Raw genomic sequence first — 56,079 nt, 5'->3', positions numbered from 1 at the left:
GGACAAGGGGGTGTCACGGATCCGTTCAGGCCCGAATTCCTCCAGCAAGCCGAGACTGACGCCGAAGCAGCCGCCATACCGGCCGACGTCTTCGCCCATGAGGAACACCCGGTCGTCTTCTTTGAGCGCCTCGCGGATGCCCTCCCGCAAGGCCTCGCGATAGGTCGTCTTCGTCATGATCGCTCCGAATACACGAACCGGGTCAGGTCTTCGACGGGTTCGAGAGGCCCCGCTTCCGCGGCGGTGATCGCTTCCGTGATCTCGTCGGCCACTTCGGATTCGAGCTTGGCCAGCTCACGGTCGGTCAGTTCGTCGTCGTCCCGCATCAGCGTGGTCATCCGGTCGATCGGGTCCCGCTGTTTCCACCGCTCGACCTCGGATTTGTCCCGATAGCGTTCCGGGTCGTACATGGAATGGGCTCGGAAGCGATAAGTGCGCAGTTCGAGGAAGCTCGGCCCGGAACCGTTCCGGATGCTCTCCAGCGCGTGTTCGGCGGCCTCGGCGACCGCGACCGCGTCCATGCCGTCCACCGGCCAGGAAGGCATCCCGTAGGAGGCTGCTCTGACGGCGAGATCCGTTTCGGCCTGCGCGTATTCGATCGCGGTGCCCATCGCGTACAGGTTGTTCTCGCAACAGAACAGGATCGGTAACCGCCACAGGGCGGCGAGGTTCAGGCATTCGTGGAATTCGCCCTCCGCGACCGCGCCGTCGCCGAACAGGCAGACGGTGGCCTGTGGCCTGGAGCGCATCCGGTCCGCGAGTGCCAGGCCCACGGCCACCGGCAATCCGCCGGCGACGATGGCGTTGCCGCCGTAGAACCGGCGCCCGGCGTCGAACAGATGCATCGATCCACCACGGCCGCCGCTGCATCCGGTGGTCCGCCCGTACATCTCGGCGAGCACGGCCGCCATGGGGAGCCCCCGCGCCAGCGCGTGTCCGTGTTCGCGATAGGTGGACACCACCTGATCCTCGGCCGTGACGGCCCGCATGATGCCCGCGGCGACGGCCTCTTCGCCGATGTAGAGGTGCATGAACCCGCGGATGGTGCCCGCGCTGTACAGCTCGACACAGCGTTCTTCGAATCGCCTGATCCGGATCATCCGGCGGAGAAGTGCGAGCCTCTTTTCCGCGCGTGCGGTCCTTGCCGTACGTCGTCCGCTCATCCGGAAACCTCCAAAGTGGACACGTCGCCCTCCGGCAGGCCGAGTTCGCGCGCTTTGAGCAGCCGGCGCATGACCTTGCCGCTCCGGGTGTGCGGGAGGTGAGGATCGAAGACGATCTCCTTGGGAGCCACCGCGCCGAGCGCCTTGCGGGCGAACACGAGGAGTTCGAGACGCTGTTCTTCCGTGGGCTCGTAGCCCGGTTTGAGCGTGACGTAGGCCTTGACCAGCTCGCCGGCCACCGGATCGGGTTTCCCGATCACTCCGGCCTCGGCCACCGCGGGATGGGCGAGAAGCGCGCTTTCCACTTCGAAAGGCCCGACGAGGTGTCCCGCGGATTCGATGACGTCGTCGGCCCGGCCGACGAACCAGTAGTAACCGTCGGCATCCCGGCGCGCGACGTCTCCGGTGAGGTACCACCCGTCGGCGAAGGCCTTCTCATACCGGGCGGGTTCGTTCCAGTAGGCGCGGAACTGCGAAGGCCAGCCGGGCCGGAGCGCGAGTTCGCCTTCGACTCCTGGTTCGGTGATCTCTCGGACATGTCCCGCCGTCACCGCGGCCCGGCCGTCGTCCCCGCGCCGGAGCAGGCCCGCGTCGACTCCCGGAAGCGGTCGTCCCATCGATCCGGGCCGGATCTCCTCGCCCGCGAAGTTGGCGATCATGATCGCGCCCGTCTCCGTCTGCCACCAGTTGTCGTGGATGGGCAGGCCCAGCGTGTCCCGTCCCCAGACCACGACCTCGGGGTTCAGCGGTTCTCCGACGCTCGCGATGAACCGCAGCGCGGAGAGGTCGAAACCCTTGGCGAGCTCGTCTCCTTCCCGCATCATCATGCGCAGCGCGGTCGGGGCGGTGTACCAGTTCGTGACGCGCCGCGAAGAAAGGACGTGGTACCAGCGTCGCGCGTCGAATTCACCCTCGTCGCTGACGAGTGTCGCGCCGAGGACGAGCGGAGCGATCACGCCGTAGGACATGCCCGTGACCCAGCCCGGGTCGGCGGTGCACCAGAACGTGTCGTCCTGGCGCAGGTCGAGGGCGTAGCGGGCGGTGACGAGGTGAGCGAGCACCGCGGCGTGCGCGTGCAGTGCGCCTTTCGGGGTGCCCGTGGTGCCGCTGGTGAAATGCAGCAGGGCCGGATCCTCCGGCGCGGTCGGGGCGATCTCGTAGCCGGTGCCCGCCGCCGCCATCGCCTCGCCCAGCGCGATGGTGCCGGGCTCGGCGTCGTTTCCGGTGAGCAAGACGTGCCGCAGCGACGGGAGTTCCGCGCGGAGTGGGCGTATTTTCCGACGATAGAGCTCGGGAGAGGTCACCAGGACGGAGCCTTCACCCAGCCGGATCCGCTGCAGGACGGGCTCCGGGCCGAACGCGGAGAACAACGGTGACAGGACGCAGCCCGCCTTGAGCGCGCCCAAGGTCGCGACATAGAGCTCCGGAACCCTGCCGAGCAGGGTGAAGACCCGCTCACCCCGGCCGACTCCCAGCCCGGCGAGCAGATTGGCGAATCTGTTCGTGAGCGCGGTGAGGCCGAGGTAGGAGAAGTCGTGGACTCGATCCAGCCGATCCAGCCAGCGCACCGCGGTCCGCTTGGTCACATGGCGGTCCAAAGCCTCGTAGGCGATGTTCAGCCCGCGTCCGCCCGGCAGCCCGGCGAGCGACTTGCCCGCGTCTTCCCAGGTGAAGTCCGCGCGGGCGTGTTCGTAGTCCCCGAGGTTCGATCCGGCGGTCGCCTGGGTGATGGGAGTCCACTTCACGACTGCCTCCTGGCCGATGTCACGAGGCCTGGTGTGGCCGCTCGACGGCGAGGGTCGCCGGATCGATGGGCCGCCTGCCCCAGGTGAGGTAGGCGAGAGGCCCGGCGAAATTGACGGCGATGATCAAGGCCCATCGCCGTTTGGAGCCCCGTATCTCGGTCGCCGGCCGGAGTGCCAGGTCGGTCCACGCGACCGCGGCGAGGGTGACTTGAATCCCGATGAGAAACCCGAGCACCCCGGGATTGGGCTTGTGGCAGGCACTGGACGGTTTGCGCATGGCATGCTCCCTCGGCTCCGAGTCCGTTCGAGAGTGGGGCAGCGGCCCGGGTGGCGGCGAGGGTCGTTGGTCCCTGCGAAGCGGACTGTTCGACCTCAACGCCACGTGGAGCAGCTGCCTACGCTGCTCTTATGGGTGAAGAGTCCGGCGCCACGCGAGTGAAGCTGGCCGATGGGCGTGTGGTCGGCGTCGCCAGAGTGACGCCCGGCGACGCCGAGGAACTCGGTGGTGCCATCTCCGGTGCGGACCGGGAAACGTTGTACCGCCGGTTCTGCGGCCCGCCGCCGCGGGTGACGCCACGGCTGCTGGCCTATCTGACCGAACTCGACTTCGACCGCAGGTACGCGCTCGTCGCTCGCGACGACTCGGGCCATGGAGTGGCGATCGCCCGGTACGAGGCGACGAGGGAGCCAGGCGTCGCGGAGATCGCGGTGGTGGTCGAACCCGGTTGGCGGCGTGTCGGATTGGCCACGGCCCTGGTGCATGAGCTCGCGAAAGCGGCTCTGAAGCACGGGTTCGACAAGTTCACCGCGACTTACCTGGCCGACAACAGACCCGTCTCCGACTTGCTCGACCTGGCGGGTGCCCGGCGTCAGATCGCGGCCGGCCTCGCGGACGCCCTGCTTCGCCTGAGCCCCGAACCGGAAGAAACGGAGGACGCACATGGCGACTCGCCCGAACCTGGCGGAACTCGGAGTGAACACGGGCAAGAAGACCAGGCTGAACCGAATCCTGAGGCAGTACGGCCTGGGTAACGGGACGGCCTTCTTCCTGCCGTACGACCAGGGGCTCGAACACGGACCGCGGGACTTCGCCCCCAATCCCGCGGCGAGCGACCCGCGTTACGTGGTCAAGCTCGCCGTCGAAGGCGGGTTCAACGGGATCGTCGTGCAGATCGGCCTCGCCGAGAAGTTCTACTGGGACTACGCGGGCGAGATACCACTGGTGCTCAAGCTGAACGGGAAGACGGACATCCCGCCCGACGCGCGGGCCCTGTCACCGGTCAACGCCTCCGTCGAAGACGCTGTCCGGCTCGGCGCGGACGCCGTCGGATACACCCTGTACGTCGGTACTCCCGCGCAGGAAGCGGATTTCGAGCAGTACCGGCGCGTGCGGGACGATGCCCACCGGCTCGGCATGCCACTGATCGTCTGGGCCTACCCACGTGGTGAGGCGATCGAAGCCAAGGGCGGCAAGGATTCCTTCTACGCGGTCGACTACGCCGCGCGGACCGCTTCCGAGCTCGGCGCGGACGTGGTCAAGGTGAACTTTCCGCATCCGGAGAAACGAACCGACGTCCCGGCGGCGTATGCGGAGGAGTTCACTTCGCAGCAAGCCATCGACGCCGTGGTCCGCTCCGCGAACCGGACTCTGGTGCTGGTCTCGGGCGGGACGAAGGCCGGGGACGAGGCGATGCTCGAGAAGGCGCGGGAATCGATGGAAGCCGGCGCGACCGGATTGATCTTCGGCCGGAACGTCTGGCAGCGGGAACACGACGAATCGCTGCGGTTCGTGGCGGCACTCAGGGAGATCCTGGCGAAGTACCCATCGGCCTGAGCGGCGCACCGTCGTGGGCCTCGTGAGTGGTAAGGAAGGTTATTGAGGGGTAAGGCAAACGTGGCGTGGTGCCGGGGCGTGTCGCGAAAGCCACTTTCGCGACGTTGACGTTGGCGGTGGCGGGGCTCGTGAGTGGTAAGGACGGTTAGAACCGTCCTTACCACTCACGAGGCTTGCCACCACACCATTCAGGGGGACTGCCCCGGATTCCTGGCTTGTACTCGGCTGATCTCCGCGAGAACCGCTTCCGTGACCGCCGGGACCGCGGCGTTCACGGCGGGGGTCAAACCAGGCCCGAAACCGACGTCGGTCACGTCGACGGCGAAGATCACCAACCGGCTCGGAAGCCGCCCCAGTACCTCGGCGAGTTCCACGGCTTCGGGAATCCCGAAGCCGTGAGAACTGGCGATCGGGCCGTGCTGAGGCAAGGTGGTCCGGTGCCAGCGGCCGTCCACACCGGAGACACGCCGCACGGCGTCGACGATGATCACGAGTTCCGCGCCCTCCCAGGTCTCCATGAGCCGTACGGTGTCCCCGTCGCTGATCGTGGCCTGGACACCGTGCCGGGCGACCGCGCGAGCCACGGCCGGACCGACACCGTCGTCACGCCGGAACTCGTTGCCGACTCCGATCACCAGTACGTTCATCGGTCTTCCCGAGTGAAATCGAGAAAGTGCGAGGAGCACGAAATGCACGGATCGTGATTGCGGATCGCCCGCTCGCAGAGCGAAACCAGGGCATGATCGTCGAGATCCGCGTGCTGTTCGACCAGCCTCGCCACATCGTGTTCGATCGCCGGCTGGTTCTGCGAGGTGGGCGGCACGATGTCCGCGGTCACGATCCGGCCGTCCGCGCCGAGTTGATACCGGTGGTACAACAGGCCTCGCGGCGCTTCGGTGATTCCGTGCCCGATCGCCTCCCGAGGCTCCACGTCGATGAACGGGGCGCGCGGTCGCTCGTAGCCCTCGATGATGCGTAGGGCTTCCTCGACCGCATAGACGACTTCGACGGCACGGACCACGATACTGCGGAACGGATCACGGCACCGCGGGCCGAGGCCGGCTTCCGCGGCGGCGTTCGCGGCCAGCGCGGAAAGCCGGTCGGAGTTCAGGCTGTAGCGGGCGAGCGGGCCGGTCAGGTACATCCGCCCGTCCAGCCGGGCGTGCAGCGCCGTCGAATACTGGACCTGCTGTTCGGTGACGTGGGTCTTGAACTCGCTCGCGGTGAACCTGAGTCCTGTGTCGGCCACCGGTTCACCTCGATCCAGCGGATAGCCTTCGCTGTCCCGCAGGGCGAGAAGGTCGTAGGGCACCTCGACGCCGGGGAAATCGAATTCCGCCGCCCATCGCACTGTCGCGAGCGCGTCGTCCAGCGCGCGCTTCAGCGTCTCTGTGAGCGCGCGCAGCTCGGCGGGCTCGGGCACCCGGTAGAACCCGCCCACCCTGACGTTGACCGGATGGATCGCGCGCCCGCCGATCGCCGTCATGATCAGGTTGCCCGCCTTCTTCAGTGCGAGTCCGCGTTCCAGCAGTCCCCGGTGCTCGCCCGCCATCGCGATGGCATCGGGGAAACCGAGGAAGTCCGGCGCGTGCAGAAGATAGATGTGCAACGCGTGGCTGGAGATCCATTCCCCGCAGTACAACAGCCGCCGCAGTGCGCGAAGCTCGTCCCCGACCTCCACACCGCAGGCGTCTTCGACGGCCCGGCACGAGCTGAGCTGATAGGCGACCGGGCAGATCCCGCACACCCGGGCGGTGATGTCCGGTGGTTCGCGGAAATCACGGCCGCGAAGGAAGGCTTCGAAGAACCTCGGAGGTTCGTAGATGATCAGCTCGACGCTCTCGACCCGCCCGTCGACGCTTCGCACGCGCAAGGAGCCTTCACCCTCCACTCTGGCAAGGCCTTCCACCCGGAGCGTTCGGTTCGCTCGATGTGTCATGACCACTCCGCGGCGGCGTTGAAGGTGGCGAACACCATTTGGAGTTCGTCGTCGCCCATTCCGCTCCGGCGTAGCAACGGGAGCAGTGCGGGCACGTTGGGCTGTTTCATCGGCCCGAAGCAGCCATAGCAGCCGCGGTTCACGGCGGGGCACAGCGCCCCGCAGCCCGTGTGGGTGACCGGTCCGAGGCAAGGTGTCCCGTGCGCGACGAGCACGCAGGTGAGTCCCCGGCGTTTGCAGTCGGTACAGACGCTCGTCTCCGGCAGATCGGGCTCGCGACCCGCGGCCAGCGCGGTGACGACCTCGAGCAGTTGACCTTTGTCGATGGGGCAGCCGCGGAGCTCGTAGTCGACCTCGACGTGGTCCGCGATCGCCGTCGACGTGGCCAGGGTTTCGATGTATTCGGGGCGCGCGTACACCACCGAACGGAATTCTTCGACGTCCGCGAAATTCCGGAGCGCCTGTATGCCACCCGAGGTCGCGCACGCGCCGATCACGACGAGGACGGTGGATCGTTCGCGGATCCGCTGGATCCGCTCGGCTTCGGCCGGGGTGGTCACCGATCCCTCGACGAACGAAATGTCGTACGGGCCCGGTTCGGAAACGCTGGTCATTTCGGTGAAATGGGCGAAGCGCACCTGCCGGGCGAGTGGTAGCAGCTCGTCTTCGCAGTCGAGGAGAGTCAGCTGACAGCCGTCGCACGAGGTGAACTTCCATACCGCGATGGAAAGCATCACAACTCCTTCACCATGAGCAAGGGCTCGGCGACGTGATAGCCGACGACCGGCCCGGTCCGGCACAGCAGCAGCGGGCCGAGCTGGCAGTGGCCGCACGACCCGATACCGCATTGCATGTTCCGCTCCAGGGAGACCTCGATCCGTTCGGCGGGCACCCCGCGGTCGAGCAGGGTGCGGGCGCAGAACCGCATCATCGGCTCGGGCCCGCACAACAGCGCGGTGGTGCGGTCGGGATCGAGGGGATGAACGGCGAGCGGTTCGGTCACGAAGCCGACACGACCGGTCCAGTGCCCGGCGGCCCGGTCCACGGTGAGCACCACGTCGGCACCGTCTCTTGTGGACAATTCGTCGAGTTCGCGCCGATACGGCAGGTCCGCCGGTGTTCGTGCCCCCGCGATCAGGACCAGGCGGCGGTCAGGCGACCGGGCAACCGTGTTCCTGATGACGGGCCGCAGCGGCGCGAGGCCGATGCCGCCCGCCACGACCAGGAGATCTTCGCGGCCGTCGGCACGCCATGGTGTGCCGAACGGACCACGCACTCCCAGCACTGTGCCGGTGCGGGCGTCGTGCAGGGCGCCGCTCACCGCGCCGACCGCGCGGATCGTGTGCACCAGCGTGCCGTCGCCGGGGATCGCGCTGACGGAGATGGGGACTTCCCCGACCCCTGGCGCGTACAGCATCGCGAACTGGCCGGGCAGGAATCCTGGCAACGACCGTCCGTCCGGGGCCAAGGTCAGCGTCACCACATCGCCCGTTTCCCGGACACGGCGGGACACGCGGTAGGGCAGGGGAAGCCAGTCGCCGGGCTTCACGCCGGGTTCCGGTACAGATCGAGCAGCCGGAGTCTGGTGGCCTGCAACCGAGTCGCCAGTGCTTCGAGAAGGGCCCGGGAGAAATGGAAGCCCAGCGCGTCATCGGACTCGATCAGCGCGCGCAGGCGTTCGGCGTCGAGCACCAGTGCACGGGTCGGGGCGGCGGTTTCCGCGCCGAAGTGCCAGCGGTACGGCGGTATGAGCCACGACCACCCGAGCGGCTCGCCCGGCCCGACGCTCTGCAGCGGTACCGATCCGCGAGCGCCGAGATGAGCGTCCACGACGATGTGGCCGGAGATGACCAGCCAGCACCGATCCGCGTCCCCGCCTTCGTCGAACAGCCGTGCGCCGGTCTCGTAGTCCTCGATCCTGCCGATGGCGATCACCGAAGAGCGCTGGACGTCCGAAAGGCGGTCGAGGATCGGCGAGGTCATCGCACGACCCCGTCCGCGAGCGCGGCGGCTTCCTCGGTGATGTCGATCCCCGCCGGGCACCACGCGATGCAGCGCCCGCAGCCCACGCAGCCGGAGGTGCCGAACTGGTCGTGCCAGGTACCGAGTTTGTGACTCATCCACTGCCGGTAACGAGCCGCCCCGGAGGTGCGTACCGCGCCGCCGTGGAGCACGGAGAAGTCGATTTCGAAGCACGACGCCCAGCGTTGTGACCGCTGGGCTCCGCCGTCGAGGTCATTCGTGTCCTCTGTGGACACACAGAAGCAGGTGGGGCAGACCATGGTGCAGTTACCGCAGGTGAAACAGCGCCCGGCCACCTCGGCCCACCGTGGGTGCTCGCGATTGGCCGCGAGGAGGGCACGAAGATCGGTGTCCGGCATCGCCCTGCCCATCCGCCTCGCCGCCCCTTCGACATCGGACCGAGCCTGGGCGAAGTCGCGTTCGCTCGCGGGCCGCCCTGGGAGCCGGTCAAGAAGCTCCGCACCCGCGTGGGTTCCCGCGACGGCGAAGAATCGATGCCCTTCTTCGTCGATCCGTTCGGTGAGGGCGAGATCGTAGCCACCCGAGGCCGAGGGGCCGCATCCCATGGAAGCGCAGAAGCAGACGCCGCCGGGTTCGGTGCACTCGGCGGCGACCACGAAAGGCATCGGCCCGCCGACGATCTGGCGGAGCTTCCCGATCGCGGCCAGGTCGCACGGCCTGACGCCGACGAAGGCATGATCGACCGGGTCCTCACGCACCGGACGGAAACCGTCGGGACCGCTGGTGACCAGGGCGCGGCGCGGGGGATGAAGGAACCGCTTCCACGACTGCGGCCCGGCGGAATGACCGAATACCGCGGTGTCCTCTCGCCGGTGCACCCGATAGTGACCGGGGCCGGCGTCCACACCCCAGCCGGACGGGAGATCGGCGGCCGAGGTCAGTTCATCGAGGCAGATCGCTCCGTCTCGCAGCACCGGGCCGATCACCGTTCGTCCGCTCGTTCTCAGCGCACCGATCAGGGCGTCGAGCCCGGCGAGATCCAGTACGGCGTTCACCGCGGTCACCTTCCAGCAGATCCGGGGGAGTTGTTCGCAGACGAGACGTCGACGACGCGGTCCGGCGTCCCACCGGTCATCGAGCCTCCAGGGTCGAGTCTCGGTAATAATCAGCGAGACTCCGGTGCGCCTGCTAGGGCAGAACGTCCCCCGCTCGTCGTTCGAACGACCCGTGGCACCCGGACCGCCGGAAGATCTATTGTGGACAGTCTGGGCCGAAGGTCCCGTCCCCCGGTTACGAACGCCGCTGCCCTTGGCATCCGTCTGTTCCTAACGTGCGATGCAGTTGCCGAAATCAAATGGGGTGAGCTGCCATGCCGGAGAATCCGGGACAAGGGGTCGTCGTCGGTGTCGATGGTTCGGAGTCCGCGATCAAGGCCGTCCGCTGGGCGGCGGATCAGGCACGACGCCGCCACGCGGAACTCACGCTGGTGCACGCGATCGACGACGAGTCGCTGAGTCATCCGAGGCCGATGCCGACGCGGGAAGATCTCGCGGGGATGATCAGGATGCGCGGACATCGTCTCCTGCGGAAGGCGCGCGATGCCGCCAGGGAGGTCGCTCCGGACGTCCACGTCTCGCTGGTCTTGCGGCACGGGCGCCCGGTGCAGGCGCTGAAGGACGCGGCCGGGAACGCGGGTCTGCTGGTGCTGGGGACCGAAGGGTTGCGGCCGCTGGGCCGGGTGCTGGTGGGGTCGGTGTCCATCGCGCTGGCGGCCAAGGCGGCGTGTCCGGTCGCGCTGATCCGCCCGCACGTCGCGGAGGACGAGGTACCGCACGAGGGCCCGGTCGTCGTCGGTGTCGACGGGACCCGGGCGAGCGAAGCCGCCCTCGCGTTGGCCTTCGAAGAGGCGTCTTGGCGGCGGACCGGGTTGGTCGCCTTGCATTGCTGGGACGACGCGTTCCTCTCGGCGGTGTTCGAGGAGACGCACTGGAGCCTGGACCGGGCCGACATCGAGGAGCGCGAGCACGAGGTGCTCGCCGAGCGGCTCGCGGGCTGGAAGGAGAAGTATCCCGACGTGCGGGTCGACCGGGTGGTCGTGCGGGGGCGCCCGGCCGACGAACTGCTCAAGTACGCCGATCGGGCACAGCTGCTGGTCGTGGGCAGTCGCGGCCGCGGCGGTGTCGCCGGGATGCTGCTCGGCTCGACCAGCCAAGCGGTGATGTCCTACGCGCTGTGCCCGGTGATCGTGGCCCGCGAAGCAGAGGACCGGTGACCGGTTCCGCCGTGGCCCGGGAAACGGCGGGCCTCACGGCTGCCGAAGCGGCGATCGCGCTGCACAGGGACGGGCCGAACACCTTGCCCGCCGCGAAACAGCGGAATCCGTTGCTGACGCTGGCCGGTCAGATGGTCCACTTCTTCGCGCTGATGCTGTGGGCGGCGGCGGGTCTGGCGTTGCTCGCCGGGATGCCGGCGCTGTCGATCGCGATCGCCGTGGTCGTGGTGCTCAACGGGGCTTTCTCGTTCGCGCAGGAGTATCGCGCGGACCGGGCCGCGGAACGGTTGCGGGATCTGCTGCCGGTGCGCGCGACGGTGCGCCGGGACGGGCGTGCGGTCATCGTGGACGCGGCGGATCTGGTCGTGGGCGACGTGGTCCTGCTCGAGGCGGGGGACCGGGTGTGCGCCGACGGCGAACTCGTCGAACGCGGCTCGCTCTCGGTGGACGAGTCGATGCTGACCGGCGAGAGCAGGCCCGTGCGGCCGGAGGTGGGCGGATCCGTCTTCGCCGGGACTTATGTCACCGAAGGGCACGGCGTCGCGATCGTGACGGCCACGGGCGCCCGCTCCCGCCTCGCCGGGATCTCCGCGGTGACCGCGAACGCCGTGCGGCCGCGGAGTCCTCTGGCCGCACAGTTACACCGCGTGGTGCGCATCGTGGCGCTGATCGCGGTCGCGGTCGGCTGTGTGTTCTTCGCCGCCGCCCTCGGTCTCGGACGCGCGGGAACGGAAAGCTTCCTGTTCGCGATCGGCGTGACGGTCGCGCTCGTCCCGGAGGGGCTGCTGCCGACCGTGACCCTGTCGCTGGCGAGGGCGGCGCAGAAGATGGCGGGCCGCAAGGCCCTGGTGCGCAGGCTCGAATCCGTGGAGACGCTGGGGGCGACCACGTTCATCTGCACCGACAAGACCGGCACGCTGACCCGCAACGAGATGTCCGTCGTCCGGGTGTGGACCCCGTCCGGCACCGTCGAGGTCGACGGTGCGGGGTACCGGCCGGTCGGTGAGCTGACCGGCTCTCCGGCGGCGGTGCGGGCGGCGGCGGCGCTCGCGGATTCCGCGGCGCGGTGCTCGCCGGACGCGCACGCCGTCGAGGAGGCGAACGGGTGGCGGCCGGTGGGCGATCCGATGGAGGTGGCGCTGCACGTCCTCGCGGCACGAGCCGGAGCCGCCGCTGCTCCGCCGCCACGGGAACGGCGGCCGTTCGATCCGCATCGGCGCCGGTCGTCGGTCGCGGACGTCGACGGCCTCCACGTCTCGGGCGCACCGGACACCGTACTGCCACTCTGCGGGGAGGTTTCCGGTGCGGACGAAGCCATCGCCACGTTCAGCCGGGCGGGACTGCGGGTGCTCGCGGTGGCGCACCACGCCAAACCGTCCACAACCGAGGAGCAAGGCGGGCTGACGCTGCTCGGCCTCGTCGGGCTGGAGGATCCGCCCCGGCCCGACGTCGGTGCCGCGATCGCGTCCTGCCGTCGCGCCGGGATCCGGCTGGCGATGGTGACCGGCGACCATCCGGGGACGGCCGCGGCCATCGCCGCGGAAGTCGGGCTGCTCGGACCGGACCGGCTCGTGCTGGAAGGCAAGGACCTGCCCGCCGACGACGACGAGCTCGGCGGGCTGCTCGACGTCGACGGTGTGGTGGTCGCCAGGGTCGCCCCGGAGGAGAAGCTCCGGATCGCGAAGGTGCTCCAGTCCCGCGGGCACGTCGTGGCGATGACCGGTGACGGCGTCAACGACGGGCCGGCCTTGCGCACGGCCGACATCGGTGTCGCCATGGGCGCGTCGGGCAGTGACGTCGCCAGGGAGGCGGCCGACCTGGTCCTCCTCGACGATCATTTCGGCACCATCGTGGCCGCCGTGGAATTCGGGCGCGCGACCTTCGTGAACATCCGGCGCTTTCTCACCTATCACCTGACCGACAACGTCGCCGAGCTCACGCCGTTCGTCGTGTGGGCGCTCGCGGGCGGGCAGATCCCGCTGGCCATCAGCGTCCTTCAGGTACTGGCGCTCGACATCGGCACCGATCTCCTCCCGGCGGTCGCGCTCGGCGCGGAGCCGCCGAACCGGCGCACGATGGAGGGGCCGGCGAAGGGTGGCTCCCTGATCGACGGCAAGCTGGTACGCCGCGCCTTCGGAGTGCTCGGCCCGGCCGAGGCGCTGGCGTCCATGGCGGCGTTCTTGGTGGTGCTCCTCGGCGGTGGGTGGTGGTTCGGCGAGGTTCCGGGCACCGCGCTGCTCGCGACGGCGTCCGGCACCGCCTTCGCCGCGATCGTGTTCGGCCAGCTCGCGAACGCCTTCGCCTGCCGGAGCGAGTCACGCTGGATCGGCCGGATCGGGTTGCGGGGAAACCCGCTGCTGTTGTTCGCGATCGTCTTCGAACTCGCGATGCTGGCGGTGTTCCTCCTGATGCCGCCCCTGCCTGGGCTTCTCGGCGGTACCGTGCCGAGCCCGCTCGGCTGGGTGCTGGCCTTCGCCACCGTTCCGGTCGTGTTGCTCGCGGACACCGTCCACAAGGCCGTCCGCGCCCGGTCGTGACCGGCGCGCGATCCTCGCCAAGGCCAAGACGTCGGCTTCGATGGCCTTGGCGAGGAAACCGGCGTCCGGTGCGCTCGCGAAGTCCAGCGTGATCCCGAAGTTGAGCTTGTCGCGATAGGAGAGCACGGCCACGCCGGTCCGCAGGCGCAAGGCGACCGGGACGTAGGGGTAGAGGTCCTCCACCTCGCGTCCGAGCGAGGTCAGCGGTGTCCGCGGGCCGGGGACGTTCGTGACGACCGAGACCACGTTGTGCTGCGGAAGGCCGGCGGCGAGCCGGACGGCCCACGCGACCGGTGCGAACGGGGCGGATGCCGCGACGCCGGTCAAAGCGGCGCCGGCTTCCGCCTCCTTGCTCGCCTTCAACGCGGCCGAGCGCCGATGAACGGCGACCAGCCTTCCCGCGGGATCGGGAACGTCGACGGGGAGCAGGGGCAGCATCAGCGAGACCTCGTTGCCGACGGTGTCGTGGCCTCCGCGGACGGAGACCGGCACGAGCGCGCGCATCGCGTTCGGAACCGGCTCCTCGCCTCGCCGCAGCAAAAGGGCGCGGAACGCGCCCGTGACGGCCGCGAGTGCCACGTCGTTCACCGTGACCTCGAAAGCACGGCAGATGCCGTGCACGTCGTCGAGAGAGGTATGCGCCACCTCGTAGCGCCGGTCCGGGCCGACGGGGCCGGAGAGCGACGACCGCGCCGCGGGGATGAGCGCGGAGGTGAACGCCCTCAAACCCGAGAGGGCATCCGCGATCTCGCGCACCGCCCGTGAAGGTGAGAGCGCCAGCCGTACGACCGCGCGAAGCTGTCGGGCGGGAGTCAGCAGGAGCCGGCGCGCGGCGTCCTTGAGCAGGTCCACGGTGCCGAGGTCGGGTGCCGGTCCGGCCGTAGCGGTGCCCGCGGCCGCGTCTGTGAAGAGGACTTTCAGCAGCTCGTTACCGGTGACGCCGTCCGCGACGCAGTGATGCAGTTTCGACAGCACCGCCCAGCGACCGCCGGAAAGCCCCTCCATGACCCAGAACTCCCACAGCGGATGATCCCGGTCGAGGCGTTCCCCCATCAGCAGGGCGACCAGTTCGCACAGCTCTCGCTCCCCGCCAGGGGCCGGAACGGCGACCCGGTGGAAGTGCCGGGCCGCGTCGAACCGGTCGTCGTCGACCCACACCGGGGGCCCCAGATCGAGCGGCACACGGTGGATCTTCTGCCGGTGGCGGGGGATCAGTGGCAGCCGGACGGTGATCGACCGGACGAAGTCCGCGTGCGACGGCGGCGGCCCCTCGAGCACCGCCACCGACGCGAGGGAAAGAGAGGCGTTGGAGTCCCCGTCTTCCAGCTCCAGGAACGCCGCGTCGAGCGGGCTCAGATGGTCCATCGGTGCCTCCTGGAGCGTTCAGGACGCGAGATCGCCGGCTTCGGTTTCGTGCCGGAGCGCGTCGAGGACGACGCTCCCGTCCACGGTCTCTCGGCTCATCAATTCGGCGGTCAGGAGATCCAGCGCCTTCCGATGTCCGCGCAGGGTACTGACGGCTCGGTCCTCGGCCGCGCGCAGCAGTCGCGCGACCTCCTGGTCGATCACCTGCTGCGTTCTTTCGGAGAAACCGCCGTGCCTGCGCTCAGCCGGGTCCTCGGCGAGGAACCGGACGTGAGCGGCCGGATAGGCGACCGGACCGAGCGCCGTGGACAAGCCGAACTCGGTCACCATCTTCACCGCCAGCGCGGTGGCGCCGGCGAGGTCGTCGGCCGCGCCGGTGGATCCCTGGCGGAACACCACCAGTTCCGCGGCGCGTCCGCCCAGCCGGACGGTCAGCAGATCGGTGAGGTAGGCCTCGCTGTAAAGGTGCCGTTCGGCTTCGGGGAGTTGCTCGGTGGCGCCCAGGGCCATCCCCGCCGGGAGGATGGTGACCTTCGCGACCGGGTCGGCGTGCTCGCACAGCGCCGCGATCAGCGCGTGACCGGATTCGTGCACGGCCACGGAGTGCCGCTCTTCGGGCAGCAGGGCGTTGGAGGTTTCGCGGCGGCCGAGCAGGACCCGGTCGCGGGCGGAGTCCAGATCGGCCGCCGTGATGGTCGTCCGCCCGGCGCGGACGGCGTTGATGGCTCCCTCGTTGACGAGGTTCGCGAGGTCCGCGCCGGAGAAACCAGGGGTGCCCCGGGCGACCCGCCGCAGATCGACGTCGGGGCCGAGGTGCTTGCCGTTCACGTGGACGGCGAGGATGGCCGCGCGTTCGTCCTGGTTCGGCAGCGGCACGGTGACCTGCCGGTCGAACCGGCCGGGTCGGAGCAGCGCGTGGTCGAGGGATTCCGGCCGGTTGGTGGCGGCGAGCACGACGATCCCGCTGCTCTGATCGAAACCGTCCATCTCGGCCAGAAGCTGATTCAGGGTCTGTTCGCGTTCGTCGTGCCCGCCCGTGACGCCGACGCCCCGGCGGCTCCCGACGGCGTCGATCTCGTCGATGAAGATGATGGACGGCGCCCGGTTCCTCGCCTCGGTGAACAGATCACGGACCCGCGAGGCGCCGACGCCGACGAACATCTCCACGAACTCGGAACCGGTGACCGACAGGAACGGCACACTGGCTTCGCCCGCCACGGCGCGGGCGAGCAGTGTCTTCCCGGTTCCCGGCGGTCCGACCATGATGACGCCGCGCGGCCCTTTCGCGCCCGCGGCCGCGTAGCGATCCGGGTCGCGGAGGAAGTCGATGATCTCACTGACCTCCTGCTTGACCCCTTCGTACCCCGCGACGTCCGCGAACCGGGTGGTGGGCCGCTGTGCCTCGATGATCTTCGCCTTCGACAGGCCGAAACCGCCCCCTCCGGCGAGGGAGCGCTGCGCTCCTTTGCCGATCCACATCAGGAAGCCCACCAGAAGGAGCAACGGCACCAGACTGCCCAGCAGGGAGAGCACGGCCGACGTGCCCCCTTGCGCACCGGTGACCTGGACGCCCTTCTCCTTCAGTTTCGGCAGCAACTGGTCATCGGTGAGGGCGACGGGAAGCTGCGTTGTGAAGGCGGTTCCGTCACGGAGGTTTCCCTTGATCGCCCCTTTGTCGTCGACGGTGACCTTCTCCACCTGGCCCGCGTCTACTTTGGACAGAAGTTCCGTGTAGCCGAAGGAGGGTGTCTCGGCGGTCAGCAGGTGCGGGAGGAAGAACAGGAGCAGCATCACCAGGAAGACCGCGGGGACAACCCAGCGACGCCATCCGGAGGGTTCGGGCGGGCTCGTGGGTGGGATCGGGTCGGAGGGCGGGCCGGGTTTGGCCGTCCGTGACATCGCTTGTCCCTTCGTGCGCGGGCCCGGTCACCCGCGGAGCGCGGCACGCCGTGCTTCGAACTCGTCCTTGTCGATTTCCCCACGGGCGAAACGTTCGTTCAGGATCCTGACCGCGTCGTCGTGACCGGTCGAGGTCTTGGTGGTGCGGCGCAACACGATCACCGCGACGGTGATGAGGCCGCCGACCAGGATGAGCACGGTGATCAGCATGAGCAGCATGCCGATCCAGCCGCCGTCGCCGTCGGAGTAGTGCCAGTAAGGCATGATCGCCCCTTTCGATTCAGTGGCTCTGGTAGCGCGCTTCGCCGGTCACCGGTGTCCCGAGCGGCGCGAGCACCTCGCCGAGATTCCGGCGTGGGGTCGCGGGCAAGGGGTCGGCGTTGACCGGCGCCCAACCGGTCCGCAGCACCATCTGCGGGAAGGTGCCGCCGGTGACCAGGTCGCGCACCTTCGTCCTGGTGTCCGCCACTTCCAGCGGTTCGGTGAGCGGAGAGGTGGCCAGGCCGAGGCTGGTCGCGGCGAGCAGCACCGCGCTGGTGGCCTCGCCCGCACGAAGCCGCGACATGGTGTCGTCGGAAGCCGTGCTCAGCACGAGCAACACGGTCTCGTCCGCTTCGCCGGCCGAGCCTTCGGGCTGGTCCAGCCGGGGGTCGGCGAACGCACGCGCGGGCAGGGCGCCGGGCGTGTCGTCCCGCACGGGTGCGTTCGCCGAAGGGACGCCGTCGGGAGCGGTGTGCCTGCCGCTCCAGGCGGCGAGTTCGGTCCGGTAAGCGGGGTCCGTCGCGTGGACCTCGGCGGCTTCGGAGATGGCGCGGGCGAGGTGGTACCGGGCGGCGTCGAGTGCGGGTCGCAGAATCGTGCCTTCGTCGCCCGCGTGCCGGGCGAGGTTCTCGAGGTGCCCGGCGGGCACGGTCCAGGAGCTGTGCCTGCGCCGGTCGGTCCGGCGCCGGGGGATGGCGGCGGCGAGCGCGATGTCCTCCTGGGTGGGTTCGTGCCGGTGCAGTTCGAGGGAAGCGAGGTGGTCCGGCTCGGCCGGGTTGGGCAACCGGTGCACCTCGGTATGCCAGCCCAAGGCCGCGAAGCCGACCCGGATGTGGTGCAGGGCCGCACCGCAGCTCAGGATGAGGTCCCGGCCGTCGGGATCGGTCCCGCTCAGCTTCCGGGTCCGGTCCGCGTAGAGGTGGACGGTGCGATCCCCGACGCGCCATTGCCAGGGCTGGGAGTTGTGCACGGAGGGAGCGCGGCCGGCCAGGGCCACCGCGGATTCGACGGTGAAGTCGTCGGGAAGGCCGTGGTCCATCGGAAACCTGCCTCTGCTCAACGGGTGAAGGGGCCACGTTCCATGGTTCTCCGGACGAGGTGGACGGTGGAGGGCCGGAGGGCCCGGTTCACCGGGCCGTTCGATTCTGTTCCCCCGCGCGGCCGCGCAGGATCGTCGAAAGGTCCGCTCCCGGCAAGGAGGCGTCCATGAGTTCGGCAGTCCGCGTCGAGGCCTCGCTCGATCCCGATCTGTCCCGCTGGCTGTGGCTGGTGAAATGGTTGCTCGCGATCCCGCACTATCTCGTGCTCGCGGTGCTGTGGCTCGCGTTCGTCCCGCTGACGGTGGTGGCGTTCTTCGCCATCCTGTTCACCGGCCGGTATCCGCGGGCGATCTTCGAGTTCGACGTCGGGGTGCTCCGCTGGACGTGGCGAGTGCAGTACTACACCTACGCGGCGCTGGGCACCGACCAATATCCGCCGTTCACCCTCGCCGACGACCCCGGCTATCCCGCCCGGCTCGAGATCGACTATCCGGAGCGGTTGTCCCGCGGTCTCGTGCTGGTGAAATGGTGGCTGCTCGCGCTCCCGCACTACCTTCTCGTCGGTCTCTTCGCCGGGGGCGGGCTGTGGCTGTGGAACACCTCGGACGACGGCTTCCGGTGGGGAGCGGGCGGACTGATCGGGATCCTGGTGCTCATCGCCGCCGTCATCCTGCTGGTGCGGGGCGAATATCCCAAGCCGATCTTCGACTTCGTACTCGGATTGGATCGGTGGGTCATCCGGGTGGGCGCGTACGCCGCTCTCATGACGGACGATTACCCGCCGTTCCGGCTGGATCCGGGCGGCACCGAGCCGGGTCCGCCCGCCGAGGGACCCGCGGAACCGGAGCGGAACCGTCCGGCCGGTGCCGGGTGGACATCCGGCCGCATCGTGTCGGTCGTGGCCGGTGTGGTGTTGGTCGTCCTGTCGACCGGTCTGCTCACCGGAGGTGGAACCTTACTGTGGCTGGATCGAGCCGTCCGTGACGACGACGGGTATCTGACGGTGTCGGGAACTTATCGCACCGACACCTACGCCCTGGTGAGTGAACGTGTTCGCTTCGCCGCCGCCGACGGTGTACCCGCCACGCGTGCCCTCGGTGACGTCCGCGTGCGTGTGACCGACCTCGGAGCGGGTGACGTCTTCGTGGGTGTCGCACCGACTTCGGCGGCGGAGCGGTATCTGGCCGGGGCCGGTTATGCGACGGTCACGGATCTCTCTTCCGGCGAGCTGACCGTACATCCTTCTCCGGGGTCGCCGGTGCTCCCGTGGGAGGCGGGGATCTGGACGGTTTCCGCGGCGGGCACGGGAACGCAGACGATCAGCTGGCCGGACCAAGCCGGCGACTGGACCCTCGTGGTGATGAACACCGACGGCTCGGCCGGGGTGGACGTGCGAGCGGAGGCGGGCGCCACCTTTCCGATACTCGGCCCGCTGTCCTGGGTCCTGCTGCTCTCGGGCGCGCTGCTGCTCGCCGCCGGGGTGGCGCTGGCCGCGGTCGCGGTCACCCGTGTTTCGAAGGAGTTTTCGCCGAACCGGTAAGGAGAATCGTGATGCAGGTACTCGTGGTGTTCGAGTCGATGTTCGGCAACACCGAGATCGTCGCCAGGGCGATCGGCAAGGGCCTGGCCGGCTCCTGCGAGGTCGACGTCGTCAACGTCGACGACGCCCCTGCCCAGTGGGACGGTGTCGGCCTGCTCGTCGTCGGAGGTCCCACCCATGCCCACGGGATGGCCCGTCCCGCCACCCGCAAAAGCGCACGGCAGCAGGTCGAGGGCGGAGTCCGCTCGTCGACCGGGGTACGGGAATGGTTGAGCGCCTTGCCGGTGGCGTCACGCCGAGTCCCTGTCGCGGTCTTCGACACCAGGCTGCGCCGAGCTCGGTGGCTCACCGGTTCCGCCGCGGTCGGCGCACGGAAGCTGCTGCTGAAGCGCCGCGGTGTTCCGCTGGTGCCACCGGAGAGCTTCTTCGTGGACGCCGGCAAGAACGCCACGGTCCTGTGCGACGGCGAGCAGGAGCGTGCCGAGGCCTGGGGCACCATGCTCGCCGCGCGGCTTCTGGCGACGGCGGCCGGATGAGCCTCAGCCCGTCCTCATCTCAGCTCCGCCAACAGGCTTTCACGGGTGCGAGAGCACCCACCAGGCGATGAGGAGGCCGCCCGAATTGGTCGCGCAGTGCAGGAGGGCGGGCGCCAGGACACCCTTTCCCCAGTGCCGCCACCAATACAGGAAGATCCCGGCACCGGCCGCCGCGACCATCGCCAGCACGGAGATCACCGGGAGCGGGAGACCGCCGACAGTGGCGTTGACCGCGGTGTTGCGGACCAAGGCGAGCGAGGGCAGCAGATGCCACAGACCGAACAGGGTGGCGGCGCCGAGAACCGGCGCCCAGCGCCAGCGTTCGCCTGCGCCGAGCAGGGCCGGGAGAACCCCTCGGAAGGCGACTTCCTCGAGGAGAACGGTGCCGAGCGGAATGCGGAGCAGGGCGAGCCACAACAGTTGACCGATCGCCGGCGTCCCGACCCTGCCGTCCTCGAAGAACGTCCGGAGCGCGGGTACGGCCAGCGCCACCGCGAACACGAGCCCGACCAGCCCGGCGCCCGCGAGGCCGATGACGGCGGCGCGACCGGCGGTGCGCTTGCCGAGCCCGATCGCCGCGAGCCGGAGGCCGGAGAGCCTGGCGACGGCGATCAGCGCGGCCGCCGTCACGACACCGCACACGGGATACGCCCATCCGGGCAGGACGCGGTTCGCGAGCACCGTGGCGGCCGCGAGCAGCAGCACCGAGACGGTGACGGCCAGAATCCGGCGAGGGAGCCGTATGTCGACTGGTTGCGTTCGGTCAGCCTGATCGTCGTGGTGGTCTGGCACTGGGCGTTCACCATCCTGCGGTGGTCACCGGACGGGCCGATGCCCACGAGCCCGCTCGGGTTCTTCTCCGGTTTGTGGATCTTCACCTGGCTTCTGCAGGTGATGCCGATGTTCTTCTATGTCGGGGGATACGTGCACCTGGTGTCCTGGCGACGGGCGAGGGCACGAGGGGAGTCACCCGGCCGGTACGTCCGGCACCAGGTCAGGCGTCTCGTCGTGCCCGCCGGAGCGCTGGTGCTGAGCTGGACCGCGGTCGGCGTGACGGCGGCGTCGCTCTCCAATCTACGCTGGATTCGCGGTGCGGTGCTGTTGATCATCAGCCCGTTGTGGTTCCTCGCGGTGTACGTCGTCCTTTTGGCGCTGTTGCCGTTGAGCCTGTGGCTGCACCGGAAGTTCGACGTCGTGGTCTTGGTCTGGCTGGGTGGCGTCGCACTCGGCGCCGACGTGATGCGATTCCACTACGGCCTGGACGAGGCGGGCTGGGTGAACATGGTCGTCGTCTGGGGCCTTGCCCATCAGGCCGGTTTCTTCCACCGGCGGGTCGTCGAGGCACCGCGGCGGTGGGGGCACGCGTTGCTCTGGGCCGGTCTGTTCGGTCTCGCCGGCTTGGTGTTCTCGGGGCTGTACCCGGGATCGATGGTCGGCGTTCCGGGTGATCGGTTGTCGAACATGGGGCCGCCGACATTCGCGATCGTCGCGCTGCTGACGTTCCAGGTCGGGTTCGCCGAGGTGACCCGCCCGTTCTTCGAACGACGGCTCGCAAGGCCGCGCTGGCGCCGGTTCATCGGTCTGCTCGACCACTACGCGCTGCCGTTGTTCCTCTTCCACACCACCGGGATGGCACTGGCGAAGGCCTGCGTCTACTTCCTCTTCGGGAACGGCGTTTCCGATGACCGGCTTCCGGACGTGACCTGGTGGCTGCAACGGCCGATCGCGGTGCTCGGTCCGTTGCTGTGCACCCTCCCGTTCCTGCTGCTCTTCGGACGGCGGACCCGGGGCGCACGACGTCGGGACCTTCGGCCCTCCACGGCCGATGGCGCGAGGAGGACGGTGAACGACGTGATCGACGGACAACCGAGAGGAAGTGCGGCATGAGCAATCTCGGCGTCGCGATCGTGCGGCAGTACGAACGGGGCGTGGTGTTCCGGTTCGGCAGGCTACGACCGGTCCGCGAGCCCGGGATCCGCTTCATGATCCCGTTCGCCGACAAGATGCGGAAGGTCAGCCTGCGCACGGTGACCATGCCCATCCAGTCCCAGCAGGTGATCACGAAGGACAACGTGTCGATCGGCGTGGCCGCGGTCGCCTACTTCCGCCGGGTGGACCCGGTGCGGTCGATCGTCGCCATCGAGAACGTGCAGGCGGCGATCAGCCAGATCGCGCAGACGACGGTGCGGAACGTCGTCGGGCGGTCGCCTCTGGACCGGGTGCTCTCGGAGACCGAGACGCTGAACGAGTCGATCAAGGAGATCCTCGACGTCACGACCGAACGCTGGGGAGTGCTGGTCGAGGTGGTCGAACTGAAAGACATCGAGCTGCCCCAGTCGATGCAGCGGGCGATGGCGCGGGAGGCCGAAGCGGAACGGGAGAAGCGCGGCAAGATCATCGCCGCGGAGGGAGAGGCGTTGTCCGCGGACAAACTCGCCGAGGCGGCGGATGTCATCGCCGCCCACCCGGTCGCGTTGCAATTGCGTAGTCTGCAGGTCCTTTCCGAGATCGCCATCGAACGTAATTCGACGATCGTGTTCCCCGCACAGTTGATGGACAGTTTCCGTGCGTTGAACTCCTTTGTCGGCAGGGAAAGCGCGGAGAAGCGCGAAGAATCCCTGTTCGGCGCGACCGGATGAAAGGCCGCGCCGGGCGGCGGGGCGGAAAGGTGGAATCATGCGTGCGAAGCGAGGAGACTGGCTCGTCATCAAGGGACCGGCCGTCGGGAAACCGGACCAGCGTGGGTTGATCATCGAGGTCCGCTCCCCGGACGGAGCGCCGCCTTATGTCGTGCGCTGGCCACACGACGACCATGTGTCCACGGTCTTTCCCGGCCCCGACGCCGTGATCGTCACCGAGGCGGAGCAGAACGCCGCGGACGACGCGGAGCGCGCCCGGCTCGCGGCCGTGCGGGAGGCCATCGTCACGCGGCACCGGTCGTGACCAGTGACCGAGCCTCGTGAGTCACTCAGAGTGATGGGTGTGTGGAAACAGGGACATTCACTGTCCCTGTTTCCACACACCCCCTCACGTCTCCGCAGGTCTGGCCTGCGTGACCGGACCGATCGCGCGGGACTGTGTGGATTTCGGGACGTCCAACGTCCCGAAATCCACACAGTCGATATTCTCGGCCTGGTGTAGCGCAGCGTCACTGAACCGACCTCGACACGAAGCCACCTTTGCCCCACCCCTCTACAGAAAAGCGCCTCGTTCGCCGAGCACGATCTCGCCTGGATCGGGGAAGTGCCCGTGCCTGCGGAGCCCGTGCCTGCGGAGCACTTCGGGAAGGCCTCTCGCGTGGACGAGCGTCCGGACCAACGGCGAACGCACGTCCGCGGATCGAAGTTCGCCGATCGCCCGGTACACCGTGGTGGCCGGAGCGTCGACTCGCGAGGTCTCCGTGAGAACGAAGGCCGGACGGGGCGCGAAGACGTCGGGCAGAGCGGAGTCGTGACCGGTACTCACTTTCCCTCCGGGTTCGCGTTCTCGGCATCCCGGGCGATCGTCCGCAGCGTCGCGGTGTGAATGGCCTTGATGAACGGCGAGGCCACCGCCCAGTACAGCCGGAACCGGGCCAGGCTCGCGGAGTCCGTCAGCGTGACCCGGATGTCGTAAGACAGGAGAGAGCGCTGTTCGCCGTATCCGCGGACGGACAGCGACAGGACGATCTTCCCGTAACCCGGTTCGCGGAACTCGGCGAACTCGCCGGGCTCGACCCGTCGCCACTCGATCACCGGTTGCCAGAACCTGCCCGCGACCCCGGCGACCAGTTCGAAGCCGGGCCGTTCACCGAGGACGACCCAGTCCGAATCCGTCGTCATGTCATCGAACGTGAGCCGGGTGGGCACCGACGGGCCGTGACCGCGACGGAATCGCTCGGGCAGGCCGCGTACCCAGCCCGCGGCGCGAACGAGCGGGCCGCCCACCTCCATGAAGTCGAATCCGCGTACCGCGGCGTAGGTGGTGGCCGTGTCGGCATCCACCACCCGGTGCCGAAGCACGGAAAAGGCAGGCTCCGGTGCGAATCGGTCGGCCAGCAGTTCCGCGGTGGCCGTCGATGGCGGGTGCGTTCCGCTGTCGGGCATCACGAGGTCTCCTCTCCGGAAAGGCCAAGGGTTCTCCCGGACTCGACCGCGGCGTCAGGGCCGAACGTCCCGCGCCGGGCGGGCCAACGACCCCGCACACCGGGGCGCCGGGCACTCACCTGCCCGCCGTGACGGAGGCAGGCTTGGTAGCAGTGCTCCGTGGGAGGCGGTCGAGAGATGGAAGAACGGTGCTACGGCGGCCGGTCGAATCCGGTGGTGGCCGGGATCGACGGTTCGCGGTCCGCGGTGGAAGCGGCGCGCTGGGCAGCGGCGGATGCCTGTCGTCGTGGACTTTCGTTGCGGCTCGTGCACGCGTACGAATCGGCCGGACGTGATTACCCTGCCCTGGAGGTCACCGCGGCGGAGGTTCGTGAAGCCATGCGGGAGACCGGGATCCGGCGCCTGGAAGCCGCCGGGAAGAGCGCCGCGGAGGCCGTGCCCGGGCTGGACATCACCACGGAAGTCGTGGAGGGCGACCCGAGGGTGGTGCTCGTCGAGGAATCGCGCCGGGCCGCTCTCCTGGTACTCGGTTCCCGCGGGCTCGGAAGTGCCGGCAAGTTTCTGCTCGGTTCGACGGGACTCGCGCTGGCGGCCCACGGACGGTGCCCGCTCGTGATCGTCCGGGACGGCGACACGCGTCCTGGTCCGATACTCGTCGGTGTCGACGGCTGGCCCGCTTCCGCCGCCGCCGTGCGGTTCGCTTTCCAGGAGGCGGCGGAGCTGGGAACCTCGGTGACCGCGCTCAGGACGTGGAGCGAACTGGGCCCGATTCGGCCAGGGGTGCGGCGTTTCGACGGCTCGGGAGTCCTCCACGACGCCGAGCGACGTGCTTTGGCCGTCGAGGTGTCTTCGGTGGCACGCGAGTATCCGGACGTTCCCTTCGGATGTCTTGTGGTCCGGGGACGAGCGGGCACGGCACTGCGGGAATACGGCGAACGGGCGGGCTTGATCGTGGTCGGAACCCGTGGCCGAGGCGCTCTCGCCGGGCTGTTGTCCGGTTCGGTGAGTCGAAGCCTGGCCGGCCGGGCACCGTGCCCGGTCGCCGTCGTCCGTGCGGGCACCGGGCTTCGGAATCCGCACTCCAAGGAAGGAAACAGAACATGAACGACGTCGAGAACGCGCGCGCGGCCAAGGAGGCACGGGACGCGATCGCCACCGGATCGGGTCCGTCCCGATCTTCGGCCGAGTTGGCGGAGGCGGCGATGAGGAAATACTTCGCCGCGGATTCCTATCGCGCGCGGAAGCGTGCGGAATCATCCGAAGAGGACGAAGAGCATCCGTCATGACCGGAGTGGCCGTCCGTGACGTCATGACCCGGGACGTCTGCTCGGTGCGGAGGAGCACACCGATCGCGGACATCGTGCGAATCCTCGCCGGCCGGGGAATCAGCGCCGTCCCCGTCGTGGACGACGATCGCGATGTCGTCGGTGTCGTCTCCGAAGCCGATCTGCTGCTCAAACAGGTGGAGGCGATGACCGGGGCGCAGCCGAGGATGCCGGGTATCCGGTCCAGAACGGACGGACGCACGGCGGAGCACGTGATGAGCGCCCCCGCGATCACCGTCGAAGACGGCGTTCCACTGGTCGAGGCGGCCCGGCTGATGGTGGGGCACCGGGTCAAACGACTGCCGGTGGTCGACCGCCTCGGCAAACTGACCGGGATCGTCAGCCGCGCAGACCTGGTGCACGCCTTCGTCCGGACGGACACCGAGATCCGGGACGAGGTCACGCGGGATATCTCCGAACTGGTCCGGCGCCCGTCGCGGGGTGATGTCCGGGTCGACGTGGAAGACGGCATCGTGACCTTGCGGGGTGAAGTCGAACGGCGTAGCCAGGCCGTCCTGTTGCACGCGCTGGTGCGCCGGATCGCCGGCGTCGTCGATGTCGTCGACCGGGTCCGCTTCGGGTGGGACGACGAAGCGAACAGGCCGACCGGATGACGACGCCGCGATGGCTACCGTCTGTCGAAGTCCTTCTGCTGATCGGGGTGCTGACGTTGCTCGCCGCGGGCGGGATCGCCCGCGGCGTGGGCCCGGTGCCCGCGGCGGTGTTGTGGGCGGGCGCCACCGCGGTGATGTTCGTACCGGCGACGCTCTGGGTGCTCGCCGACCTGCGGGCGGGCAGATGGGGAGCGGACGTGCTCGCGGTGCTCGCGCTGGGCGGCACCGTCGCTGTCGGCGAGTACCTCGCCGGGGCGATCATCGCGGCGATGGTCGCGACCGGCCGGGTGCTCGAAGCGGCCGCGCGACGTCGCGCCGGACGCGACCTCTCCGCGCTGCTGGCCCGGGCGCCGACCTCGGCCCATGTGCGCCGAGGCGACCTCGTCGAGACGGTTTCGGCCGCTTCCGTGCTTCCGGGCGACGTGGTCGTGGTCCTGCCCGGTGAAGTCGTTCCGGTGGACGGGATGGTCCGTGGTGAAGGGACGTTCGACGAGTCAGCCTTGACCGGGGAAGCGGAGCCTGTCGGCCACACGGGTGACGCGGTTCGCAGTGGTGTCGTCAACGCGGGGGCCGTCGTCGAGCTGCTGGCCTCCGCGACCGCCGACGCCAGCACCTACGCCGGAGTCGTCCGGCTCGCCGAGCAGGCCGCTTCGGCCACCGCACCGATCGCGCGACTGGCGGATCGGGTGGCGGTCTGGTTCCTTCCGACGGCACTCGTCATCGCCGCCCTGGCGTGGGCGTTCACCGCGGACCCGGTGCGGGCGGTCGCGGTACTCGTCACCGCCACGCCCTGTCCGCTGCTGCTCGCCGTACCGGTCGCGGTGACCGGCGGCATGTCCCGGATGGCGCGGTCCGGGGTGGTCGTCAAGGACGGCGCCGCGCTGGAGCTGCTCGGCCGGGTCCGCACCCTCGCGATGGACAAGACCGGCACGGTGACGGCGGGGCGCCCGGAGATCACCGCCGTGGTCTGCGCCCCGGAGGACTCGGCGGAGCGCGTTCTCGGGCTCGCCGCGGCGGTCGAGGAGTTCTCGCCGCATGTGCTCGCCGAATGCGTTCTGCGGGCGGCGAGGTCCGCCGGAGTCCCACTGCCGCGGGCCGAGGCGGTGTCCGAGACGCCGGGGCGCGGACCCGAGGGGATGGTGAACGGCAAGAAGATCCGCGTGGGCAGGCGGTCGGATGGCGAGCTTCCCGGCTGGGCGCGTGGAGTGGAACGGCGAGGGAGGCTCGATCTGGCCTCCGTGATCTGGGTCGAAGAGGACGAGAAGCCGGTCGCCGCGCTGCTGGTGAGAGACGGGCTCCGTCCGGACGCGGCCCGGACGCTCCGACGGCTGCGCTCGGCGGGTTTGACGCGGATCGTCCTGCTCACCGGCGATCGTGTCGGCAACGCGGAGGAGGTGGCGGCGATGCTCGGTCTCGACGACCTGCACGCCGAATGCACCCCGGGCGACAAGATCTCGTTCGTGCGCGGAGAAAACGAAAACACGGTCACCGCCATGGTCGGGGACGGAGTCAACGACGCTCCCGCCCTCGCGGCCGCGTCGGTCGGCGTCGCGCTGGGTTCTCGCGGTTCGACGGCCGCCGTCCAAGCCGCCGACGCGGTCATCCTCGACGACCGCATCGACCGGCTGGCCGACGCCGTGGAGATCGCCCGGCGCGCCAGACGGCTCGCGGTGCAGAGCGCCGGGATCGGCACCGGACTGTCCGTGCTCGCCATGCTCGCCGCGGCGGGCGGGTGGCTCGCACCGGTGCTGGGGGCTTTGGTCCAGGAGGGTATCGATGTCGCCGTCATCGTGAATTCACTCCGGGCCGTGGTCTCTCCGAGATCCTCCCGCCGACGCGCACCGGTGGGATTGGTCCGGCGATTCGCCGGCGAGCACGAAACCCTGCTGCCGGTCCGTTCCGCGGTTCGCCTGGCCGCCGACGCACTGGCGGAGGGTGTGGGACAGGACGCCGACGACGCCGTCCGGCAGGCCAGCCGCTTGCTCACCGAGCGGCTTCTGCCGCATGAACGGGCCGAGGAGGAGCAGCTGTATCCGGCGCTGTCCGAGGTGCTGGGAGATCCTGACAGCACGATCACGATGAGCCGGGAGCACACCGAGATCGAGCGGCTGGCCCGGCGGCTGCGCAGACATCTCGACGAGGCGCCGGACGGCATCCGAGCGGACCAGGTCGACGATCTCAGGGCGACTCTCTACGGCCTCGACGCGATCCTCACGCTCCACTTCGCGCAAGAGGAAGAGGCCTACTTCACGCTTTGAGAGAAGACGGGGTCCGACCGTCGGTGGTCCGCGGGCGGTGGCCCAGCGCGGCCAATTCGAAGGCCCTTGCCAGGTCGTCGGATCCGACCACACCTGCGAGCCGGCCGGCCCGGGTGACCAGGAGGAGATCGCGGCCGGGCCGGGGGAAGCCGCGCTCCATCAGCGCGGTCACCTGCGCGTCGACGCCGACTACCGTGACGGCCCGATCCTTCCGTGCGACGTCGGCGACCCTGGTCGCGCGCCGGGCGCCGGCGGGCACCTTGATCAGATCGCCGAAGCTGACGATGCCGACAGGAACCCCGTCGAACGACAGCACCGGGAAAACACGCTCGTGACCCGCGCCCGCGGCGTATTCGGCGAAGGCGTCCACCGTCCACCAGCCGGGCGCGGTCACCGGTGACGAGTTCATGATGTCGCCCACCCGCACCCCGCCGAGCCGTTCGCGCAACGGACCGGCGGTGAACTCGGCCTGTGCCGAGAAGATCAGGAACCAGCCGAGCAGGACGAGCCAAAGACCGGTGAACTGCCCCAGGAAGAACAGCTGCGCGAAACCCGCCATGGCCAGGGCGGCTCCCAGTACCTGACCGGATCTGTCGGCGATGGCGCCTGCCCTGGCGCGGTCTCCCCGCCGCCACCAGATGACCGCCCTCAGGATCCTGCCGCCGTCCAGCGGCGCACCCGGCAGCAGGTTGAACACCGCGAGCAGGAGATTGCTGGCTCCGAGCCAAGCCAGGCCGCTGACCGGCAACGGCGGCAGAGCGCCGGCCGCCAGAGCGGCGGCACCGAGCCCGGCGCCCCCGATCAGCAGACTGGTGATCGGGCCCGCCACCGCGATCCGCAGATCGGCTTTCGGCGTCGGTGGTTCGCCCTCGAGCTCCGCCGCGCCACCGAGCATCCACAGCGTGATCCGCCTGACCCCCACATCGTGGCGCCGCGCGACGGCGGCGTGGGAAAGCTCGTGGAGAAGAAGCGAAACGAGGAAGCCCACCGCGGTGAGCCCACCGGTGACCCAGTACCACGCGGTGTTCGCGCCGGGAGCGGCCCGGGGCAGGACGGCCGACGCCAGGAGATCGGTGATCAGCAGGAGCACGAGGAGCACCGACCAGTGGGCTCGTACGGAGACCCCGGCCCACCGGCCGAGCGGGATGGCAGTGCGGAACATCGGGTCTCCTTCCCCGGCGTCACCGACCGGTGTTTCGTGGAATGGACCCGCTCAACGGTTCTCGGGACGCGGGCGGGCGACTAGGGCCGAACAGCCTCGATCGGAGGGCCGTCCGCCGAGCCGGGACCTTCGGCACTTTCAACCGGCGCCGCCACCGGAACACGGTGGATCCCCGGACGGACAACGGACCAAGGAGGCCCGAATGCAGGAGAAACGCTGGACCGTGGAGATCTTCATCGACGAGCACGAAGCGCGGACGCGCGCGACCGCGCGGCTGGTGAACCGGGACGACACCGGCTTGACGGGGGTGGGGATCGCGCGGCTCAATCCGGCCGACGCGAACGTACCCGAGATCGGTGACGAACTGGCCGCGTCCCGTGCGTTGAGCGAGCTCGCGCACCGGTTGCTCGACGCGGCCGCGGCGGACATCGAGGGCGTCACCGAGAAGCCCGTTCAGCTCGGCCGTTGAGCCGCGGAGGTCCGGCGGCTGAGATCCGGCGGCTGAGGTCTGGCGTGGGATCAAGTGCCGGGAACTTGAGCGGAAGCGCACGAGGTGCCCGCGTCAGGTGGTCGTGAGTGGTAAGTCGCGTTAGAACGTCACGTTAGAACGTCACTTACCACTCACGACCACCTGGCCGACTCGGTCCCGGTGCCCTCGCTCGCCTGAGGTCCGTGAAGGCCTCCTTGAGGGACCCAGAGTCCCTCAAGGAGGCCTTCACGGACCGGACCCGCGATCGACCCCGCAACAGAACGGATCTGTGTTCGCCTGTCGAGTGCCCGCATCATGACCCGGCCGGTGAGCAGGCGAGACCCGACCCGGTGCCGCCGGCCCGGCGTGGGGACGAAGTCCCGTCGCACCGGGACCTTGGCCAGCAGAGCGGCACCCGCGCCTCCGGTGAGCATGGATTCCGTGGAACGCCAACGTCCGGAGGGAAAGCGATGAGCTACGTACGCGACTTGTCGACGGTCAGCCTCGCCGACGCCGAATCGGCGGGCGGCAAAGGCGCGAATCTCGGTGAGCTGATCACCGCCGGCTTTTCCGTTCCTCCGGGGTTCGTCGTGCTCCGAGGGGCGTACCTCGCCTCGCTCGACGAAGCGGGGGTGCGCGGTGAGATCGCGGAACTGCACGAAAAGGCCCTCGCGTCCGCCGATGCGCCGGAACAGCTGTCCGGGCTGTGCGACCAGTTGCGCGCCCTGGTCCACCGGGCGGGGATGACCGCCGGCGTCCTGACGGACGTGATCGGCGCCTATCACGAGATCGGGCAGTCGACACCCATCGCGGTCCGGTCCTCGGCGACGGGGGAGGACGGCGCGGAAGCCTCGTTCGCCGGGATGAACGCCAGTTTCACCAACGTGTGGGGGGACAACGCCGTCCGCGAGCGGATCGTCGACTGCTGGGCGTCGTTGTTCTCGCCCCGGGTGATCGGGTACCGCGCCAGTCGCGGCTTCACCGCGGAACCCGCCATCGCCGTGGTCGTGCAGAGGATGATCGCCGCCGACCGCTCCGGCGTCATTTTCACCGCGGATCCGCGTTCCGGGGATCGCGACCGTCTGGCCATCGAAGCGGTCTTCGGCCAAGGTGAGGCGATCGTCTCCGGGGCGGTCGAACCGGACACCTATCTGGTCGCCAAGGCGGGTCTGCGACTGGTTTCGGCCCGGGTCGGCAGCAAGACCCACAAGATCATCGCCGAGGTCGGCGGGGGAGACGTCAAGGTCGCCCTTCCCGCGCAAGCGGCGGGCCGCCGCGTGCTCGACGATGCGACCGTGCTCGAGCTGGCGCGGCTCGCGACCAGGATCGAAGACCACTACGGGACGCCTCAGGACATCGAGTTCGCTTTGGCGGGCAAGGAAGTCTGGATCGTTCAGTCGCGGCCGGTGACCACGTTGCCGCCGGATCGCGAGCAGCCTCCGGACGTCCTCGTCACGGGGTTGGCCGCGTCGCCGGGCGTCGGTGGCGGGCTGGTGCGGGTGCTGCGCGATCCGGCCGAAGGCGGCCTGCTGCGGGACGGTGAAGTGCTGGTCGCGCCGATGACCAACCCCGACTGGGTTCCCGCCATCCGGCGGGCTGCCGCGCTGGTGACCGACGGCGGTGGGATGACCTGCCACGCCGCCGTCGTCGCGCGGGAGTTGGGGGTCCCCTGCGTTGTCGGCACCGGCGACGCGACGCGGGTGCTCGCGGGGCGCGGGCCCGTCACCGTGGACGGAAACACCGGCGAGGTGCGGTCCGGTTACACCAGGCCTCCGGCGCGCACCGAACCGATCGCCGCGCCCGCCGCGGCCGAGACGATCGGAACCAGGCTCTACGTCAACCTCGCCATGCCCGAACACGCCGAAGAGGTCGCCGCGCGACAGGTCGACGGGGTCGGGTTGCTACGGGCGGAGTTCTTGCTGACCGAGGCGCTCGGCGGACGTCATCCCCGTGACCTCATCGCCAAGGGCGAAGAAGAGTCCTTTGTGGACTCGATGGCCGAGTCGCTGCTGCGGATCACGCGTCCCTTCGGTGCGCGCCCGGTCGTCTACCGGACGACCGACCTGCGCAGCAACGAATTCCGCGGTCTCGCCGGGGGCGAGGCCTACGAAGCCGTCGAGAGCAATCCGATGATCGGCTACCGCGGCTGCTTCCGCTACGTGCGGGAAAAGGACCTGTTCGACCTCGAACTCCGCACGCTCGCGCGGGTCCGCGAACAGACGCCGAACCTGCACCTCATGATCCCGTTCGTCCGCACGAAATGGGAGCTGGAGGCCTGTCTCGAGCTGATCGACGCGAGCCCGCTCGGGCGGCAGCGCGGATTGCACCGCTGGATCATGGCGGAGGTTCCGTCCGTGGTGCATTGGCTTCCCGAGTACGCCGGCTTGGGCATCGACGGCGTGTCCATCGGGAGCAACGACCTCACTCAGCTGGTTCTCGGGGTGGATCGGGACTCGGCGATCTGCGCGGAGCTGTTCGACGAAGCCGACCCCGCCGTGCTCGACACCATCGGACGTATCGTCGGTGCCGCGCGAGATGCCGGAATCACTTCCTCGCTGTGTGGGCAGGCACCTTCGGTGAAGCCGGGCTTCGCGGAACATCTCGTGCGGTTCGGGATCACGTCGATCTCCGTCAACCCCGACGTGGTCGACGCGTCCCGGAGCGCGATCGCGGCCGCGGAACGCCGGATCCTGCTGGACGGTGCCCGGTGAACGCGATCGAGATCCGCGGCCTGCGGAAGAGCTTCGGCCGCACCAAGGCGCTGGACGGCTTGGACCTCACCGTCCGGACCGGCGAAGTCCACGGGTTCCTCGGCCCGAACGGCGCGGGCAAGACGACGACTCTCCGGCTCCTGCTGGGACTGCTGCGGGCCGACGCCGGGGAGATGCGGCTGCTGGGTGGGGATCCCTGGCGTGACGCGGTGTCGCTCCACCGGCGTCTCGCCTATGTGCCCGGCGAGGTGTCTCTCTGGCCGACCCTCACCGGTGGCGAGGTGATCGATCTGCTCGGCAGGCTGCGGGGCGGCATCGACGCACGCCGCCGTAACCGCTATCTGGACCTGTTCGACCTCGATCCGACCCGGAAGGGACGCGCGTACTCCAAAGGGAACCGCCAGAAGGTGGCCGTCGTGGCGGCGCTGGCCTCCGGCGCCGAACTGCTCCTGCTCGACGAACCGACCGCCGGTCTCGACCCGCTGATGGAGGACGCCTTCCGCGGCTGCATCCGGGAGGAACGCGACCGTGGCCGGACCGTGCTGTTGTCCAGCCACATCCTCGCCGAGGCCGAGGCGTTGTCCGACCGCGTCAGCATCATCCGGGGCGGGCGCGTGGTCGACACCGGGAGCCTCGACGAACTCCGGCACCTGACGCGGACGTCGCTCACCGCGCGGCTGACCGGGTCACCGGACGGGCTCGCGGCGCTGCCGGGCGTCCACGATTTCAGCCAGGACCGGGACACCTTCCGGATGACCGTCGACAACTCCGACCTCGGTGCGGTCCTCGCCGCGCTCAGCCGTGCCGGAGTGGCGGGACTGACGAGCCAGGCTCCGACCCTCGAAGAACTCTTCCTGCGCCATTATCGCGAACCCGCCGCCCCGGAGCCTCGATGAGCACGCTGACCGGGACCGGCGTCCTGTTCCGCCTCACCCTGCGCCGTGAGCGCTTGCGGGTTCCTTTGTGGACACTCGCCTGTGCGGCGACCACCGCCGGAGCGGCCGCCGCCACGGCGGACCTTTATCCGTCACAACGGGAGCTGACCGTGTTCGCCGAGGCGGTCAACGCCGTCCCCGCGCTGGTCGCCTTCTACGGGCGCATCTACGACCCCACATCGCTCGGTGCCGCCGCGGTGCTCAAGCTGACCGGTCTCGGTGCCGCGCTGGTCGCGTTGCTGCTCATCACCACGGTGGTCCGCCACACCAGGGCGGAGGAGGAGTCCGGCAGACTCGATCTGCTCGGGTCCGGCGTGCTCGGCAGGCACGCGCCGCTCGCCGCGGCGTTCGCGGTCACCGTCGTCACCGGACTGGCCATCGGCATCCTGACCGCCGGTGGACTGGCCGCCGCGGGGTTGCCCTTGGCCGGTTCGATGGCGCTGGGTGCCGGCTGGATGACGGCGGGCTGGGCCTTCGGTGCCGTCGCGGCGGTCACCGCGCAGTTGTGCCGGTCCACGAGGATGGCGACCGGGATCGCCGGCGGCGTCCTCGGGCTCGCCTACCTTCTGCGTGCCATAGGGGACTCCGGACCGGAATGGCTCTCCTGGCTGTCCCCGATCGGCTGGGCACAGCAGATCCGGCCGTTCGCCGGGGAACGCTGGTGGGTCATGGCCCTTCCCCTCGCGTTCGCCACCGCGCTGGTGCTGTTCGCGGTCAGGCTGAGCGACCGCCGTGACCTCGGGGCAGGTCTGCTGGCCGATCGCGCGGGCCCCGCCCATGCCGGTCGTGGCCTGCGGAGCACCGCCGGCCTGCTCTGGCGGCTCAACCGGGCCGGCCTGCTCGCCTGGACAGCGGTGTACCTGGTGCTCGGGCTCGTCCTCGGCAATCTGGCCAACGGTATCGGCGAATTCCTCGACAATCCCAGGGCCGAGCAACTCATTCTCGCGCTGGGCGGGGAGAAGGCCCTGTCGGACGCGTTCTTCGCCCTGGAGTTCGGTATCGCCGGGGTCGTCGTCTCGGTCTACGCGATGTCCGCGTTGACGCACCTGCACGCCGAAGAAGAGGCGCTTCGGGTCGAGCCGCTGCTCGCGGCGTCGGTTTCGCGTATCCGGCTGCTGTCCGGCTATCTGGTGCTCGCGATCGCCGGAAGCGCTGTCCCGCTGTTCGCGGCGGGTCTGGGCGCCGGACTCGCGAGCGGCCTGCAGACCGGGCGCCCCGGCGCCGAAATCGTCCGCCTGACGGCCGCCGCGCTGGTCCAGCTGCCCGCGGTGTGGGTCCTCGCCGGGCTCGCGTGCGCCCTGTTCGGGCTGCTCCCGCGCAAGCTCGGCCTGGTCTGGGTGGTGCTGGTGGCGGTCGTCGTCGTCGGCGAGTTCGGCGTGCTCTTCGGCGTCCCCCAAGTGGTCCTGGACCTCTCGCCGTTCACCCATCTGCCGAGCCTGCCGGGTTCGACGGCGGGCATGACGTCCGTTCCCTGGCTCGTCCTGATCGCCTGCGCTTCGCTCACGGCCGGCGTGGCGGGCTTCCGGCGCCGGGACATCGCGGCTTGACACCCTCGGAAAGGAGATCGAGATGAGCAAACGCCGTCGAGTGCGCGAGGTGATGCGCACCCAGGTGCTCACGGTGAAGCCGGAGACCCCGTTCAAGGCGATCACCGTCCTTCTCACGTCGTGGAGACTGAGCGGTGCGCCCGTGGTGGACGACGAAGGCAGGGTGGTCGGCGTCGTGTCGCAGCGCGATCTGCTGGAACGCGAGATCCGGCACCGGCTGCTGCGGTTCCGGCCCCGGTTGCGGCGCAAGGTGGAGGGAAGACGGGCCGATGAGTTGATGACCACACCCGCGATCACGGTGGCACAGGACGCCGGGGTGGACGAAGCGATCCGGCTGATGGAAGACCATCGGGTGCACCGGCTGCCGGTTCTCGACGACGACGCGAAACTGGTGGGAATCGTCGGGAGATCAGACCTCCTGCGCGGCTTTCTCCGATCCGACTCGGGGTTGTGCGCAGAGGTCCGCACCGAGGTCGTCAAGCGCGCGATGGCGATCGATCCCGACACCCTGTCGATCTCCGTGCACAACGGCGTCGTGACGGTGCGCGGTCAGGTGGAACGTACGAGCATGATCCCCGTGATCGTGGCGCTCATCCGCCGGCTCGATGGCGTGGTGGACGTCCGCGAACGCCTCACCGCCGAAATGGACGACAGCCACCTGCCGATCGAGGAACCGGTCGGCACAGGCGTCATCGAGGCGTTCAAGCGTCATTCCTGACCGGACACGGCCCGCGTCCGTCCGTTGTGGACAGAGGCGGGCCGTCGTCGGGTCAGCCGCGGAAGAGGGCGACTTTGAGGGCGTCGCTTTCTTGAGGCCGGGCGAAGACGTCATAGGCTTCGTCCATCTCGTCGAGTCCGAAACGATGGGTGATGAACCGGGTCGTGTCGAGCCGGCCTGCCGCGAGCATCCGCAGCAGCATCGAGGTGCTCGACGTGTCGACCAGGCCCGTGGTGATGGTGATGTCGCGGATCCAGAGGTCTTCCAGATGCAGGGTGGCGGGCGCACCGTGGACACCGACGTTGGCGACGTGCCCGCCGGGACGGACCAGTTCCGTGCACAGCTCGAAGGTCTCCGGCACCCCGACCGCTTCGATCGCGACGTCCGCGCCGAGGCCTCCGGTGAGTTCGGCGATCGCCGCGGCCGGGTTCTCGCCGGGTTGGAGGAGCACGTCCGCGCCGAAGTTCTTCGCGGCGGCGAGCCTGCTGGGTTCCTTGTCGATCACGACGATGGAACTCGGCCCGAACAGCTGCGCCGTGGTGATCGCGGCGAGTCCGATCGGCCCTGCCCCGACGATCGCGACACAGTCCCCGGGCTGGACCTTTCCGTTGCGGGCACCGACCTCGTAGGAGGTCGGCATGATGTCGGCCAGCATCAGCGCCGCCTCGTCCGCGACCCCTTTCGGCAGCACGTAGGTCGAGGTCTCGGCGAACGGGACGCGCACGAACTCCGCCTGCACGCCGTCGATCCGGTGACCCAGGATCCAGCCACCACCGCCGAGACACTGCCCGTAGACGGCTTTCCGGCAGTATTCGCAGCGTCCGCACGCGGTGATGCAGGAGACGAGCACGCGATCGCCGGGCTTGCGGGCCGTCACCGCCTGGCCGACTTCCACGATCGTGCCGACGGCCTCGTGCCCGAGGATCCTGCCGTGCTCCACGGCCGGGACGTCGCCTTTGAGGATGTGCAGATCGGTGCCGCAGATGGTGACCGCGTCCACGCGGACGATCGCGTCGGTCGCCTCGGCGAGCTCCGGCCGGGGGCGATCGACCCAAGCCCGCCGCCCCGGGCCGTCGTAAACCAGTGCCTTCATGCTTTCTCCCTTTCCACGGAGGGGTTTCCGGTTCGAGCGTGTCGCCGTGGCGGCCTTCGACACAGGGTCGAAAGCCCCTGCGGTCCACGACGTCCGACCGCATCGACGTCATGAGGGATTGCTTAGCGTCGGTGCCTGATCCGCTTGACGAATCAGGAGGAGCGCTTCATGACGACATCCGGGAACCCGCCCGTCGTCGCCGCGGTGAACGGTTCGGCCCATTCGATGGCGGCCGCGCTGTGGGCGGCGAAAGAAGCGCTTCTGCGTAATGCCGAGTTGCTGCTCCTGATGGCCTACGGTTTCGACGGCGCCCCCTTCGGAAATCGGTCTTTCCCTCCTGACGCCTGGCTGAAAGCGAAAGAAGCCGTCACCGAGGAGGTACTGCGAGAATTCCGGGTGGAGTGCGAATCGGCGGTTCCCGAGGTGAAGATGGCCACCGCGGCCGTCGATACGGGCCCGATCGCCGCCTTGACCGAGATTTCGGCGACGGCGCGGCTGCTGGCGATCGGTGCCCCGGCCGGAGAGACGGCCGGCTTGTTCACCAGGGTGTCCACGTCCCGCTTGTCATCGGGGACCTTCTGCCCGGTCGTGGTGGTCCGAGGGGCTCGCCAGTCCGGTCCGGTGGTGGTCGGCGTGGACGGAAGCCCCCTGAGCGAGGAAGTGCTCGCCTGGGCGTTCGAGGAAGCCTCGGTCCGGAAGACCCCTTTGCTCGTTTTGCACGCGTGGCACGACGGTGATGTCGCGGGACTCTTCACCGGTGAGAGTGCTTTGCCCTTCCCCGGCGAATCGGTGCGCGAGGCCGAAAACCGCGTCCTGGGGCAGCGGCTCGCGGGTTGGCGCAAGAAGTACCCGCAGGTGCCGGTCGACCAGGTCGTCGTCAGGGACAAGCCGCGGCAGCGTCTGCTCGAGCAGAGCGAGAAAGCCCAGTTGGTGGTCGTGGGCAGCCGTGGCCGAGGCGGTTTCGCCGGCCTGTCCTTCGGGTCGACGAGCCATGCCCTGGTCCATCACGCGAAGTGCCCGGTCATGGTCGTCCGAGCGACAGGACGGCCCGCCGGATGACCCAGGGAACCATCACCGAGGAGGTCGCCCATCACGGGTTGCCGGTGCCCGAGGTCGTCTTGCTGGCGGAAACGGACGTCGACAGCGGGCTGTCTCCCGGAGTGTGGCAACGGCGGCTGGTGGATGTCGGGCCGAACGAACTACCGCCGCGGCGCGGACCGAACTGGATCGTCCGCCTGGCCGGGCAGTTGCGGCATCCGCTCATCTACGTCCTGTTGACGGCGGCGGCGGTCACCGCGGCGCTCGGCGAAGTCGTCGATGCTTCGGTGGTACTCGGGGTGGTCGTCGTCAACGCGGTCATCGGGTTCGTGCAGGAGGCGCGCGCGGAACGCGCGCTGGACGCCTTGGCGTCGATGGTGCGGACCGAGGTGACCGTCGTCCGGGGCGGCTCGACCGCGCGCGTGCCGTCGGCCGGGCTGGTGCCGGGAGACGTGGTGCTGCTGGAGGCGGGCGATCAGGTCGGTGCCGATCTGCGTCTCGTCGCCACCGACGAACTCGGAATCGACGAGTCGGCTTTGACCGGTGAGTCGGTGCCCGCGGTGAAGGATCCGGTAGTGCTCCCGCCGGGCACCGCGCTGGCCGATCGCGCGAACATGGCCTATTCCGGAACGCTGGTGACCACGGGAACGGGCCGCGGGGTCGTGGTCGCGACCGGGGCCGCCACCGAGATCGGCCGGGTGCATCGCCTCGTCGGTACGACGATCTCGGTGCGGACGCCACTGACACGCAAACTCGCCAGGTTCAGCCGGGTACTGACGATCGTGATCCTGGGGCTCGCGGCGTTGGGCATCGTCGTCGGCCTCGTTCGTGGGGAGACGGCCGCGGAGATGGTGACCGCGGCGGTGGCGCTCGCGGTGGGCGCGATCCCGGAAGGTCTCCCCGCCGCCGTCACCGTGACGCTGGCGATCGGAGTCGCGCGGATGGCGCGCCGTCACGCGATCATCCGGCGGTTGCCCGCCGTCGAAACCCTCGGCAGTACGACGGTGATCTGCACCGACAAGACCGGGACCCTCACCGCGAACGCGATGACCGTTCGGGCGATGGTGGTCGGCGACCGGCGCCATACCGTCTCCGGCATCGGCTACACACCCGAGGGGGAGATCCGGCCGGAACCCACGCCCGCCGTGCGGGAATGCCTGCTCGCGGGACTCGCGTGCAACGACGCGCGGATCGTGGAAGAGGACGGCCGCTGGAAGCCGGTCGGTGATCCGACAGAGGCCGCGCTGGTGACCGTCGCGAAGAAGGCCGGTCTCGACATCGGCGACGTGCCGGAACGCGTGCGGGTGCTTCCGTTCACTTCCGAACGCCGTTTCATGGCCACTGAGCACGTCGGTGGCGTCGTGTACGTGAAAGGCTCGGTGGAGCGCTTGCTGGACTTGGCCGGCGTCTCCCACTGTGCCGAGGCCGAAGCCATGGCGGCAGAAGGCCTTCGAGTACTGGCGATCGGTCGTGCGGCCGGCGTCGGGCTGACCGAGGAAGGGTTACGCGGAAACGTCGTCCTCCTCGGCTTCGTCGGCATGCAGGATCCGCCTCGACCGGAAGCGATCGAAGCGGTCCGAGCCTGCCGGGAGGCGGGCATCGAGGTCACCATGATCACCGGCGATCACCCGGCCACAGCACGCTCGATCGCTCGCGAGTTCGGCATCTCCTCGGTGCACGCGAGGGTGTCTCCGGAGGAGAAGCTGCGGCTCGTCGGCGAAATCCAGCGGAACGGTGAGGTCGTGGCCATGACGGGCGACGGGGTGAACGACGCACCCGCGTTGCGCCGCGCGGATATCGGCGTGGCGATGGGGAGGGGAGGGACCGAAGTCGCGAAGCAGGCGGCCGACATGGTGCTCACCGACGACAACTTCGCGTCCATCGGAGCCGCGGTCGAAGAAGGCCGTGCGGTCTTCGACAACCTGCGCAAGTTCATCATCTGGACTCTCCCGACGAATATGGCCGAGGGGCTGGTGATCCTCGCCGCGATCCTGGCCGGTACCGCATTGCCGATTCTTCCGGTGCAGATCCTCTGGATCAACATGACCACGGCGGTCGCGCTCGGTCTCACGCTGGCGTTCGAACCGCGGGAACCCGACGTGATGCGCCGCCCGCCGCTGCCGCCCTCGCTTCCGCTGCTGACCGGAGCGCTGGCCGGCCGGACCATGTTCGTCTCGGTCATCCTGCTGGCCTGTTCCTTCGGGGCTTTCCAGTGGCAGATCGGTGCGGGTGCTCCCGTCGAGCTCGCCAGAACGGTCGCCATGAACGTTTTCGTCGGTGGCGAGATCGCCTACCTGGTCAACTGCCGGTCCCTGGTGGACCTTCGCCCGCGGGTCGGCTTCTTCCGCAACCGCTGGCTGCTCCTGGGTGTCACGGTGACCGTGCTGCTCCAGCTCGTGCTGACCTATGTCCCGTTCATGAACTCGCTCTTCCACACCGCGCCGATGCCCTGGAAAGCCTGGTGGCCGGTGCCTGTGCTGGCCGCCCTCACCTACGTCCTCGTCGAACTCGACAAGGCGCGGCAGCGGCGCCGCGCGAGTGCCGCCGGCACGATTTGAAGTCTCCACCTCGCCCGGCCTGATCTCGTACAGAGCAGGGTGAGTTTCCTGTCACGGCGTTTCTTTCTTTCGTGCCGCTGATTCGACTTGGCGTTCGCGTTCCCGGAGGGCGGAACCGGCGACACCGGACAGGGTGATGGTGATGACCAGCCCGATGGCCAGGTTGATGATCGCCGTCGCGAGCCGGGCGTCGAACTCGGCGGTCAGGCTGAGGGGCGTCACCACGGCGATCGCGGTGAGGAGCACCATGATCCAGCCGAAGAAGACCTTCACGCGCGGTGTGGTGAGCAGAAGGACATGGAGCAATGCCGTCGCGCCGAGCGCCACGACGGCCGATACGAGCGCGTAGGTAACGGTGTTGGCTCCACCCCAGGCGCCTTCGTGACTGGGCGTGAGAACCGCGACCTTCACCAGTCCGCGAGCGACCAGGATTCCCACGACGGCGGTGAGCGCCGCGGTCACCGCCGTCGCCGCGCCGCCCGCCCACAGCCTGCCCGCGTTGACCGTTCGCTGTTCTTCGGCCTCGAAGTCATTGTCCATGCTCCCGACCCTGCTGGGTCCGGGAATTGCCGTGTAGAGCCTGACGAACCCGGTGGCAGAGGACCTTCGGCCCGCTCGCGCCCGATCATCCCCGATCCGGGACCTTGTGCTCTCTTGGTCGCTCTCGCCCGGCGAAACCCTGGACGAGTCATGACCATCCGAAGGGAGAACCCATGCGTTCGATCGCATCGCACGGGACAGCCGCTGTCTTGGCCCTGTACGTGAAGGGGGCCTTCACGTACTTCATTCAGGCGACCTGAGCGGTGCCGCGGTGGGGGTGGGTGGGTGGGTGGGTGGGTCGGTCGCCGGGTTTGAGTGGTACAGCCTTGTCCGGGGCGGGGGTCACGTCGCGTCTATGAAGGAATCGGGACGTTGGGTGTCCTGATTCCTTCATAGACGATCCCGATACCCGCGGGGGTCGTCGACCTCGTGCAGGTCAGCAGCAGGTAGCCAAATACCGTGACGTTCCAACCGTCCTTACCACTCACGAGCCCTCGCCGTCCGGGCCGTCGTGGCTCATGCGCCCCGCGGGGTCAGCCGGTGGCCGGAGTCGCGGTGGGCGCGTAGCGAGTGGCGTGCCGCGGTGGCGGTGAACACGAGGGCCGCCGCGGCGACCGCGGCCAGCGCGGCGAGTCCGAAGGCGTACGAGCCGTAAGTTCCATAGAGGGCGCCCATGACCAGTGGCGGGATGAATCCGCCGAGACCGCCTGCCGCGCCGACCACGCCTGTCACCGAGCCGACCTTGTCCGCCGGGGTGAGCAGTGCCACCAGCGCGAACACCGCGCCACTGCCGCCGCCGAGCGCGGCGGCCATGGCCAGGAACGCGATCGTCCCCAGCGCTCTGGACGACGGGCACGCGCGGGAAAACCCGGCCGCGCGGCGAACCGGCGGAGTGAACCGGCTGGTGGTGCGGCTGCTCGGTTCCGGGGTGTCTCCCGTCGTGTTCCTGGTGGTGACGCTCGCCGAGTTGCTCGGCGATCGCCGGAGCGGTCATCGCGAAATGGCGGCGACCACCTCGGCGCTCACCGCGCTCACCCTGCACCGCCTGGTCGACCGGGATTCCGCAGGGGGAAACCGAGATAGCGGCCTGCTTCGCGGAGTTCGTCGCGGGCGTGGGGGTGGGCGACGTGGTCGATGATCTGCTCAGCCTGTTCACCGGCGTCGTGTCCCCAGATGGTGGCCACGCCTTGTTCGCTGACGAAGTAGTTGTGCTGGAAGGACGTGACCGGGCCCGCCAGGCGGGGAACCACGGTGGAGACGTCGGCTTTCGGGTGCCAGGAGGGAAGGGCGATGATCGCTTTCCCGCCGGGGGAGTGCAGAGCCCCGACCACGAAGTCGGTCTGCCCGCCGAAACCGGAGTGGATGACGTCGTGCACGCGGCTGGCGTTCGCCTGTGCGTACAGGTCGATCTGCAGCGCACTGTTGATCGAGACCAGACGTGGCCGCCGGGCGATGAGTCCGGGGTCGTTGGTCTTTTCGGTGCGGAGGAGTCGGACTCGTGGGTTACGGTCCACCCAGTCGTACAGTTCGGGGCCGCCGAACACGAACGAGGCGGTCACCGGTGTGTCCGGGTCGAGCGCGCCCGCTCGTTCCAGGCCCAGCACGCCGTCGCTGAACATCTCCGACCACACGGCCAGGCCGCGGCGCGCGGTCAGCGCCGCGAGGACGGCGTCCGGAACGGCGCCGATGCCCAGTTGCAGCGTCGCGTCGGCCGGGACGAGGTCGGCGACGCGGGCACCGATCGCCTCGGAGACCTCGCTGATCGGGCGGGGCACGGGGGAGGGCAACTGCTCGTCGACCTCGATCGCGAAGTCCACTTCGTCGCAGGCGAGAACTCCGTCGCCGTAGGTATAGGGCATCCGCGGGTTGAGCTGGGCGATCACGAGACCGCCGCGGGCGCGGACAGCCTCGATCGCCGCGGGCAGGATGTTGACTTCCGTGCCCAGCGATACGCAACCGTCCACGGGGGTGGACGTGTGGATCAGCACGATGTCGGGTGGCAGGGCCTGCTGGAGCAGGCGAGGCACCAGAGACAGGCGGGACGGGAAGTACCGCAGCGTCGGCTTGCCGCGCATGCCGGGCCCGACGAAGGGCGTTTCCAGTGTCACACCGTCGCGGTCGGGGATGCCGGGCTGGGCGTTGAGCGCGAACAGCCGGTACTCGGCCACCGTCTTGTCGAGCAGCTCCAGCGTGCGATAGGGGGTGGCGAAATTACCGCTGACCACGACCCTCGGACGGCTGACGGCGGCGGCCAGCACGGCGGCCAGCCGTGACTCGGACAGAATGCGCATGTGTCCTGCATACCCGACTGAGCGATGCGACTCGCGGCGGCCGTCCGTCGAAGCGTTCAGCTCGGCATACGGGCACTCTGCCAAGGAGTTTTCGTGCCACAGCGTCGTTCCGCCGGGCCGAGGCACTGTCCTGTAAGTCTGTCCGCGGTCTTCAGGACAGCGCCTAGTCGTCTGGCCCGCGCAAGGTCAGGACGACCCGGAGAACGTGTTCGACCGCGGCAGGGAACACAGCCCCGCGTAGTTCGCCGCGGCTGACGAGGGTGAGCCCGGCGAAGTCCAGCATCCGGTCTTCGCCAAGACGCCGAACGGTCAGGGTGGCCACTTCCTCGAGGTCGAGGTCGGGATGATCCATGCGGGTCAGCGCGAATTCGATGAGCAACTGTTCATCCGTCACCCCACCACCTCCTCGTCCCCTAGATGCTACGACGGACAACCGCGCAGGCCTGCGGGAGCGGTGATCGGCAAGTGATGACCTCGGGAGAGCGGCCTGGTCGAAGGGGCGGCTTCTCCGGCACACTGGAGCCTCGTCGGAGCGCGGGAGGCGCGATGGTGGGGGAACTGCTGTACCTGGTGGCCGCCGGGCTGGTCGCGGGTGCGGCGGCCGGGGCGAAAGACACCGCTTCGCTCGCGGTGAAGGACGCCTATGCCGGCCTGGTCGACGGCGCGCGCCGACGGTTCGGGGCGAAAGTGGCCGCGCAACTCGAGGAGGCCGCTCACGATGACGCCGCGCCGGACAAGGAGCAGCGGGTTCGGGACGAGCTGGTCCGGGCCCTCGACGGAGCGGCGCTTGAACCGGACGACGAGCTGGTCGCCACCGCTCGCACGCTGCTCGACCGGGTCGGCGGGAAGTTCACCGTCGATGTCCGCGAGTCGCAAGGTGTGCAGGTCGGCGACCACAACTCGATGACGCTGAACTTCGGTCCGCCAGCCCCGCGGTGACCGGGCCCGCCGATGATCAGGTCCGGCCGGCGGTCGACGCCCGGTTCGGGCACGGCGTGCAGGTCGGCGACCACAACACTCAGCACATCCACCTGACGGCCGCGATCGGGAGCAGCGCGGTGGTGACCGCGATCCACGCCGATCCCGGCACGGAGGTGTTCGTGGGCCGGGAGCCGGACCTCGACCGGCTGGCCACTACCCTGGCCGCCGGCAGCTCCGGGCCGTTCACTGGCGTCGTTCAGGGAATGGGCGGCATCGGCAAGACCGCGCTGGTCCGGCGAGCCGCGGCACAAGCGGTGAGCCGTGGCTGGTTTCCCGGCGGCTCGGTGTCCGTGGACCTGCGCGGGTACGAACTCGTCGCGGCGAACCGGGTGCGGCCCGGACAAGTGTTCGCGGCGGCGTTGAGGGCCCTGGGCGTGCCGGCCGAGGGGATTCCGTCCGACGCCGCGCAGCAGCCCGCCGTCTACCACCGGCACCTCGACGAGCTGGCCGTCCGGGGCAAGCGGGTGCTGCTGGTGCTGGACAACGTCGCGGACCCCGACCAGGTCCTTGACCTGCTGCCCACCTCCATGGCCGCACGGGTGCACCGGGTACTGATCACGTCTCGCGACACTCTTCCGTTGCCCGGCGTCGGCAGAGTGGACCTGAGTGTGCTGGCGCCGGCCGAGGCGGCGGAGCTGGTTCGCGCGGTGCTGGACCAGGCCGCCCGCGACCGGGGACTTCCGGCCGATCCCCGGCCCGCCGCCGAGTCCAGCGGGGTGGCGGAGGTGCTGCGGTGGTGCGGCCTGCTGCCACAGGCTGTGGTGATCGCCGCGGGTGTCCTGGCCGAGGAACCGGGCCTGACCGTCGGGGAGCTCGTCGCCGATCTGGCCGACACGCGAACCCGGCTGGCTGTGCTGGACGACGGTTCCGGCGGCGTGCCCGCCGCGTTCCTGGCGTCGTGGCGGCGGTTGCGCACCCGCGACCCGGATGCGGCACGGCTGCTCTGCCTGCTGACCAGCGCGCCCGGCCCGGACATCGGCTTGGCCGCCGCGGCGGCGGTGCTGGGCGCGGACGAGGCGGTGGCACGGGTCCGGTTGCGCGTGCTGACCCGGGCCCACTTGCTGCTGGGTGGCCCGCAGCGCTGGGAGTTTCACGACTTGCTGCGGCTCGCCGTCACCCGGTACGCCGTCGCCGACCTCGGGATCAAGGAGGCCGACCTGGCCGCAGCGACCGACCGGGTGCTCGACCACTACCTCGGCACGACGCGGGCCGCACTGGGCTGGATGGCGACGGTTCGCTCGCACGCCCCGCCCCCCTCGGAAAGCCCGTTCGACGGGTGGGACAGCGCGCTGGCCTGGCTGGACGCGGAACGGGCGTGCCTGGTCGCCGCCGTGGCCGTGGCCGACGACACCTCGCGGGACCGGCAGGCGGTGGATCTGGCTTCGACTTTGTCGGGCTTCTTGTCCTGGCGGCGTCAGGTGGGCGACTGGGTCGCCACCGCGGAGATCGCGGACCGGGCGGTCCGACGGTTGCGCGATCGGCGGGGGATCGTACAGGCGATCGTGAACCTGGGAGCCGCCCTGATCGAGGCCGGCCGGTTCAAGGAGGCCGTCGGCAACCTGGACACCGCCCGGTTGGCCGGCCGTGCCTTCCTCGACGACCTGGCCGTCGAAGGGCAGGTGTGCGACTACCTGGGCTTGGCGTTGCAGGGAATGGGTGATTTCGCGGGAGCGGTGTCTCAGCACCACTACGCGATCGACCTGTTCGAGGAGCTCGGCGACCGGCGTAGCGAGGCGGCGGCGCGGAGCAACGCGGGAACCGCGCTCGAGCGACTGGGCGATCATTGGCGGGCCATCGACGCGCACACCGCCGCGGTCGAGATCTTCCGGGACATCGGCGATCGGCTCAGTGAGGCGATGGCGCGGGGCAACCTGGCGATCGCGTTGCACGGGATCGGCAGGCGAGGTGACGCGATCGACGTCCTATCGGCTGTCCGTGTCACCTTCGGGGAATGCGGTGATCGGCGCAGCGAGGCGCAAACGTGGCGCAACTTGGGTGTGGTCCATCGCGAGTTGGGCTGGCTCGGCGACACGGTCAGAGCGTTCGCCGCTGCCGCCTTGACGTTCGCGAAGATCGGCGACCGTCGAGCCGAAGTCCAGATGTGGCGCGAACTGGAACGCATCTACACAGCCGCCCGCCGACCGGACGACGCCCGCTTCGCCGCAGAGCGGGCGGCCCCGGAGACCGACGCCGACAGTTCCGACGAGCCGATCCAGGGATTACCCGGCTGGTGGATCCACACGGCGCTGGAAGACGAGTCGAGATAAGCAGGGTGGTCCTCAGGCCTGGTGGCGGGCCTCGTGAGTGGTAAAGACGGTTAGAACCGTCTTTACCACTCACGAGGCCACCACGCTGCGTCGCTCAGGTCGCCTGGCCGACCACCTGGGCCGACCATGCGCCCTGCCACCGCCACCGCCACCGCCCCCGCCACCGCCACCGTCAACGTCGCGAAAGCCACTTTCAGGACATCCAACGTCGCGAACGTGGCTTTCGCGACATGCCCTCACAACCTGCCACCTTTGCCTTACCCCTCAAATGGAGGAAGCTGGAGTAGCGCTGGTCCGAGTCCGGTTTCAACCTGGTTCCACGACACCCGTATCGGCGGGAATTCCGGTCCGCCCAGCAGAAGCCGCAAATGGCCGACCGGATCCGCGGGGAGCCGACGCGCGGGCTCCGCAGTTTCCGGAGGGTTCGTTCGACACCGTGGCCTGAACGCTGGGGTCGCGCGTGCGGGCGGAACGATGCCGCTGCTCGACCACGTCGGCAGCCATCACGGCGTGCCCAGGCTCGGGCAGCGCCTCCTGGAGCGGCCGTCAAACACCCCTGCCTGGCCAGCTGACCGTCACCAGTTCGCGGCCGGACGAGCCCAGATCCGGTGGCAGCGCGGGATCCACGCCGAGTTCGCGTAGCGCGGCGGCCACCTCGGTCTCGGTGTCGGCGGGCAGGCAGAGCCGCCTTCGAGTGACGTCGGTCAGCTCGGCGAAGGTGGCGTACTCCGCTTCCGGTCGACGTCGCCACCGGGCGACCGTGGGCTCGACGCCCAGTTCGCCGAGGGTGGCCAGGAAGTCGTCGGCGGTGGGGCCCGCGGGGCGCTCGATGTCGTGGAAGCGCCGCCACAACGGGTTCAGCTCGGTGAGCGGGTGCGCCGCGGCCACTTCGACGATCACTCGTCGCCGGGCGTGCGTGGTCAGCGCGTGCAGGAACGGGGCGAGGTCGGCGAGGTTGTAGACGACGTTGCCGCACAACACGACGTCGGCGACCGGGGTCTCGTCCGCGAGGTCCGGCCACCGTCCGGAAAGGATGGTCGAGGGCAGACCGAGATCGGCGGCCCGTGCGGCGAACCCGGTCAGCAGTTCGCCGTCCGCGTCGACCGCCGTCAGTTCCAGGACGGGGACCCGTCCGAGAAGGGGCAGGCTCGTCGCTCCGGCCGCCGCGCCGACGTCGAGCACGGAACCTGGTTCGGCCAGTGCCGCCCGAGCGGCGGCGTGGGTTTCGCCGGTCGGCGCGGCGATCTGGGCGTCCGCGCGCCGTTCGAACACCTGGCGGGGCAGTACCCACGGTGACTCGGGCGCCGCCGCCAGGATTTCGGGTGGGATGGCCCACGCGGCGAGCGTGTCCGCCCACCGGTGAAGTGCGGTCACTCGGACGTTCCTTTCCGTTTCCCTTGGCCAGGAGGAAGAATACGATCGTGAGGGCCAGGACACCGCCGTTCACGAGACGAGCCGGGGTGAGCACCACGACCACCGCGTGGCGACAGGAGCCTAAGGAGCAACCTACCGCCTGATGGCTTGCCGGTCGGTCGTCTTCGGTCGCGCGGACACTGCGTGGATGTCGCCGGTCGCGATCACGGGCGGCCCCCGCCGAAGTACTTCGACGCCGCGAGCCGGTTCAGCAATTCGATCCGGCCCTTGTTGGGGACGGAGCGCAGCGGGTGACCTTCGAGTCCCCAGCGCTCAAGGAGAATGTTGGCCGCCTCCCAGCCCGTGGCGGCCGCGCGTTCCATGAGGGCGACCGGGAGATCGATCCGGATGCCGTCACCCGCCAGGGCCAGCGCCGGGTCCGGGGTTTCGACGGTGGGACGCCTGGCGAAGTGGCCGATGCCGAACATGGGGCAATCCTCTCGCCACAGCGTGATCTCCCCGGAGATACGGGCGGCCCCGGTTTCCGGGTAGATCTCGTGGAGCCGTGCGTCGACGGCCTTGACCAGGCTCTCGGTGTCGCCTGTGGTCGCCGCGTAGGCGTGGAGTTCGACCACCGAGCCGCCGGTGCGTGCGGCCCAGCGGCGGGCTTCTCCTTCGTACCGGTCGAGCAGGCTGACGTTGTCGAGTGGTGGCACACTCCCGGTACCGAGAAAGGGCGGTCGCGCGGAGTCCACGGGGCGGTCGAGCCATAGTCGCCGCACCAGGAACGGCGGCGCGGTGCGCAAGGCGGCGATGTCGTCGCGCCAGGTATCCGTTCCGATGCCCGGTGACGCGGCGACGATCCGGCGCAGCCCGTCCGGGTCACAGGCGAGCACCGTGGCGTCGAAGTGTTCCGTCCGGTCGCCGGTTTCGATTTCGAAGCCGTCGGGAGTGCGCTGAAGAGCGGTGACGCCCGCGCCGGTGCGGATGTCGACTCGCCGGGCGGCGAGGTAACCGGCGAGCGGGTCCCAGAGCGCTTGCGGGAACGGGTCGGTCGGCACGTCGAAGACGAGACCCTCGCTGGAGCCGAGGAAGTACAGGTGGAACATCGTCGCCAGTTCCGCCGCGGACAGATCGTGCGGGTCCGCGAAGAAGCTGCGTGAGAAGACTTCGAAGGCGAGATGCCGGGCGGCCGCGGGGAAGTTGATCGATTCGAGGAAGGTCGAGGCGTCGATCCGGTCGAGCCGGTCGTAGGTTTCCGGCACACTCACCGTCGCCAGCGGCAGCGCCCTGCGGCCGTTGAGACGCAGGAGGTCGCGTGGGGTGAAGGTGGGGCTGCGCCAGGCGAAGGCCAGGGCGTTCCAGGGTGGGGTGCGTGGCAGTCCGGCGAAGGTGTCCGTCCGCCCCTGCGCGTCGAGCAGCGGGTAGTCGGTGAGCGGTGTCAGCCGCTCGAGACGCGGGTCGGTTCGTTCGAGCAGGGCGCGGAGGTTGTAGTACTGGCGGAAAAAGGCGTGGAAGCCCCGGCTCATGGTCACCGTTGTGCCGTCGGGCAGCCGCTCCGGCCAGCCACCGACCCGTCCGCCCAGGTGGTCTTCCCGTTCGAAGACGGTGACGTCGACGCCCCGTTCGGCGAGCGCGGTCGCGGCGGTCAGGCCGGCTATCCCACCGCCGACGACGGCCGTGGTGGGACGCCGTCCGAGCCGGCCCGCGTCGGACAGGCCGGGTACCGCCAGCTTCGTGACGATACGGGGATCAAGTCCAGGACGTGGGTTCACGAAGTCTCCGGGGGATTCGTTCCGAGAACGGTGTGCACGATGCCTTTCTGCCAGCCGTGTACCGATCCGGTGCGGACGTCGGTGAATCCGGCATCGTGGAGGCGCTGAGTGAGTGAACCGAGCCCGTCGAATTCGAGGACACTGCGGCGAAGGTGGCGATAGAGCGTCGCGTCGCCGGTGGTGACTTTGCCGAGCGGGATGATCACACCCGCGCACACCGCGTTCCAGATCCAGCGGGCGCGGCGGGAGTCGCGGACGGAGTACTCGTGGACAGCGATTCGTCCTCCGGGGCGAAGAAGGGTTCGAAGGCGGCGTAAACCCGCGGTGGGATCGGCGAGGTTGCGGAGCAGGTACGCGGAGATGATGGCATCGAACGGCCCCCGCACACCGGCCAGTTCTTCGACGGGGGTGTGGAGGAATTCGACTCCGGCGGGCCAAACCTTGGCCCGTGCCCGGGCCAGCATCTCGGCGGAAGCGTCGAAAGCCGTGATCCGGGCGCCGGGCGCGACCGAGAGCAGGGCGGCGGTGGAAGCGCCGGTTCCGCACCCCGCGTCCAGCAGTCGCAGGCCGCCCGCGTCCGAGGGCAGGCCGAGACGGCGCGCGGAGAGCCGCAGATGTTCGTGATAGCCGGGATTGGCGGCGACCAGGCGGTCGTACCAGCGTGCTTCGGTGTCGAAGGCCGATGGCACGACCGCTCGCGGAAGCCCGTTCCGTTCCATTGCCGTCATCGCGCCTCCTCCCGGTCCCGTTCCCACAGGAGCAGGACGGCGGTCACCAGCGCGAAGCCGAAAAGGAAGTCCTCGACCGGGATGTCCCAGGGGAAACGCCAGCCGGTGGTGTGCTCGGGCGCGTACAGGACGATCGGGGCGGACAGTTTCGTCAGCCAGCCGTCGACCGGGATCTGGAAGCCGGTGACGATGGCCATCGTGAGCCAGTAGGCGAGCTTGCGGAACAAGCCCGTCTTCAAGACGGCCAGTTCGAGCAGGACGACGGCGATCACCGCGGTGACCGCCGGAACGGTGTAGCCCCAGGGGATCATCGCCGGGCCGCCCGCCGGTCTCCCCGTCGCTGGAACACGGTGAGCGTGAGCTGGACCATCTCGTAGGTCAGAAGTCCGCACACCGGGATGACCACGAAGAAGAGGATTTCCTCCAGGGGGACGGAGAACGGGGCGTGGATGCCGGTGACGAACTCCGGTGCGTAGTGCCAGACGCCACCGGCGATCGCCAGGGCGTCCCACACGAGGAAGACGGCCGCCATCGGAAGGACCGCGCGGGCGAGGCGTTTCGGTCGCCGGTAGACGCGTGCGCCGGCGGCCTCCAACGGCAGGGTCACCAGGACGCACGCCGCCAGCACGATCAAGTATTCCGCCTTGCCCATTCAGCCCACCACCGCTGGGGGAGCGGGATGCCGCCGGCGTGCCCACTGCGAACGTGCCAAGGCGCCGCACGCGACGGCGAGTCTGCGGCTTCTGGGCACCTTCGCCCGGCGGACGAAGACGTCGTGGTCCGCGCGTTCGATCCGGTCGAGAATCCGTCCGTACAGTGCCGCGGCGGTGGCCACGCAGGGCCGCGAAACGGGGTGCAGCATCGCGATTCCCGGCCGTGCCTCGGCGTAGACGCGCCGCGTCCTGGCGATCTGATCCCGGATGGCGGCTCGCACGGACGCGTCCGCGCGACCGTGCTCGGCGCACCAGGACAGCCGGTCACGATCGACGCCGTGTTCCTTGAGTTCGTCGGCGGGCAGGTAAACGCGTCCACGCTGGAAATCCTCGGCGACGTCACGAAGGAAGTTCGTCAATTGGAACGCCTTGCCCAACGCCGCGGCTCGCGGCGCCGCCTCGTCACGACTCGATACGGCGCCGAGCACGGGAAGCACTTGAAGGCCGATCACCTCCGCCGACCCGTGCACGTAGACGTCGAGATCCTGACGTGTCGCGTAGTCGGTCACGCTCAGGTCCATCCGCATCGAGGTGAAGAAGGCACGGAAAAGCTTCTCCTCCAGATCGAATCGGGTGGCGGTGTCGATCACCGCGGTCAGCAAGGGGTCGTCGCTCGTTCCGGTGGAAAGGTCGCCGAGGAAGCGGTCCTCCACTTCGGACAGACGTGCGGCAACCGATTGCGGCGTAGCGCCGGGCTCGGGTTCGTCGACGATGTCGTCGAGCCACCGCGCGAAACCGTAGAGCGCGTGGATCGCCGGGCGCTGGGGCGGCGTCAACATACGTGTGGCCAGGAAATACGTGCGGCCGTGCCGGGCATTCACCTCGCGGCACCAGGTGTAGGCGGAGCGCAGGCCGGGATCGTGAATCCCGGCGGCGTCGAGTTCGCGGCGGGTCATCGGGCCTCCTCTGTCGCGAGATCGAGGATCCGCGAGCGCTGCTCCGGCGCTCCGGTGATCCGGTCGGCGGCGAGCCGGCCCGATATCAGCACGGTCGGCACACCCACTCCCGGTACCGTCGCGCCTCCGGCGAGGACCACGTTTTCGGTGCCACGAGGGAGGTTTCTGGGCCTGAAGGGCCCTGTCTGGGCGAAGGAATGCGCGTAACTGAAAGGGGTGCCGGCGACGAGTCCACGGGCAGCCCAGTCGGCAGGACTGATGACCTCGGTGAACTCGGGTTCGAAGTCCGGAAGCAGTCGTTCGCGTGCCACCGCGAGAATCTCTTCCGCATACGGCTCCGCTTCGGTGGCCCAATCGGCCGGGCCGCGGTCGAGATTCGGTACCGGGGCGAGGATCGAGTAGAGCTGACGGCCCGCCGGGGCCAGCCCGGGATCGGTGGCGGTAGGCCTGGTGATCAGCAGAGAGGGGTCGGTCATGCGGCGCCCGGCGGTGATGAGCTCGTCGAACGTCGATCGCCACCCTCGCCCGAAGGAAATGGTGTGGTGCGCGACGTCGGAGCCGTCTCCGGGACCGCCGGCGTGCACGACCAGAGCCGACGGGGCCGGGCGCAGCGGAACCGGCCGCCGGGGGAGCCGGCCCAGCAGCCGGTAGCTCTCCGCCAGCTCGCTCGTCAGCACGACGGCGTCACAAGGATGACGGTCACCGCCCGCTGTGCGGACGGCGGTGATCCGGCGGCCTTCGCGTTCGAGCGTGCGCACGGCGTCGCCGTAGTGGAAGGTGACTCCGTGCGCGGCGGCGACCCGTGCCAGTGCCTCGGGGAGCGCGGCCACGCCTCCGGGCGGGAAGTACACCCCGCCCACGGTGTCCATGTAGGCGATGACCGCGTAGAGAGCCAAAGCCCGCATCGGTGATTCGCCGGCGTAAAGCGCTTGGAAGGTGAAGACCCGCTTCAGGCGCTCATCGGACAGAAAGGCGCCGATTTTGGCATCCAGCCGCCGGAATCCGCCCAGTGCCACCAGTCGTGCCAGATCGGGGTGGAGCATGCCCAAGGGGGAGTCGATGTTCGCGTCGATGAACCGGGTGAATTCGACGCGGTAAAGCCGGGTCAGCCAGTCGCGCAAGCGGAGGTATCCCGCGGCCTCGGCGGGACCGGCGAACTCCCGGACCGCGTCCGTCATCGCCGCGGCGTCGGAGCGGACGGGAAGACTGCTGCCGTCCGCGAACTGGGCGAGGTACGCCGGGTCGAGCCGTGTGAGCGGTAGTTCGGCGGACAGTTCCGCGCCGACGGCGCCGAAAGTTTCCTCGAGGATCGAGGGCATGGTCAGCACGGTGGGCCCGGTGTCGAGCCGGTAGCCCTTGCGCTCGATCCGCCCCGCACGGCCGCCAGGACCCGGATCCCGCTCGACGACGACGACCTCGCGGCCACGCCCGGCCAGGTGCAAAGCCGCCGCGAGACCCGACAAGCCCGCTCCGACGACGACCACCCGGTCTGTCCGGCCGGTTACCGTCTTCATTGGTCTCGCTCCGTGCATCGGGCGGCCAGAACGGACAGTGCGTCCGCGGCGTGCTGTGGGAAAACGGCCGGATCGATGACGGCCAGCGCCTTGTCCGCGCGTTCCCGGATGAGTTCGCCGAGACGATCGTGGGCTCCGGTCGCGACGATCAGCTCGCTCCAGCGGGCCACCGCGTCGTCGCCCACGACGGGAAGCGCGAGCAGTTCGTCGAGCTCCACGCGCTGCCGCGGGGCCGCCATTTCCGCCGCCAGCACCACCACACTGGACGCCTTGCGCTCACGGAGATCCTGGCCGACGGGTTTACCGGTGACGGCCGGATCGCCGAACACCCCCAGCAGGTCGTCCCGGAACTGGAACGCCTCACCGATCAGCCCGCCGAACTCGGCCAGCGCGGCCAGAACGTCCTGCCCGCATCCGGCCAGCGAGGCGCCGAACTCCAACGGCCTGCGGACGGTGTAGTTGCCCGATTTCCGGCGAAGGACGTCCAGCAGCTCCTCCCACCCCGGGAGCGAGCGCGCGTCGTTGACCAGGTCGGCGAGCTGGCCGACGGCGAGTTCCGCACGCATCAGGTCATACCGGGGCCAGCCCCTGGCGAGTGTTTCCGCGGTCAAGCCGCATTCACGCAGCATCCGCTCGGACCAGACCAGGAAGAGATCGCCCGACAACGTCGCGGCGGACTCACCGAACCGATCGGAAGACCCGCCCCAGCCCTGTTCCGCGTGCCATCGGGCGAAACGGACGTGCAGGGCGGGACGGCCGCGGCGAAACCGGGAACCGTCCATGACGTCGTCCTGCGCGAGTGCGAAACAGTGCAACAGCTCCAAGCTCGAGGCCGCCCGGAGAGCGGCGTCGGATTCCGGCTCACCGCACAGCCAGCCCACGTAAGCGAACATCGGGCGGAGACACTTCCCGCCGGCGACGAACTCGGGGATCACGGTTTCCGCGAGTTCTCCTTCACCGCGGCCGGAGAAATGTTCGGCGGCGCGGGCTCGAACGTAATCGAGTGCCTCTGCTCGGCAGCGCTCGCCGATCCTGTCCAGCCACCCGCCTGGCGCCTCCTCCGGCGGTGCCTTCTCCGCCGCCATGGTCGACGCCATCCGCCTGCCCTCTCCGCTGGTCGAAATTTCGTTTCGAAACCGTTTCACAAGTGGTGTATCCTGTCTACTTGAACCAGCGGAGTACCCGCAACTCCGACGACATCGACGTCAGAGGCCTGGCACATCGAGTACCCGCTCACACCGGTTCCAAGCGTGGATCGTGTGTGAAGCGAAAGTGCCTGCCTTGTGATGGAGGGTGGCGCGACCTTCGGTCACCCTCATGGGCCCGGCGTACCCCACGCGGCCGGGTCCGGAAGCCGGGCGGCGCCCGGCGGCCCCGGTCCCCGGCCGTCGAGGCGCCGCCGGGCGTCTCCGTTTCCTCGCGGCCTGCCTGGGCCGCCACCCCACCCCGCGAGTCGGCAGTGTGGACGGTGTTCGCGCACCGGCGTCCGGATGGCCTCGTAAGCTTGGGCCGAACGGGGAGGGAAACGTGGTGTGTGATGGGTGTCGGCGAGGTGAGTGGTCGTAGCGGCCTCCAGACCGAGGGTTCGTGGACCCCGGGCATGGTGGCGGAGAAGTTGGGCATTTCGCCGGTCACGCTCCGGACCTGGGCGGCCCGTTACGGTGTCGGCCCTTCCTTACGGGCCGACGGGCGCCACCGGCGGTACTCCGACGCGGACGTTCGCAGGCTGCAGTACATGCAGAGGCTCATCCAGCGCGGTATCCGTGCCCGTGAGGCGGCGGCCGCCGCCTTCTCCGATGGTGAAGACGCGGTTCCCGAAGTCCCGGCCGGCCGTCGGACGGGCGAATTGGAACGAGCCGCGGAAGACCTGGAGTTCGCGTCCATCGCGGCGCTGCTCGACGAGACGCTCGACGCGCTGGGCGCGGCGGGCACGTGGACCGAGGTGTTACTGCCGATCCTGCGGAATCTCGACGCCCGCTGGCTGCGGGGGGACGTGTGCTTCGAGTCGGAGTGGGCGCTCGCCACCGAGGTTTCGCTCGCTCTCCAGCGATACGTCGGCAGGTTCGCGAAGGTGCCGTCGGAGCGGGCTGTGCTCATCGCCTGTTGCCCGGACGAACGGCACAGCCTGCCGGTCGAAGTGCTGTGCGCGTCAATGGTCGAAGTGGGTATTCCCGCGATCTACCTCGGTCAAATGGTCCCGGGGGAGACCATGACCGGGATGGCGTCCAAATTGGATCCCCTGCTCGTCGTCCTGTGGTCGATGTCCGCCAGTACCGTCGACCATCTGCTGTGCCAGCGGCTGCAGCGCCGGGGTTTCGAGGTCGTCGTCGCGGGCCCCGGCTGGGAAGGACTCAATGGTCACGGAGCGGTCTGGGTGAACGATCTGGCCGAAGC

At 69.4% G+C, this 56,079-nt stretch carries 52 protein-coding genes and 2 pseudogenes (2 of these 54 only partly in view); 23 read left to right on the top strand and 31 right to left on the bottom strand.

Going from position 1 to position 56,079, the window contains the following annotated elements:
* The 4 genes in view from H074_RS26125 to H074_RS26110 are tightly spaced (at most 19 nt apart) and all read right to left on the bottom strand, a layout consistent with a single transcriptional unit that may run on beyond the window.
* A protein-coding gene (locus H074_RS26125) for an alpha-ketoacid dehydrogenase subunit beta (protein ID WP_007033077.1) crosses the window boundary here: on the bottom strand, window positions 1–177 show its 5' portion. 798 nt of this gene lie to the left of the window's left edge; only the first 177 of its 975 coding nucleotides appear in the window; it begins with the start codon at window positions 175–177; its stop codon lies beyond the left edge, outside the window.
* Window positions 174–1,163 carry a pyruvate dehydrogenase (acetyl-transferring) E1 component subunit alpha gene (gene pdhA / locus H074_RS26120; protein WP_051072012.1) on the bottom strand — a complete coding sequence of 330 codons (990 nt, stop codon included), beginning with the start codon at window positions 1,161–1,163 and terminating at the stop codon, window positions 174–176. Before pdhA ends, H074_RS26125 begins: the two co-directional genes overlap by 4 nt.
* On the bottom strand, window positions 1,160–2,908 hold the full coding sequence (gene acsA, locus H074_RS26115; RefSeq protein ID WP_007033075.1) for an acetate--CoA ligase: 1,749 nt from the start codon (window positions 2,906–2,908) through the stop codon (window positions 1,160–1,162). The genes pdhA and acsA overlap by 4 nt, the downstream gene beginning before the upstream one ends.
* Before the next feature lie 19 nt (window positions 2,909–2,927).
* On the bottom strand, window positions 2,928–3,185 hold the full coding sequence (locus tag H074_RS26110) for a PLDc N-terminal domain-containing protein (protein ID WP_007033074.1): 258 nt from the start codon (window positions 3,183–3,185) through the stop codon (window positions 2,928–2,930).
* Between the two features lie 131 nt (window positions 3,186–3,316).
* On the opposite strand from H074_RS26110, the gene H074_RS26105 reads away from it, so the two are divergent.
* A complete protein-coding gene (locus tag H074_RS26105) occupies window positions 3,317–3,940 on the top strand; it encodes a GNAT family N-acetyltransferase (RefSeq protein ID WP_007033073.1) in 624 nt (207 codons plus the stop codon).
* A complete protein-coding gene (locus H074_RS26100) occupies window positions 3,849–4,742 on the top strand; it encodes a class I fructose-bisphosphate aldolase (RefSeq protein ID WP_039923419.1) in 894 nt (297 codons plus the stop codon). The genes H074_RS26105 and H074_RS26100 overlap by 92 nt, the downstream gene beginning before the upstream one ends.
* A gap of 188 nt (window positions 4,743–4,930) precedes the next feature.
* Here the strand turns inward: H074_RS26100 and H074_RS26095 are convergent, their stop codons facing one another.
* From H074_RS26095 to H074_RS26070, 6 genes are all read right to left on the bottom strand, one after another.
* A complete protein-coding gene (locus tag H074_RS26095; RefSeq protein WP_007033071.1) occupies window positions 4,931–5,389 on the bottom strand; it encodes a hydrogenase maturation protease in 459 nt (152 codons plus the stop codon).
* Complete coding sequence (locus H074_RS26090; protein WP_235096899.1) at window positions 5,386–6,609, bottom strand: Ni/Fe hydrogenase subunit alpha; 1,224 nt, start codon at window positions 6,607–6,609, stop codon at window positions 5,386–5,388. Before H074_RS26090 ends, H074_RS26095 begins: the two co-directional genes overlap by 4 nt.
* Window positions 6,610–6,677: 68 nt before the next feature.
* Window positions 6,678–7,415 (bottom strand): NADH-quinone oxidoreductase subunit B family protein, encoded by a 738-nt coding sequence (locus tag H074_RS26085; protein WP_007033069.1) that lies wholly within the window; start codon window positions 7,413–7,415, stop codon window positions 6,678–6,680.
* A complete protein-coding gene (locus tag H074_RS26080; RefSeq protein ID WP_007033068.1) occupies window positions 7,415–8,230 on the bottom strand; it encodes an FAD/NAD(P)-binding protein in 816 nt (271 codons plus the stop codon). Before H074_RS26080 ends, H074_RS26085 begins: the two co-directional genes overlap by 1 nt.
* The gene (locus tag H074_RS26075) at window positions 8,227–8,664 is read right to left on the bottom strand and encodes a Crp/Fnr family transcriptional regulator (RefSeq protein ID WP_007033067.1); all 438 of its coding nucleotides are present in this window, start codon (window positions 8,662–8,664) and stop codon (window positions 8,227–8,229) included. The genes H074_RS26080 and H074_RS26075 overlap by 4 nt, the downstream gene beginning before the upstream one ends.
* Complete coding sequence (locus tag H074_RS26070) at window positions 8,661–9,719, bottom strand: 4Fe-4S dicluster domain-containing protein (protein WP_007033066.1); 1,059 nt, start codon at window positions 9,717–9,719, stop codon at window positions 8,661–8,663. Before H074_RS26070 ends, H074_RS26075 begins: the two co-directional genes overlap by 4 nt.
* Window positions 9,720–10,033: 314 nt before the next feature.
* On the opposite strand from H074_RS26070, the gene H074_RS26065 reads away from it, so the two are divergent.
* Window positions 10,034–10,936, top strand: a complete 903-nt coding sequence (locus tag H074_RS26065) for a universal stress protein (RefSeq protein WP_007033065.1) — start codon at window positions 10,034–10,036, stop codon at window positions 10,934–10,936.
* Window positions 10,933–13,473 (top strand): cation-translocating P-type ATPase, encoded by a 2,541-nt coding sequence (locus H074_RS26060; protein WP_007033064.1) that lies wholly within the window; start codon window positions 10,933–10,935, stop codon window positions 13,471–13,473. Before H074_RS26065 ends, H074_RS26060 begins: the two co-directional genes overlap by 4 nt.
* A 24-nt stretch (window positions 13,474–13,497) precedes the next feature.
* On the opposite strand, the pseudogene H074_RS39520 reads toward H074_RS26060, so the two are convergent.
* The 4 genes and pseudogenes from H074_RS39520 to H074_RS26045 all read right to left on the bottom strand — a co-directional run.
* Window positions 13,498–14,838, bottom strand: a pseudogene (locus tag H074_RS39520) (wax ester/triacylglycerol synthase family O-acyltransferase); the annotation flags it as partial.
* 18 nt (window positions 14,839–14,856) lie between these two features.
* A complete protein-coding gene (gene ftsH, locus H074_RS26055) occupies window positions 14,857–16,737 on the bottom strand; it encodes an ATP-dependent zinc metalloprotease FtsH (RefSeq protein ID WP_007033062.1) in 1,881 nt (626 codons plus the stop codon).
* A gap of 27 nt (window positions 16,738–16,764) precedes the next feature.
* Window positions 16,765–17,001, bottom strand: coding sequence for an SHOCT domain-containing protein (locus H074_RS26050; protein ID WP_007033061.1), 237 nt, complete (start codon window positions 16,999–17,001; stop codon window positions 16,765–16,767).
* A gap of 16 nt (window positions 17,002–17,017) precedes the next feature.
* Entirely contained in the window at window positions 17,018–18,037 is a 1,020-nt protein-coding gene (locus tag H074_RS26045; RefSeq protein ID WP_007033060.1) for an Acg family FMN-binding oxidoreductase, read from the bottom strand.
* 167 nt (window positions 18,038–18,204) lie between these two features.
* On the opposite strand from H074_RS26045, the gene H074_RS26040 reads away from it, so the two are divergent.
* Together H074_RS26040 and H074_RS26035 are read left to right on the top strand one after the other, a co-directional pair.
* Entirely contained in the window at window positions 18,205–19,578 is a 1,374-nt protein-coding gene (locus tag H074_RS26040) for a DUF4389 domain-containing protein (protein WP_007033059.1), read from the top strand.
* Between the two features lie 11 nt (window positions 19,579–19,589).
* A complete protein-coding gene (locus tag H074_RS26035; protein ID WP_007033058.1) occupies window positions 19,590–20,114 on the top strand; it encodes a flavodoxin family protein in 525 nt (174 codons plus the stop codon).
* A 39-nt stretch (window positions 20,115–20,153) separates the two neighbouring features.
* On the opposite strand, the gene H074_RS26030 is transcribed toward H074_RS26035, so the two are convergent.
* Window positions 20,154–20,819: a CPBP family intramembrane glutamic endopeptidase gene (locus H074_RS26030; RefSeq protein WP_007033057.1), complete on the bottom strand. Its 666-nt coding sequence runs from the start codon at window positions 20,817–20,819 to the stop codon at window positions 20,154–20,156.
* Window positions 20,820–20,867: 48 nt separating this feature from the next.
* On the opposite strand from H074_RS26030, the gene H074_RS26025 reads away from it, so the two are divergent.
* The 3 genes from H074_RS26025 to H074_RS26015 are packed head-to-tail and all read left to right on the top strand — an operon-like array spanning window position 20,868 to window position 23,057.
* Window positions 20,868–22,001: an acyltransferase family protein gene (locus H074_RS26025; RefSeq protein WP_007033056.1), complete on the top strand. Its 1,134-nt coding sequence runs from the start codon at window positions 20,868–20,870 to the stop codon at window positions 21,999–22,001.
* The gene (locus H074_RS26020) at window positions 21,998–22,753 is read left to right on the top strand and encodes a slipin family protein (protein ID WP_007033055.1); all 756 of its coding nucleotides are present in this window, start codon (window positions 21,998–22,000) and stop codon (window positions 22,751–22,753) included. The genes H074_RS26025 and H074_RS26020 overlap by 4 nt, the downstream gene beginning before the upstream one ends.
* A 37-nt stretch (window positions 22,754–22,790) precedes the next feature.
* Window positions 22,791–23,057 (top strand): DUF1918 domain-containing protein, encoded by a 267-nt coding sequence (locus H074_RS26015; protein WP_007033054.1) that lies wholly within the window; start codon window positions 22,791–22,793, stop codon window positions 23,055–23,057.
* Between the two features lie 249 nt (window positions 23,058–23,306).
* Here the strand turns inward: H074_RS26015 and H074_RS26010 are convergent, their stop codons facing one another.
* On the bottom strand, window positions 23,307–23,579 hold the full coding sequence (locus H074_RS26010; protein WP_007033053.1) for a hypothetical protein: 273 nt from the start codon (window positions 23,577–23,579) through the stop codon (window positions 23,307–23,309).
* Window positions 23,576–24,199 (bottom strand): hypothetical protein, encoded by a 624-nt coding sequence (locus tag H074_RS26005; RefSeq protein WP_007033052.1) that lies wholly within the window; start codon window positions 24,197–24,199, stop codon window positions 23,576–23,578. The genes H074_RS26010 and H074_RS26005 overlap by 4 nt, the downstream gene beginning before the upstream one ends.
* Before the next feature lie 177 nt (window positions 24,200–24,376).
* On the opposite strand from H074_RS26005, the gene H074_RS26000 reads away from it, so the two are divergent.
* Genes H074_RS26000 through H074_RS25985 form a run of 4 tightly spaced genes read left to right on the top strand, consistent with a single transcriptional unit; the run spans window position 24,377 to window position 28,396 of the window.
* Window positions 24,377–25,303, top strand: a complete 927-nt coding sequence (locus H074_RS26000) for a universal stress protein (RefSeq protein ID WP_007033051.1) — start codon at window positions 24,377–24,379, stop codon at window positions 25,301–25,303.
* Window positions 25,300–25,485 carry a hypothetical protein gene (locus tag H074_RS41690; protein WP_007033050.1) on the top strand — a complete coding sequence of 62 codons (186 nt, stop codon included), beginning with the start codon at window positions 25,300–25,302 and terminating at the stop codon, window positions 25,483–25,485. Before H074_RS26000 ends, H074_RS41690 begins: the two co-directional genes overlap by 4 nt.
* On the top strand, window positions 25,482–26,138 hold the full coding sequence (locus tag H074_RS25990) for a CBS domain-containing protein (RefSeq protein WP_007033049.1): 657 nt from the start codon (window positions 25,482–25,484) through the stop codon (window positions 26,136–26,138). The genes H074_RS41690 and H074_RS25990 overlap by 4 nt, the downstream gene beginning before the upstream one ends.
* Window positions 26,135–28,396 carry a heavy metal translocating P-type ATPase gene (locus H074_RS25985; protein WP_007033048.1) on the top strand — a complete coding sequence of 754 codons (2,262 nt, stop codon included), beginning with the start codon at window positions 26,135–26,137 and terminating at the stop codon, window positions 28,394–28,396. The genes H074_RS25990 and H074_RS25985 overlap by 4 nt, the downstream gene beginning before the upstream one ends.
* On the opposite strand, the gene H074_RS25980 is transcribed toward H074_RS25985, so the two are convergent.
* Window positions 28,386–29,558 (bottom strand): site-2 protease family protein, encoded by a 1,173-nt coding sequence (locus tag H074_RS25980; protein WP_007033047.1) that lies wholly within the window; start codon window positions 29,556–29,558, stop codon window positions 28,386–28,388. The genes H074_RS25985 and H074_RS25980 overlap by 11 nt on opposite strands.
* A 202-nt stretch (window positions 29,559–29,760) precedes the next feature.
* Between H074_RS25980 and H074_RS25975 the strand changes: the two genes are divergently transcribed.
* From H074_RS25975 to H074_RS25955, 5 genes are all read left to right on the top strand, one after another.
* Window positions 29,761–30,027, top strand: a complete 267-nt coding sequence (locus H074_RS25975; protein WP_007033046.1) for a DUF1876 domain-containing protein — start codon at window positions 29,761–29,763, stop codon at window positions 30,025–30,027.
* Window positions 30,028–30,497: 470 nt separating this feature from the next.
* Window positions 30,498–32,738 (top strand): phosphoenolpyruvate synthase, encoded by a 2,241-nt coding sequence (ppsA, locus tag H074_RS25970; RefSeq protein WP_007033045.1) that lies wholly within the window; start codon window positions 30,498–30,500, stop codon window positions 32,736–32,738.
* The gene (locus tag H074_RS25965; protein ID WP_007033044.1) at window positions 32,735–33,634 is read left to right on the top strand and encodes an ABC transporter ATP-binding protein; all 900 of its coding nucleotides are present in this window, start codon (window positions 32,735–32,737) and stop codon (window positions 33,632–33,634) included. Before ppsA ends, H074_RS25965 begins: the two co-directional genes overlap by 4 nt.
* Window positions 33,631–35,220 carry an ABC transporter permease gene (locus H074_RS25960; RefSeq protein ID WP_007033043.1) on the top strand — a complete coding sequence of 530 codons (1,590 nt, stop codon included), beginning with the start codon at window positions 33,631–33,633 and terminating at the stop codon, window positions 35,218–35,220. Before H074_RS25965 ends, H074_RS25960 begins: the two co-directional genes overlap by 4 nt.
* Before the next feature lie 22 nt (window positions 35,221–35,242).
* Window positions 35,243–35,938, top strand: coding sequence for a CBS domain-containing protein (locus H074_RS25955; protein ID WP_007033042.1), 696 nt, complete (start codon window positions 35,243–35,245; stop codon window positions 35,936–35,938).
* Between the two features lie 52 nt (window positions 35,939–35,990).
* Here the strand turns inward: H074_RS25955 and H074_RS25950 are convergent, their stop codons facing one another.
* The gene (locus tag H074_RS25950; protein ID WP_007033041.1) at window positions 35,991–37,031 is read right to left on the bottom strand and encodes a zinc-dependent alcohol dehydrogenase family protein; all 1,041 of its coding nucleotides are present in this window, start codon (window positions 37,029–37,031) and stop codon (window positions 35,991–35,993) included.
* 168 nt (window positions 37,032–37,199) lie between these two features.
* Between H074_RS25950 and H074_RS25945 the strand changes: the two genes are divergently transcribed.
* Both H074_RS25945 and H074_RS25940 read left to right on the top strand, forming a co-directional pair.
* Window positions 37,200–38,090, top strand: coding sequence for a universal stress protein (locus tag H074_RS25945; protein WP_007033039.1), 891 nt, complete (start codon window positions 37,200–37,202; stop codon window positions 38,088–38,090).
* Entirely contained in the window at window positions 38,087–40,627 is a 2,541-nt protein-coding gene (locus H074_RS25940) for an HAD-IC family P-type ATPase (RefSeq protein ID WP_007033038.1), read from the top strand. The genes H074_RS25945 and H074_RS25940 overlap by 4 nt, the downstream gene beginning before the upstream one ends.
* Before the next feature lie 51 nt (window positions 40,628–40,678).
* Here the strand turns inward: H074_RS25940 and H074_RS25935 are convergent, their stop codons facing one another.
* The 4 genes and pseudogenes from H074_RS25935 to H074_RS25920 form a co-directional block, all read right to left on the bottom strand.
* Window positions 40,679–41,167 (bottom strand): DUF6069 family protein, encoded by a 489-nt coding sequence (locus H074_RS25935; RefSeq protein ID WP_007033037.1) that lies wholly within the window; start codon window positions 41,165–41,167, stop codon window positions 40,679–40,681.
* Window positions 41,168–41,683: 516 nt separating this feature from the next.
* Window positions 41,684–42,019 (bottom strand): annotated as a pseudogene (locus H074_RS25930) (MFS transporter); the annotation flags it as partial.
* Between the two features lie 179 nt (window positions 42,020–42,198).
* Window positions 42,199–43,458, bottom strand: coding sequence for an acetyl-CoA hydrolase/transferase family protein (locus H074_RS25925; protein WP_007033034.1), 1,260 nt, complete (start codon window positions 43,456–43,458; stop codon window positions 42,199–42,201).
* A 163-nt stretch (window positions 43,459–43,621) separates the two neighbouring features.
* Window positions 43,622–43,852 (bottom strand): hypothetical protein, encoded by a 231-nt coding sequence (locus H074_RS25920; protein ID WP_007033033.1) that lies wholly within the window; start codon window positions 43,850–43,852, stop codon window positions 43,622–43,624.
* A 152-nt stretch (window positions 43,853–44,004) separates the two neighbouring features.
* Between H074_RS25920 and H074_RS25915 the strand changes: the two genes are divergently transcribed.
* Together H074_RS25915 and H074_RS38825 are read left to right on the top strand one after the other, a co-directional pair.
* On the top strand, window positions 44,005–44,397 hold the full coding sequence (locus tag H074_RS25915) for an RIP homotypic interaction motif-containing protein (protein WP_007033032.1): 393 nt from the start codon (window positions 44,005–44,007) through the stop codon (window positions 44,395–44,397).
* On the top strand, window positions 44,394–46,706 hold the full coding sequence (locus tag H074_RS38825; protein ID WP_007033031.1) for a tetratricopeptide repeat protein: 2,313 nt from the start codon (window positions 44,394–44,396) through the stop codon (window positions 46,704–46,706). Before H074_RS25915 ends, H074_RS38825 begins: the two co-directional genes overlap by 4 nt.
* A 546-nt stretch (window positions 46,707–47,252) precedes the next feature.
* Here the strand turns inward: H074_RS38825 and H074_RS25905 are convergent.
* The 8 genes from H074_RS25905 to H074_RS25870 form a co-directional block, all read right to left on the bottom strand.
* A complete protein-coding gene (locus H074_RS25905) occupies window positions 47,253–48,080 on the bottom strand; it encodes a class I SAM-dependent methyltransferase (protein ID WP_007033030.1) in 828 nt (275 codons plus the stop codon).
* 203 nt (window positions 48,081–48,283) lie between these two features.
* A complete protein-coding gene (locus H074_RS25900; protein WP_007033029.1) occupies window positions 48,284–49,834 on the bottom strand; it encodes an FAD-dependent oxidoreductase in 1,551 nt (516 codons plus the stop codon).
* Entirely contained in the window at window positions 49,831–50,562 is a 732-nt protein-coding gene (locus H074_RS25895; protein ID WP_039923414.1) for a class I SAM-dependent methyltransferase, read from the bottom strand. Before H074_RS25895 ends, H074_RS25900 begins: the two co-directional genes overlap by 4 nt.
* Complete coding sequence (locus H074_RS25890) at window positions 50,559–50,873, bottom strand: lycopene cyclase domain-containing protein (protein WP_007033027.1); 315 nt, start codon at window positions 50,871–50,873, stop codon at window positions 50,559–50,561. The genes H074_RS25895 and H074_RS25890 overlap by 4 nt, the downstream gene beginning before the upstream one ends.
* Complete coding sequence (locus H074_RS25885; protein WP_007033026.1) at window positions 50,870–51,214, bottom strand: lycopene cyclase domain-containing protein; 345 nt, start codon at window positions 51,212–51,214, stop codon at window positions 50,870–50,872. The genes H074_RS25890 and H074_RS25885 overlap by 4 nt, the downstream gene beginning before the upstream one ends.
* On the bottom strand, window positions 51,215–52,171 hold the full coding sequence (locus tag H074_RS25880; protein ID WP_007033025.1) for a phytoene/squalene synthase family protein: 957 nt from the start codon (window positions 52,169–52,171) through the stop codon (window positions 51,215–51,217).
* Window positions 52,168–53,685 carry a phytoene desaturase family protein gene (gene crtI, locus H074_RS25875; RefSeq protein WP_007033024.1) on the bottom strand — a complete coding sequence of 506 codons (1,518 nt, stop codon included), beginning with the start codon at window positions 53,683–53,685 and terminating at the stop codon, window positions 52,168–52,170. The genes H074_RS25880 and crtI overlap by 4 nt, the downstream gene beginning before the upstream one ends.
* Window positions 53,682–54,782, bottom strand: coding sequence for a polyprenyl synthetase family protein (locus H074_RS25870; protein ID WP_007033023.1), 1,101 nt, complete (start codon window positions 54,780–54,782; stop codon window positions 53,682–53,684). Before H074_RS25870 ends, crtI begins: the two co-directional genes overlap by 4 nt.
* Window positions 54,783–55,222: 440 nt before the next feature.
* On the opposite strand from H074_RS25870, the gene H074_RS25865 reads away from it, so the two are divergent.
* Window positions 55,223–56,079 carry the 5' portion of a MerR family transcriptional regulator gene (locus tag H074_RS25865; protein WP_007033022.1) on the top strand. The gene runs 34 nt beyond the window's last position, so 857 of the gene's 891 nt are visible here — the first part of the coding sequence; its start codon is at window positions 55,223–55,225; its stop codon lies beyond the right edge, outside the window.

Origin of the sequence: Amycolatopsis decaplanina DSM 44594 (genome assembly GCF_000342005.1) — a bacterium.
GTDB lineage: Bacteria > Actinomycetota > Actinomycetes > Mycobacteriales > Pseudonocardiaceae > Amycolatopsis > Amycolatopsis decaplanina.
The sequence above is the reverse complement of the archived record's forward strand: the minus strand, read 5'-3'. Positions and strand labels throughout refer to the sequence as shown.

Excerpts from the sequence above, each read along its gene's own strand:
- H074_RS25870 (WP_007033023.1), bottom strand. The coding sequence starts at position 54,782 with ATGGCGTCGACCATGGCGGCGGAGAAGGCACCGCCGGAGGAGGCGCCA.
- H074_RS25985 (WP_007033048.1), top strand. The coding sequence starts at position 26,135 with ATGACGACGCCGCGATGGCTACCGTCTGTCGAAGTCCTTCTGCTGATC.
- crtI (WP_007033024.1), bottom strand. The coding sequence starts at position 53,685 with ATGAAGACGGTAACCGGCCGGACAGACCGGGTGGTCGTCGTCGGAGCG.
- H074_RS41690 (WP_007033050.1), top strand. The coding sequence starts at position 25,300 with ATGAACGACGTCGAGAACGCGCGCGCGGCCAAGGAGGCACGGGACGCG.
- H074_RS26035 (WP_007033058.1), top strand. The coding sequence starts at position 19,590 with ATGCAGGTACTCGTGGTGTTCGAGTCGATGTTCGGCAACACCGAGATC.
- H074_RS26045 (WP_007033060.1), bottom strand. The coding sequence starts at position 18,037 with ATGGACCACGGCCTTCCCGACGACTTCACCGTCGAATCCGCGGTGGCC.
- H074_RS25915 (WP_007033032.1), top strand. The coding sequence starts at position 44,005 with ATGGTGGGGGAACTGCTGTACCTGGTGGCCGCCGGGCTGGTCGCGGGT.
- H074_RS25880 (WP_007033025.1), bottom strand. The coding sequence starts at position 52,171 with ATGACCCGCCGCGAACTCGACGCCGCCGGGATTCACGATCCCGGCCTG.
- H074_RS25975 (WP_007033046.1), top strand. The coding sequence starts at position 29,761 with ATGCAGGAGAAACGCTGGACCGTGGAGATCTTCATCGACGAGCACGAA.
- H074_RS25945 (WP_007033039.1), top strand. The coding sequence starts at position 37,200 with ATGACGACATCCGGGAACCCGCCCGTCGTCGCCGCGGTGAACGGTTCG.
- H074_RS25925 (WP_007033034.1), bottom strand. The coding sequence starts at position 43,458 with ATGCGCATTCTGTCCGAGTCACGGCTGGCCGCCGTGCTGGCCGCCGCC.
- H074_RS25950 (WP_007033041.1), bottom strand. The coding sequence starts at position 37,031 with ATGAAGGCACTGGTTTACGACGGCCCGGGGCGGCGGGCTTGGGTCGAT.
- H074_RS26005 (WP_007033052.1), bottom strand. The coding sequence starts at position 24,199 with ATGCCCGACAGCGGAACGCACCCGCCATCGACGGCCACCGCGGAACTG.
- H074_RS25980 (WP_007033047.1), bottom strand. The coding sequence starts at position 29,558 with ATGTTCCGCACTGCCATCCCGCTCGGCCGGTGGGCCGGGGTCTCCGTA.
- H074_RS26015 (WP_007033054.1), top strand. The coding sequence starts at position 22,791 with ATGCGTGCGAAGCGAGGAGACTGGCTCGTCATCAAGGGACCGGCCGTC.
- H074_RS25890 (WP_007033027.1), bottom strand. The coding sequence starts at position 50,873 with ATGATCCCCTGGGGCTACACCGTTCCGGCGGTCACCGCGGTGATCGCC.
- H074_RS25885 (WP_007033026.1), bottom strand. The coding sequence starts at position 51,214 with ATGGGCAAGGCGGAATACTTGATCGTGCTGGCGGCGTGCGTCCTGGTG.
- H074_RS26050 (WP_007033061.1), bottom strand. The coding sequence starts at position 17,001 with ATGCCTTACTGGCACTACTCCGACGGCGACGGCGGCTGGATCGGCATG.
- H074_RS25935 (WP_007033037.1), bottom strand. The coding sequence starts at position 41,167 with ATGGACAATGACTTCGAGGCCGAAGAACAGCGAACGGTCAACGCGGGC.
- H074_RS26095 (WP_007033071.1), bottom strand. The coding sequence starts at position 5,389 with ATGAACGTACTGGTGATCGGAGTCGGCAACGAGTTCCGGCGTGACGAC.
- H074_RS25895 (WP_039923414.1), bottom strand. The coding sequence starts at position 50,562 with ATGACGGCAATGGAACGGAACGGGCTTCCGCGAGCGGTCGTGCCATCG.
- H074_RS26000 (WP_007033051.1), top strand. The coding sequence starts at position 24,377 with ATGGAAGAACGGTGCTACGGCGGCCGGTCGAATCCGGTGGTGGCCGGG.
- H074_RS26040 (WP_007033059.1), top strand. The coding sequence starts at position 18,205 with ATGAGTTCGGCAGTCCGCGTCGAGGCCTCGCTCGATCCCGATCTGTCC.
- H074_RS25960 (WP_007033043.1), top strand. The coding sequence starts at position 33,631 with ATGAGCACGCTGACCGGGACCGGCGTCCTGTTCCGCCTCACCCTGCGC.
- H074_RS26110 (WP_007033074.1), bottom strand. The coding sequence starts at position 3,185 with ATGCGCAAACCGTCCAGTGCCTGCCACAAGCCCAATCCCGGGGTGCTC.
- H074_RS26100 (WP_039923419.1), top strand. The coding sequence starts at position 3,849 with ATGGCGACTCGCCCGAACCTGGCGGAACTCGGAGTGAACACGGGCAAG.
- ftsH (WP_007033062.1), bottom strand. The coding sequence starts at position 16,737 with ATGTCACGGACGGCCAAACCCGGCCCGCCCTCCGACCCGATCCCACCC.
- H074_RS26020 (WP_007033055.1), top strand. The coding sequence starts at position 21,998 with ATGAGCAATCTCGGCGTCGCGATCGTGCGGCAGTACGAACGGGGCGTG.
- pdhA (WP_051072012.1), bottom strand. The coding sequence starts at position 1,163 with ATGAGCGGACGACGTACGGCAAGGACCGCACGCGCGGAAAAGAGGCTC.
- H074_RS26085 (WP_007033069.1), bottom strand. The coding sequence starts at position 7,415 with ATGCTTTCCATCGCGGTATGGAAGTTCACCTCGTGCGACGGCTGTCAG.
- H074_RS25940 (WP_007033038.1), top strand. The coding sequence starts at position 38,087 with ATGACCCAGGGAACCATCACCGAGGAGGTCGCCCATCACGGGTTGCCG.
- ppsA (WP_007033045.1), top strand. The coding sequence starts at position 30,498 with ATGAGCTACGTACGCGACTTGTCGACGGTCAGCCTCGCCGACGCCGAA.
- H074_RS26075 (WP_007033067.1), bottom strand. The coding sequence starts at position 8,664 with ATGACCTCGCCGATCCTCGACCGCCTTTCGGACGTCCAGCGCTCTTCG.
- H074_RS25990 (WP_007033049.1), top strand. The coding sequence starts at position 25,482 with ATGACCGGAGTGGCCGTCCGTGACGTCATGACCCGGGACGTCTGCTCG.
- H074_RS26065 (WP_007033065.1), top strand. The coding sequence starts at position 10,034 with ATGCCGGAGAATCCGGGACAAGGGGTCGTCGTCGGTGTCGATGGTTCG.
- H074_RS25955 (WP_007033042.1), top strand. The coding sequence starts at position 35,243 with ATGAGCAAACGCCGTCGAGTGCGCGAGGTGATGCGCACCCAGGTGCTC.
- H074_RS26105 (WP_007033073.1), top strand. The coding sequence starts at position 3,317 with ATGGGTGAAGAGTCCGGCGCCACGCGAGTGAAGCTGGCCGATGGGCGT.